This is a genomic window from Fibrobacter sp. UWB12, assembly GCF_900142485.1.
Lineage (GTDB): Bacteria > Fibrobacterota > Fibrobacteria > Fibrobacterales > Fibrobacteraceae > Fibrobacter.
In genome coordinates, this window is the sequence record NZ_FRAZ01000003.1 from 461,371 (window position 1) to 518,073 (window position 56,703).

Annotated in this window: 41 protein-coding genes (1 of these 41 only partly in view); 25 read left to right on the plus strand and 16 right to left on the minus strand. The window is 47.9% G+C overall.

The window, feature by feature from the left end; translation table 11 throughout:
* From BUA34_RS06685 to BUA34_RS06725, 9 genes are all read left to right on the plus strand, one after another.
* A protein-coding gene (locus BUA34_RS06685) for a 30S ribosomal protein S1 (RefSeq protein WP_072827952.1) crosses the window boundary here: on the plus strand, positions 1 to 1,578 show its 3' portion. 195 nt of this gene lie to the left of the window's left edge; only the last 1,578 of its 1,773 coding nucleotides appear in the window; the start codon falls outside the window, past its left edge; the stop codon is at positions 1,576 to 1,578.
* A 42-nt stretch (positions 1,579 to 1,620) separates the two neighbouring features.
* Positions 1,621 to 2,730 (plus strand): acyltransferase family protein, encoded by a 1,110-nt coding sequence (locus tag BUA34_RS06690; protein ID WP_139255891.1) that lies wholly within the window; start codon positions 1,621 to 1,623, stop codon positions 2,728 to 2,730.
* Between the two features lie 269 nt (positions 2,731 to 2,999).
* On the plus strand, positions 3,000 to 4,301 hold the full coding sequence (coaBC, locus tag BUA34_RS06695; RefSeq protein WP_072827954.1) for a bifunctional phosphopantothenoylcysteine decarboxylase/phosphopantothenate--cysteine ligase CoaBC: 1,302 nt from the start codon (positions 3,000 to 3,002) through the stop codon (positions 4,299 to 4,301).
* A gap of 9 nt (positions 4,302 to 4,310) precedes the next feature.
* Complete coding sequence (locus tag BUA34_RS06700; protein ID WP_072827955.1) at positions 4,311 to 5,249, plus strand: uracil-DNA glycosylase family protein; 939 nt, start codon at positions 4,311 to 4,313, stop codon at positions 5,247 to 5,249.
* A gap of 170 nt (positions 5,250 to 5,419) precedes the next feature.
* On the plus strand, positions 5,420 to 6,841 hold the full coding sequence (dnaB, locus tag BUA34_RS06705) for a replicative DNA helicase (RefSeq protein WP_072827956.1): 1,422 nt from the start codon (positions 5,420 to 5,422) through the stop codon (positions 6,839 to 6,841).
* Positions 6,842 to 6,850: 9 nt separating this feature from the next.
* Positions 6,851 to 7,633 (plus strand): MlaE family ABC transporter permease, encoded by a 783-nt coding sequence (locus BUA34_RS06710; RefSeq protein WP_072827957.1) that lies wholly within the window; start codon positions 6,851 to 6,853, stop codon positions 7,631 to 7,633.
* A 10-nt stretch (positions 7,634 to 7,643) separates the two neighbouring features.
* Positions 7,644 to 8,438: an ABC transporter ATP-binding protein gene (locus BUA34_RS06715; RefSeq protein WP_072827958.1), complete on the plus strand. Its 795-nt coding sequence runs from the start codon at positions 7,644 to 7,646 to the stop codon at positions 8,436 to 8,438.
* A 65-nt stretch (positions 8,439 to 8,503) separates the two neighbouring features.
* Positions 8,504 to 9,697, plus strand: coding sequence for a hypothetical protein (locus BUA34_RS06720; protein WP_254794358.1), 1,194 nt, complete (start codon positions 8,504 to 8,506; stop codon positions 9,695 to 9,697).
* 149 nt (positions 9,698 to 9,846) lie between these two features.
* Complete coding sequence (locus BUA34_RS06725) at positions 9,847 to 11,103, plus strand: hypothetical protein (RefSeq protein WP_072827960.1); 1,257 nt, start codon at positions 9,847 to 9,849, stop codon at positions 11,101 to 11,103.
* A 279-nt stretch (positions 11,104 to 11,382) separates the two neighbouring features.
* Here the strand turns inward: BUA34_RS06725 and BUA34_RS06730 are convergent, their stop codons facing one another.
* Both BUA34_RS06730 and fabV read right to left on the minus strand, forming a co-directional pair.
* A complete protein-coding gene (locus BUA34_RS06730; RefSeq protein ID WP_072827961.1) occupies positions 11,383 to 12,819 on the minus strand; it encodes an alanine/glycine:cation symporter family protein in 1,437 nt (478 codons plus the stop codon).
* Between the two features lie 111 nt (positions 12,820 to 12,930).
* On the minus strand, positions 12,931 to 14,160 hold the full coding sequence (gene fabV / locus BUA34_RS06735) for an enoyl-ACP reductase FabV (protein ID WP_072827962.1): 1,230 nt from the start codon (positions 14,158 to 14,160) through the stop codon (positions 12,931 to 12,933).
* A gap of 247 nt (positions 14,161 to 14,407) precedes the next feature.
* Here fabV and gltX point away from each other — a divergent pair, with 247 nt between their 5' ends.
* The 4 genes from gltX (at position 14,408) to queA (ending at position 19,168) form a co-directional block, all read left to right on the plus strand.
* A complete protein-coding gene (gene gltX / locus BUA34_RS06740; RefSeq protein WP_072827963.1) occupies positions 14,408 to 15,868 on the plus strand; it encodes a glutamate--tRNA ligase in 1,461 nt (486 codons plus the stop codon).
* 86 nt (positions 15,869 to 15,954) lie between these two features.
* Complete coding sequence (locus tag BUA34_RS06745) at positions 15,955 to 17,118, plus strand: BON domain-containing protein (RefSeq protein ID WP_254794359.1); 1,164 nt, start codon at positions 15,955 to 15,957, stop codon at positions 17,116 to 17,118.
* 17 nt (positions 17,119 to 17,135) lie between these two features.
* Entirely contained in the window at positions 17,136 to 18,119 is a 984-nt protein-coding gene (locus BUA34_RS06750) for a helix-turn-helix transcriptional regulator (protein WP_072827965.1), read from the plus strand.
* A 2-nt stretch (positions 18,120 to 18,121) separates the two neighbouring features.
* Complete coding sequence (gene queA / locus BUA34_RS06755) at positions 18,122 to 19,168, plus strand: tRNA preQ1(34) S-adenosylmethionine ribosyltransferase-isomerase QueA (protein ID WP_072827966.1); 1,047 nt, start codon at positions 18,122 to 18,124, stop codon at positions 19,166 to 19,168.
* Positions 19,169 to 19,172: 4 nt separating this feature from the next.
* Here the strand turns inward: queA and BUA34_RS06760 are convergent, their stop codons facing one another.
* The 6 genes from BUA34_RS06760 to BUA34_RS06785 form a co-directional block, all read right to left on the minus strand.
* Positions 19,173 to 19,694, minus strand: coding sequence for a hypothetical protein (locus tag BUA34_RS06760; protein WP_072827967.1), 522 nt, complete (start codon positions 19,692 to 19,694; stop codon positions 19,173 to 19,175).
* Entirely contained in the window at positions 19,691 to 20,212 is a 522-nt protein-coding gene (gene hpt, locus BUA34_RS06765; RefSeq protein ID WP_072827968.1) for a hypoxanthine phosphoribosyltransferase, read from the minus strand. Before hpt ends, BUA34_RS06760 begins: the two co-directional genes overlap by 4 nt.
* Positions 20,205 to 22,631, minus strand: coding sequence for a DUF3536 domain-containing protein (locus BUA34_RS06770; protein ID WP_072827969.1), 2,427 nt, complete (start codon positions 22,629 to 22,631; stop codon positions 20,205 to 20,207). The genes hpt and BUA34_RS06770 overlap by 8 nt, the downstream gene beginning before the upstream one ends.
* A gap of 65 nt (positions 22,632 to 22,696) precedes the next feature.
* Positions 22,697 to 24,589, minus strand: a complete 1,893-nt coding sequence (locus BUA34_RS06775; protein ID WP_072827970.1) for a glycosyl hydrolase — start codon at positions 24,587 to 24,589, stop codon at positions 22,697 to 22,699.
* 103 nt (positions 24,590 to 24,692) lie between these two features.
* Positions 24,693 to 26,492, minus strand: a complete 1,800-nt coding sequence (locus tag BUA34_RS06780; protein ID WP_254794360.1) for a glycosyl hydrolase — start codon at positions 26,490 to 26,492, stop codon at positions 24,693 to 24,695.
* A gap of 225 nt (positions 26,493 to 26,717) precedes the next feature.
* Complete coding sequence (locus BUA34_RS06785) at positions 26,718 to 28,604, minus strand: T9SS type A sorting domain-containing protein (RefSeq protein WP_072827972.1); 1,887 nt, start codon at positions 28,602 to 28,604, stop codon at positions 26,718 to 26,720.
* Positions 28,605 to 29,308: 704 nt separating this feature from the next.
* Here BUA34_RS06785 and BUA34_RS15730 point away from each other — a divergent pair.
* Both BUA34_RS15730 and BUA34_RS06795 read left to right on the plus strand, forming a co-directional pair.
* Positions 29,309 to 29,512: a hypothetical protein gene (locus tag BUA34_RS15730; RefSeq protein ID WP_072827973.1), complete on the plus strand. Its 204-nt coding sequence runs from the start codon at positions 29,309 to 29,311 to the stop codon at positions 29,510 to 29,512.
* A complete protein-coding gene (locus tag BUA34_RS06795; RefSeq protein WP_072827974.1) occupies positions 29,499 to 29,801 on the plus strand; it encodes a helix-turn-helix domain-containing protein in 303 nt (100 codons plus the stop codon). The genes BUA34_RS15730 and BUA34_RS06795 overlap by 14 nt, the downstream gene beginning before the upstream one ends.
* A 169-nt stretch (positions 29,802 to 29,970) precedes the next feature.
* Here BUA34_RS06795 and BUA34_RS06800 read toward each other — a convergent pair whose 3' ends face one another.
* Together BUA34_RS06800 and BUA34_RS06805 are read right to left on the minus strand one after the other, a co-directional pair.
* Positions 29,971 to 32,292, minus strand: coding sequence for a glycosyl hydrolase (locus BUA34_RS06800; protein ID WP_072827975.1), 2,322 nt, complete (start codon positions 32,290 to 32,292; stop codon positions 29,971 to 29,973).
* A gap of 121 nt (positions 32,293 to 32,413) precedes the next feature.
* Positions 32,414 to 33,391 carry an aldose 1-epimerase gene (locus tag BUA34_RS06805; RefSeq protein WP_072827976.1) on the minus strand — a complete coding sequence of 326 codons (978 nt, stop codon included), beginning with the start codon at positions 33,389 to 33,391 and terminating at the stop codon, positions 32,414 to 32,416.
* 186 nt (positions 33,392 to 33,577) lie between these two features.
* Between BUA34_RS06805 and mnmE the strand changes: the two genes are divergently transcribed.
* From mnmE to BUA34_RS06825, 4 genes are all read left to right on the plus strand, one after another.
* Positions 33,578 to 34,957 (plus strand): tRNA uridine-5-carboxymethylaminomethyl(34) synthesis GTPase MnmE, encoded by a 1,380-nt coding sequence (gene mnmE / locus BUA34_RS06810; RefSeq protein WP_072827977.1) that lies wholly within the window; start codon positions 33,578 to 33,580, stop codon positions 34,955 to 34,957.
* Positions 34,947 to 35,801: a GRP family sugar transporter gene (locus BUA34_RS06815; protein WP_254794361.1), complete on the plus strand. Its 855-nt coding sequence runs from the start codon at positions 34,947 to 34,949 to the stop codon at positions 35,799 to 35,801. The genes mnmE and BUA34_RS06815 overlap by 11 nt, the downstream gene beginning before the upstream one ends.
* 127 nt (positions 35,802 to 35,928) lie before the next feature.
* Positions 35,929 to 38,019, plus strand: a complete 2,091-nt coding sequence (locus BUA34_RS06820) for a M6 family metalloprotease domain-containing protein (RefSeq protein ID WP_254794362.1) — start codon at positions 35,929 to 35,931, stop codon at positions 38,017 to 38,019.
* A gap of 82 nt (positions 38,020 to 38,101) precedes the next feature.
* Entirely contained in the window at positions 38,102 to 39,571 is a 1,470-nt protein-coding gene (locus BUA34_RS06825) for a M16 family metallopeptidase (protein ID WP_072827979.1), read from the plus strand.
* Between the two features lie 87 nt (positions 39,572 to 39,658).
* Here the strand turns inward: BUA34_RS06825 and BUA34_RS06830 are convergent, their stop codons facing one another.
* The 3 genes from BUA34_RS06830 to pelA form a co-directional block, all read right to left on the minus strand.
* Positions 39,659 to 40,570, minus strand: coding sequence for a hypothetical protein (locus tag BUA34_RS06830; RefSeq protein WP_072827980.1), 912 nt, complete (start codon positions 40,568 to 40,570; stop codon positions 39,659 to 39,661).
* 19 nt (positions 40,571 to 40,589) lie between these two features.
* On the minus strand, positions 40,590 to 42,689 hold the full coding sequence (locus BUA34_RS06835) for a pectinesterase family protein (RefSeq protein WP_072827981.1): 2,100 nt from the start codon (positions 42,687 to 42,689) through the stop codon (positions 40,590 to 40,592).
* 70 nt (positions 42,690 to 42,759) lie between these two features.
* Entirely contained in the window at positions 42,760 to 44,487 is a 1,728-nt protein-coding gene (pelA, locus tag BUA34_RS06840; protein ID WP_072827982.1) for a pectate lyase, read from the minus strand.
* 248 nt (positions 44,488 to 44,735) lie between these two features.
* On the opposite strand from pelA, the gene BUA34_RS06845 reads away from it, so the two are divergent.
* From BUA34_RS06845 to BUA34_RS06855, 3 genes are read left to right on the plus strand one after another with little or no spacing between them, the layout of a single operon-like run.
* Positions 44,736 to 45,557 (plus strand): TIGR02147 family protein, encoded by an 822-nt coding sequence (locus BUA34_RS06845; protein ID WP_072827983.1) that lies wholly within the window; start codon positions 44,736 to 44,738, stop codon positions 45,555 to 45,557.
* A 1-nt stretch (position 45,558) separates the two neighbouring features.
* Positions 45,559 to 47,166 carry a hypothetical protein gene (locus BUA34_RS06850; protein ID WP_072827984.1) on the plus strand — a complete coding sequence of 536 codons (1,608 nt, stop codon included), beginning with the start codon at positions 45,559 to 45,561 and terminating at the stop codon, positions 47,164 to 47,166.
* 57 nt (positions 47,167 to 47,223) lie between these two features.
* The gene (locus BUA34_RS06855; RefSeq protein WP_072827985.1) at positions 47,224 to 49,452 is read left to right on the plus strand and encodes an NADP-dependent isocitrate dehydrogenase; all 2,229 of its coding nucleotides are present in this window, start codon (positions 47,224 to 47,226) and stop codon (positions 49,450 to 49,452) included.
* A gap of 110 nt (positions 49,453 to 49,562) precedes the next feature.
* Here the strand turns inward: BUA34_RS06855 and BUA34_RS06860 are convergent, their stop codons facing one another.
* Entirely contained in the window at positions 49,563 to 51,341 is a 1,779-nt protein-coding gene (locus BUA34_RS06860; protein ID WP_072827986.1) for an ATP-dependent nuclease, read from the minus strand.
* 379 nt (positions 51,342 to 51,720) lie between these two features.
* On the opposite strand from BUA34_RS06860, the gene BUA34_RS06865 reads away from it, so the two are divergent.
* Together BUA34_RS06865 and truA are read left to right on the plus strand one after the other, a co-directional pair.
* Positions 51,721 to 52,698 (plus strand): hypothetical protein, encoded by a 978-nt coding sequence (locus BUA34_RS06865; RefSeq protein ID WP_254794363.1) that lies wholly within the window; start codon positions 51,721 to 51,723, stop codon positions 52,696 to 52,698.
* Positions 52,698 to 53,450, plus strand: coding sequence for a tRNA pseudouridine(38-40) synthase TruA (gene truA, locus BUA34_RS06870; RefSeq protein ID WP_072827988.1), 753 nt, complete (start codon positions 52,698 to 52,700; stop codon positions 53,448 to 53,450). The genes BUA34_RS06865 and truA overlap by 1 nt, the downstream gene beginning before the upstream one ends.
* A 97-nt stretch (positions 53,451 to 53,547) precedes the next feature.
* On the opposite strand, the gene BUA34_RS06875 is transcribed toward truA, so the two are convergent.
* Together BUA34_RS06875 and BUA34_RS06880 are read right to left on the minus strand one after the other, a co-directional pair.
* Positions 53,548 to 54,276, minus strand: a complete 729-nt coding sequence (locus BUA34_RS06875) for a pyridoxine 5'-phosphate synthase (protein WP_072827989.1) — start codon at positions 54,274 to 54,276, stop codon at positions 53,548 to 53,550.
* An 8-nt stretch (positions 54,277 to 54,284) separates the two neighbouring features.
* Positions 54,285 to 55,394, minus strand: coding sequence for a divergent polysaccharide deacetylase family protein (locus BUA34_RS06880; protein ID WP_072827990.1), 1,110 nt, complete (start codon positions 55,392 to 55,394; stop codon positions 54,285 to 54,287).
* A 32-nt stretch (positions 55,395 to 55,426) separates the two neighbouring features.
* Between BUA34_RS06880 and miaA the strand changes: the two genes are divergently transcribed.
* Positions 55,427 to 56,326 (plus strand): tRNA (adenosine(37)-N6)-dimethylallyltransferase MiaA, encoded by a 900-nt coding sequence (miaA, locus tag BUA34_RS06885; protein WP_072827991.1) that lies wholly within the window; start codon positions 55,427 to 55,429, stop codon positions 56,324 to 56,326.
* The last annotated feature ends 377 nt before the right edge of the window (positions 56,327 to 56,703 follow it).

Sequence of the window (56,703 nt, forward strand, 5' to 3'; positions counted from 1 at the left end):
AAGTCCGAAGGCGTTATTGATCGCGCCGAATTCAAGGATACTGATTCTCTCGAACTCGGTTCCGAAATCGAAGTGTTCGTCGAAAAGCTCGAAGACGAAGACGGTCGCCTCATCCTCTCCAAGCAGAAGGCTGACTTCGTTCGCGTGTGGGATCGCATCCACGCTGCATTCGAAAACAACGAAGTCGTACGCGGCACTCTCACGAAGCGCATCAAGGGCGGCGTTGTCGTCGACCTCTTTGGTATCGATGCCTTCCTCCCGGGCTCTCAGATCGACCTCCGTCAGATTCCGGACATCAACGCTCTTATCGGCCAGGAATTCGACCTCAAGGTTATCAAGGTCAACAAGGCTCGTCGCAACATCGTCGTTTCTCGCCGTGTTGTTCTCGAAGAAGAACGCAACAAGCAGCGTGGCGACGTTCTCGAAACTCTCGAGAAGAACCAGGTCCGCAAGGGTATCGTCAAGAACATCACCGACTTCGGTGCATTCATCGACCTTGGCGGCGTAGATGGCCTCCTCCACATCACCGACATGAGCTACAAGCGCATCAACCACCCGTCCGAAATGCTCCAGCTCGGTCAGGAAGTCGAAGTCATGGTTCTCGACTTCAACGACAAGAAGGAACGCATCTCTCTCGGCATGAAGCAGCTTAAGCCGCATCCGTGGAAGGATATCGCCGAACGTTATCCGGAAGGCGCTATCGTCAAGGGTAAGGTTGTTTCCATCACTGATTACGGTGCATTCGTCGAACTCGACAGCGGTGTTGAAGGTCTCATCCACGTTTCTGAAATGTCCTGGACCCAGCACGTCAAGCACCCGTCCAAAATCCTCACCGTCGGTCAGGAAGTCGAAGCTGTTGTTCTCAAGGTTGAAGAAGATGCAGAACGTATCTCTCTCGGCATGAAGCAGCTCGAATCTGATCCGTGGGATTCTATCGAAACCGAACTTCCGCCGGGCGCACGCGTCGTCGGTGAAATCCGCAACATCGCTTCCTTCGGCGCATTCGTCGAAATCAAGGAAGGTGTTGATGGTCTCATCCACGTCTCTGACATGTCCTGGACCAAGAAGATCACCCACCCGAACGAAATGGTCAAGAAGGGTGACAAGGTTGAATGCGTCGTGCTCGCCGTCGATAAGGAAAAGCGCCGCATTTCTCTCTCCATGAAGCACCTCACCGAAGACCCGTGGGATTCTATCGATTCCACCTACCCGGTTGACTCTGAAGTCAAGGGCAAGATCGTTCGCATGCTCGACCGCGGCGTCGTGGTTGAACTCGCTGACGGTATCGAAGGCTTCATCCCGGTCTCCAAGCTCACTGCTGAATACATCAAGGTTCCGGCCGATGCATTCAAGGTTGGCGACGAAGTTCCGGCTGTTGTAACCGAAATCGATCAGAACAACCGCAAGATCTATCTCTCCGTTGTTGACTACTTCAAGAACCGTGAATCCGCTGAACTCAAGGCTTGGATGGACTCCCACAAGCCGGGCGAAAACGGCACCACGATTGGCGAAGCTGTTGCTCCGAAGAAGAAGGCTTCCAAGAAGAAGGCTGAAAAGTCCGAAGAAGCTGAAGCTTAATTTGGTTTCAAACTAAAGCTTAAAGGAATCCCGCAGGCAACTGTGGGATTTCTTTTTTTATTAGTTTGCTATTTTAACTTTATGCAAAAACGTATTCAAGAATTAGATGTTTTGCGTGTGTTGGCAATGTTGTTTGTGGTTACATACCATTTCGCATTGCAATATGTAGCAGAAGGTATCCCTTGCTTTAATTTGTTCTGCACAACAGTAAACTATGATTTTGGGAATATTGCTGTTACACTTTTTATAGCTCTTTCAGGAGGGCTACTTTATAAAAAGTATGGAACAATCGGTTTTTCTGAAAAAGGTGCTTTTAAAGAATTTTATATAAAGCGTTTCAAGACAATCTATCCGCCGTTTTGGATTTTGAGCCTTTATATTCCCTTGACGATGATCCGCCATTTTATGGCGGATGGTAATGCTTTCTTTATGGGGCATCTGCTTAAGCTGTTGTTTACGATAGTGGGCTTTGATGGCTACGTTCGGCAGTATGGCGTTGATACCTATGTTTTTTGCGGTGATTGGTTTGTTGGGGCCATTGTACTTTTGTACTTATTGTTCCCGTTGCTTGCCAAATGCTACCATCATAGGCCTTATTTGACATTGTCTACTCTTGCGGTGCTTTATTCTTGTCAATACTTGATTCCTGCAGAATATGATGATGTGTTTGGTGCCTTACCTGTGACTTTATCTTTGAAATTTTGCGTCGGTTTTATGCTGGTCGAAAACTTGGAACGATTAAATGATTTGCGACTCGTTTTGGTTTCGGCTGTGGTTTTTGTTGTGCTCACGTTTGTCGATATCCCCGGTCGAATCAATACGGATTGCTTGGGGGCTGTAGCCGCCTTTGCTCTGTTTGTAATCGTGTTTTATATAGCCCCGTTCCTGTTGCGTTATAAGATGATTGACCTTACTGTTCAAAAACTTGCGACGCTTTCGTATTGTGTGTTTTTAGTGCAGCATGTGGGCATTGTATGGGCTCAAATGGCTTTTGTCAAGATTTTCGAAAGAATGCACTGGAACTTTACGGAATGGAATGTCATGGTACTGCTGGGTCTAACTATGGGCGTCATATTAATTGCTTCTTGGATTTTAAAGCGGATAAGCGATGCCGTTGTGAAATTCTTCTCACGCTTTGCTCAGTCTCCTTGACCTTGTTAATTTGTCGTTCCCCTAACGGAGCATGATGTGAGATCACAAGAGACCTCTCGCTTGATACCCTTGCATGTCATTCCCGGCTCCGACCGGGAATCTCCTTTTGATACAAGATGGAGGTGCGTGCTTTCGCGGGCATGACATAAAGAAGAATCCCTTAGTGCTGGGGGACTCCTTGCACAGCTCGAATCACGGAAATCTCTAATGACTATTGACCAATGACTATGAACTAAGCTATTTCTCTTTATTTTTCTATCTTGCACTTCATGAATCTCGCTGGAAAGAAAATTCTTCTTGGAGTCTCGGGCGGAATTGCCGCCTACAAGTCTTGTGAACTCTTGCGCCTGTTGCAAAAGAAAGGCGCCGAAGTGCGCGTCTGCATGACCGAAGCCGCTACACAGTTCGTGGCCCCGCTTACGTTTGCTAGCCTCTCCAAGTGCCCGGTTTACCTGAAAAATGGCGCCGTCGAAGCGCGTCCTTTCCAGCATATTGATTTCCCGCGTTGGGCCGACCTTTATCTCGTCGTTCCGGCGACCGCAAATGTCATCGGAAAGTTCGTCTATGGCATTGCCGATGACCCTGTGAGCCTCTGCTTTATGAGCTGCACGGGCCCGCGTTTTATCGCCCCTGCGATGAATGTCGCGATGTTCAATTCTCCGGCGGTCAAGCGCAATCTTGAAACGCTTCGTAGTTTTGAAAATACGTTCGTGATGGACAGCCCTGCGGGCGAACTTGCCTGTGGCGAAGTCGGCAAAGGCCGTCTCCTCGACCCTGCAGAAATTGTCGCTTATTTAGAAGCTAGTAGTGTCATCCTGAGCGAAGCGCCGCGCGCGAAGTCGAAGGATCTTCAAACTCTTCCTGCTGAAAATGAAGTGGATCCGACGCTTCCCGGTTACGGCAAGAAGGTCCTCATTACGGCTGGCCGCACCGAAGAAGCGATTGACCCGGTGCGTTACATTAGCAACCGCAGCAGCGGAAAGACTGCTGTTGCAATCGCTGCGACGTTTCTTGTAAATGGCTTTGACGTGAGCGTTGTCGCAGGCCCGATGGAAGCCGAATTTCCAGGTGCTGTCCACGTGACAAAAATCAAGAGCGCTTGCGACATGCACAAGGCCGTTCTCGAACAGATGAAAAATGCCGATGTGCTCGTGCATTGTGCCGCCGTGGCCGATTACCGTCCGAAGGTTGCCGCTACCGAAAAAATCAAGGATAGCCGTAGCCAGCTCGTCTTGGAACTCGAGCCGAATCCGAACATCTTGCGCGACAGCGTTGCTCAAAAACGTGCGGATCAGGTTATCATCGGTTTTGCGCTAGAAACGGACCACTTCAAGGAACATGCGGCAGAAAAGCTCAAGAAGAGCGGCGCCGATGCGCTCCTCCTCAATGCCCCTGTCGCAGCGAACAGCGGTTTTGGTTTTGACGAAGTCCGTTACACCTTGATCCGCGCGAACTCCCGCAATGCTCAAAATGCAGGCGAGGTTGAAATTCCCGAGATGAAGATGGGCTCGAAAATCGATTTGGCGCAAGAAATTGTAGATTTTAGCCTAGATAAGTTAAAGAACGTTTAGAGGAACGACATGCCCGAAGAATTTGATTTTAGCGAACTTCGCAAATATCTGCAAGGCCAAATGGACATGGGCGAGGAGGACTTGCTCCTTGATGAACCATGGACATTGACTCGCAAAAAGTCTGTCGTTCCTGCTGGGGCTCCGCGCCCTGCGAATCCGATGCCGCAAATGATGCGTCCGGCGAATCCGGCGCCATTCCCGCAGCCTTCGATTCCGAAGAACCCGGCGCCGATTCCACAACAATCGCCGTTCCCTTCAAACCCCGCACCGTTTGCAAATCAGGCGCAGCCCGCTTTTCAGCAGTCTGTATTTGGCGCTCCCGCGCAACCCGCGCCGGCCCCGGCGCCAAAGCTCGATGCGGGTCTCACCATTGCTCCGCGTGCCGTCAAGAAGACGACTGCCGCGTACGAACTCGCCGATTCCATCGGCGCCTTCTACGATGCGCTCAAGACAGATGCTCTCTACGCGCGTACTGCGAACGTTGTTCGCTACGCTGGCCCGGAGCACCCGCGTCTTTTAATTCTCCTTGCTGCTCCCAAACAGGGCGAACAGATTGGCAACTTTTTCCAGTCTCCCACCGGCGAAATGCTTGTGCGTTTGTTCGGAAGCCTCGGCTACGCTCCGGAATCTCTTGGCGTCACGTATTTCTACAAGGATGCTCCGCGAGCACTATCTCCGATCCTGCTCGCCTCGCTCCGCCGAATGCTAACAAAGGAACTTTCCTTTATTGCACCTGAAATCATGATAACCTTTGGTGAACCACTTTTCTATGACGTGTTCAGCAAGGGCAAGAACTTCAATGATCTCGCCGGTACAGCGCTCGACTTCAACGGCACAAAGACTGTTTCGCTTGTCGATGCCTATGCGATGACAACGGACAAACAGCTTAAATGGCTCACGTGGAAAGTTCATATCCCGCGTAGCGGCCTTTTCACCGCCGCCAAGTAGCCCGCGCATACCCCCGCGCATTTTCACTTTGCATTGTCACCTCGGACGCAATGTCATCCCGGACTCTGTTCCGGGATGGGGTCGCCATTTATGGCACATTTCCCCCCGCTTTTGCGCTGTCACTAAAGGTCCTGTGTAAATTTTTATTGTATATTTAAATCGGTATAGTTATGTCAGAAGAAAATAATTCCAAGTCGTTTGATGGTCGCCAAATGCCCGCCGATGTTGAGGCGGAGCGCTGCCTGTTGGGCGGTATTTTGCGTGACCCCGAAGTGATGGGCGTCGCTGTGATGGCCATCAGTGACGATGACTTTTTCTACATGGAACGTCATCAGTTGATTTGGAACGCACTTTGCAGTTTGAACAAGGCGGTGACCCCCATCGATCCCGTGACGCTTTCGGCGGAACTTACGAAGATGGGGAAGCTCGACATTGTCGGTGGACGTGAATACATCTTTGAATTGATGGAATCCGTCGCATCGTCAGCGAATGTCCCGTGGCAATTGGAGCACCTCCGCAGCAAGGCGGTGCTCCGCAAGCTCATCCGCACGTCATCCGATATTATCCGTCAGGCGATGGACCCGGCATCTACTCCGGACAATGTGCTTCAAGATGCCGAACGTGATATCTTTGCGATTGCCGATAACCAGGTGCGCAACACCTTGAAGTCTATCGACAACTTTGTGGCGCCTCTTCTGGAACGCATTAACAATCGCAGGGAAGGCGGCATTACAGGCGTGCCTACGGGCATTACGGAACTGGATGAACTCACGAACGGTCTCCAGAATTCCGACTTGATCATTCTAGCAGCTCGTCCTGGTGTGGGTAAGACTTCTTTCGCTATGACGGTTGCTGCAAACGCAGCCATTCGCTATGGCAAGAACGTCGCTTTCTTCAGCTTGGAAATGGACGGCATCCAGCTTGCCCAACGTCTGCTCTGCTCGCAGGCGCAGGTGGACCAGAGTAGGCTCCGCAATGGTAAGCTCAACTCTGACGAAATCAAGAAAATTATCGCTGCAGTGACTCCGATTAACCAGGCTCCGCTGTTTGTCGATGACAACGCTGACCTTGGCATCATGGAACTCATGAGCAAGGCGCGCCAGCTCAAGCACAAGGGCCACCTTGATTTGCTCATCATCGACTACTTGCAGTTGATGAAGACCGGCAAGGAAGAAAACCGTGCCGTCGCTATCGGTGCGATTTCTCGTGGTCTTAAGATTTTGGCAAAGGAACTGAGTATTCCGGTTATTGCGCTTGCTCAGCTCAGCCGTAAAGTCGAAGAAAAAGGCCGTGAACGCCCGCAACTTTCGGACTTGCGTGAATCCGGTTCTATCGAACAGGACGCCGACATGGTGTGGTTCGTGGAACGCCCGTTTGTGCAGACGCATAAGGACGAAGACCGCTACAAGGCAACGCTCATTGTCGCGAAGCACCGTAATGGTTCTGTGAAGGATATCGACATGAGCTTCGTGCCGGAATACACGACGTTCTACGATGCTACCGACCAGCAGGCTGGCGGTGACGAAGATTATCAGTATGGTTCAGATGACGAGGGCGGTGGACCGCAGGTTGCCGACTTCGGCGATTTCTAAGAGGTGAAGATGCCGTTGATTCTGAAACCGATATACTGGATAGGGCAAAAGATTGTCGATGCAATCGCCTCCGTGGGCGAGTGCATTTGCATCCTGCTTGTTACACTCAAGCAGTTCCGCTATGTGCACAAGAATCCTTCCTTGATTGTAAAGGAAATGATTTCTGTTGGCGTTTCTTCGCTTCCGCTCTTGTTTGTGACTTCCATCTTTACGGGCATGGTCGCAACCATCATGGCTGAATTCGAATTCCACAATCTCGTGTCCGACAAGTTTGTGGGAACCGCCGCATGCAAAATGGTGCTCATTGAACTTGGACCGCTCCTTACGGCTATCGTGCTTTCCGGACGTGTGGGGAGTGCAGTTGCTGCTGAAATCGGTTCCATGAAAGAAAAAGAAGAACTATCTGCTTACGTGGTTCTTGGGCTTGACCCGTACCGCTACCTCGCGATGCCGAGATTCTTTGCGTTCTTGACGATGATTCCTTGCCTGACCGCCATTTCGAATGCGCTTGCGTTGATTGGTGGCTGGATTGTCTGTGTGCTTGCTTTGGATATCACGACCTACACCTATTCGACCGGTATGCAGTACCTGTTCGATAATTTGGACTTGTGGGCGGGGATTATCAAGTCGATAGTATTTGGGACGATTATTTTTGTATTGGCTTACTATCACGGAACGCACTCTAAACCGGGTGCCCATGGTGTTGGCCTTGCAACGATGAGCGTCGTGGTTTCAAGTTGCCTTATGATTTTGGTTTCTGACTTTATTCTTGATGCGTTCATGTTCTTCTAGAGGTTGAGTTATGCCGAATGTAAAAATCGATCCGAACGACATTGCGATTCGACTCAAGGGACTTAAAAAGTCCTTTGGCCCTCAAACGGTTCTTGAAGATGTGAACCTCGATATTCGCCGTGGCGAAACGATGGTGATTATCGGAAAGTCCGGTGGTGGTAAGTCCGTTATCTTGAAGCACATGATTGGACTTTTGCAGCCGGATGGCGGTGAAGTGACTGTTGATGGCGTGACTATCAGTACGCCGGAATTCTTCGATACGCGAACGATCCGCCGCAAGATGGGAATGTTGTTCCAAATGGGTGCCTTGTTTGACTCCATGGACACAGGCGAGAATATTGCCTTTGCCTTGCGTGAACATCACCCGGAAATGTCAGAATCGGAAATCCAGAATGTGGTCACTGAAAAACTCCAGATGATCAACCTCGTGCCGTCTTTCCGTACAAAGATGCCGTCTGAACTTTCGGGCGGTATGCGTAAGCGTGTTGCGCTTGCAAGAGCCATTGCGCTGAACCCGGAAATTCTTTTGTACGATGAACCGACGACGGGTCTGGACCCGATTACGAGTGACGTGATTAACGACCTTATTCTCGATATGCAGAGCAAGCTCGGTGTCACGTCTGTCGTGGTGACGCACGACATGGTGAGCGCCTTCAAGGTCGCTGACCGCATAGCCATGCTTTATAATGGCCGCATCATCGAAGTGGGAACTGTCGATGAAATCAAGAATACGAGTAATCCGTATGTGCACCAGTTCATTACTGGGCAACGAAAAATATCGGTGGATGGGGAATCTCAAGAGTAGATTTTAAAAAAGTGGGGAAAATTATGGAAAGGAAAAAGTTTATACCGTTATTATTATCGTCTGCGATGGCTTTTTTATGGGCCTGCGGCGAAGGAAGCATCAATGAAGTCACTGATGTGGATGAAAGAGCTAAAGCGAATTTGTTAGAAAAGCTTGATTCGACGAAGAAAGACTACGAAAAAAACGTTCATGAATTTGTAGACAAATTCTTGGAATACTGCAATGGCAAGGAAGGCCATAAGGATGGTTGCGAGGCTGAGTATAAAAAGAGCAGCAGCTCCAAGGGCAGTGATGGCGGAAGTGCTTCTTCGAATTCTTCTAGCAGCACTACATCGAAGTCTTCTAGCTCTGGTAAAACAAATTCCAGCAGCTCCAATGACGGAAAATCCAGCCCGAGCGGGTCGAGCAGCAGCTCTAAACCCGTGAACAGCTCTTCTAGTGGCGCTAGCAGCTCTAGTGCTAAGTTGAAGGCCTCGGGCGAGTGCGTCTTGACTATGCCGGATGTTGTTTATATTGGCGACCAAATTAGCTGGCGTTATGTCCCGGATGAAGGCTCTTTGGAAGAAGCCGAATTCACATGGAGCTTTAATGACGACGATGCCAAAAACTGGGTTGTCGATGGTAAAGTTTCGGGTACCGGAACACCTGAGCTTTTTGTGACCTTCAAATCGAAGGGAACAAAGGTGGCTCCGACTTTGACATTTGACGGTAAGGGCTTCGAATGTAAGAATGTGAAGGTGGCCGCCAAGGACGATCCTGTAAGTTCTTCTTCGGAACCGGAATCGTCTTCTTCGGAACCGGAATCTTCGTCGGCACAGTCTTCAAGTTCTGTGAAGGGCTATTGCGCTGTAAGCAAGCGTAAGATATTTACGGGTGAAATGGTTGACTGGTATATCGTGGATGTCAATGGAAACGAACTTTCTGGTGTGCATCAGTGGGTTAAGTTAGGCGATGATACTGCCGAATTGATTGATGGTGAACGCAGCGGGTCGGGAAGCACTCGAATTCAAGTGAAGTATACAAGGCCGAATTCCAAGGTTGAGCCTATGGTCACTTGGAATGGTAAAACGGTTAGCTGTGATCGTAATGAATTGGATGAAGATGATTTCGATGCTCTGCTTGTCGTAGAAACATTGCCTGAGAGTTCCTCTTCTGAAGAGGTTCCTGAGGAAAGTTCTTCTTCTGAAGAAGAAGAAAAGTCCAGTTCTTCGAAGGCTGTTGATCCGTGTCTAGAAGACCCTGAAAGCTGCATCTTCTGATGATATTATACAACAAACTGTATAATTAAGTTTACAAAACGTTCTGGAGCTAAATCCGGGACGTTTTTTCTTAATTTCCTGAATAAAAATCACTTACAGTATTTGCATATTGGCTTGATTTAATTTATTTTTCAGCTAAGAGGTTTTTTATGAATAAAAAGATTTATGCTGGAATGATTACTTTCGGTGTCGCCGCAAGTTTTTGGGCTTGTGGTAGTGGTGAAATTTTGAAACCCGATGAACTGACGGATAAGAATGCTTTAGTTATTGCTGCTTTGGAAGATCAGGAACCTACAAAGCTTACCGAAATGGTAAACCTTAGAGTCCTTGATACTCTTTGCCCGGATTGTCTTAAAGGTACTGCTTCTAGTTCCTCCAGGGCTATTCCGACTCCTAGATCCTCTAGCTCTAGAAATCCGTTTGTGAATTCTTCTTCGAGTTCCCAGCTTATAATTAATAGCGCAACTTCGTCTTCTACACCTCCGGTGTACGAATCGTCATCTTCGTATAACCCAAACCCGGTTCCTGTATATTCCTCTTCTTCATCTACGCCAGTTGTTGTTGGTGAAGATATTGGTACCTGCGGTCCGGAAACGCCGACTGTAGAAAGTGGTGCAAAAGTTATCTGGGTATTCAAGAACGGTAAGGACTTTCCGGGTAACATGATGTTGAATTCGGACTTCACATGGACAACATCTGATGCAAATGTGCCTACTGCAACGATTGGCGGTTATAAGGGACGTATCGATACAGTAACGTATGCTGCCTCAGGTAAGCATAATGCATCGGTGTCTGTGTTTGTGAAGACTTCGGGTGCTACTTACAATATTTCTTGCACGCCGGTTCAGGTGAACGGTGCTCCGATTACGGGTTGCAAGTGCACTGCTGCTGATAAGAAACCGGATGTCTCTGTTGGCGGATCTTGGACCGTGACTGGCTGTACTTCTGCTGGTGCTGAGATTACTGGTTATGAATGGCTTGGCGCTGTTGGTGATGGCCCGACTGCAACTCAGGCATTTACGAAAAAGAACCAGATGGCTGCTCCGGTTGTGAATGTTTCTAACAATGACAATACGGTTCAACCTGTCCAGTGCGATGAGGTTGTTTCCGTTGATGCAACTGATCCGGACTACATTCTCACGGAACAGAATACGAAGATTGAATTGCCGAAGGGTGAATCGACCTTGGTGCTTGACTTACCGTCTGGCTGGCATGGTGGTGCTAATACAGGTACTTGCACCTTGAGATGCGATGATGCTGGTGGCCCTGTTACGATTACGGTCGGTACGCAATCTTCTAAGGCTGATTACTCTGCAACGCTTTCTATCCCTGTGGAAAACACGATGAATAAGAGCGCAATTGTGGTTGGTCTTGATCTTGCTGCAAAGTGCCAGATTGCTTACTAATCAAATAGTTTAGAAACGAATTTAAAAAGACCTCCCGCATGGGAGGTCTTTTTGCATGCTTCGTCATCCTGAGCGAAGCGAATACTACTCAGAAGGCGAGTGTTGCAAAAATGAGTAAACTCTTTTTTATAACCGAGCCAAGGAGTAGGGGCGTAGCCCCATCCAGTCATGTCTAGTTACAAGAAAAAACTGGATATTTCGTGGATCTGTTTTGCTTATAAAATTAAAGCCCGCTTTCGCGGGCTCTAATAATCAATGTTTATTGCCGAAGACTAATGACTAGTACTTTTCGTTCTTGAACTTAGTAAGGAATGTTTTTGTTTCGCTTGCCACAATCCCGGAGAGGAGGATGAGTGCAATCAAGTTCGGGAATGCCATCAGACCGTTAAAGATATCTGCGCTTGTCCAAACGGCACTTACTGTGAGGTATGGTCCGATGAAAATTGCGAAGATATAAAGCCAACGGTAGGTAAGTATTGCCTTCTTGTCTTTGCGGCCAATCAAGTACTGCAAGCACTTTTCAGAGTAGTAGGCCCAGCCGAGAATCGTCGTGAATGCGAAGAATACGAGAGCTGTTGCAAGGAAGTACGGAGCAATCACTGCACCGCCAGGGATAATGGCGAGGCCGCGGGAGAATGCTTCCATCGTGATGTTCACGCCTTCGAGTCCGAGTTTCGGATCCCAAGCGCCCGAGACCACAATTGCAAGGCCGGTCATTGTACAAATGATAATTGTGTCGAAGAACGTGCCCGTCATGCAAACGAGACCCTGACGTACCGGTTCTTTTGTCTTTGCTGCGGCTGCTGCAATCGGTGCAGAACCGAGGCCCGCTTCGTTACTGAAAATACCGCGGGCAATGCCTTTCTGCATGGCAACAAAGATGGAACCGACAACACCGCCAGTGACTGCGGACGGGTTGAATGCGGCCTTCACAATCGTTTCGATGGCAGAAGAAATCTGCGAGAAGTTGAGGAGCAAAAGGAGTACGCAGGCGATGATGTAGATGATTGCCATGATGGGAACAATGTACATCGAAACCTTCGCGATGCGCTTGAGACCGCCGATGATGACGGTTGCTGCAAAGATTGTGACGAGGAGGCCTGCAATAGCGGTCGTGACGCTCACGGAGTTTCCGCCGATGTTGACAAATTCAGCGGCGTTCGGGGTGAGGCGAGCCATAGCGCTTGTGATGCCGTTGACCTGCGTGATGGTGCCAATGCCGAGGAGGCCTGCTGCCATGCCAAAGATGGCAAAAATCACGGCGAGCCATTTCATGTTCCAGCCAAAGCGTTCTTTAATGCCTGTTTCAATGTAATAGAACGGACCGCCGAGAACCTTGCCGTCCTTATCGACCGTGCGGTATTTGACAGCGAGCAAACCTTCGGCGTACTTTGTAGCCATGCCGAGGAATGCGGCGACTTCCATCCAGAAGAGAGCGCCAGGGCCACCGGTGCCGATAGCGGTTGCCACACCGACGATGTTACCCGTACCGATTGTGGCAGCGAGAGCCGTGCAGAGTGCACCGAAGCTAGAGACTTCGCCTGCGCCATCCTTTTCGCTGTGGGCCATGAAGCGCAGCGCATTGTGCAAGTTCATGACCTGCAGACAGCCGAGACGGATGGTGAGGAGGATGCCTACAAAGAGAATGATGACAATGAGGGGAACGCCCCAGACGTACCCATCGATAGCATCGAGAATGGAATTGAGTGTTTCCATAAGTTGTCCTTGATGTTAAGGGGTTTTGTCCTAAAGTTAGAAATTATGGAACGCAATGTCGATTGCTTTTGTCACCCCGGATTTATTCCGGGGGCGCCATATACGTTTAAATTAGATACTAGTTAGCGTTTTGACATCCGCCTCGTAGTCCACTCCATCAATATCGAAACCGTTTGTGGCAAGGAAATCATGACGATAACCTTCGAAATCGCCGACTTCGGCAAGGTTTTCTTGCGTGACTGTTGCCATGCGCTTGTCGACTTCTTCTTGGACTTTTGTATCTAATTCGTAATCGTCAATGCGGATAAGGTGATTTTCGTCTGTTGGAACGCTGGAACCTGTATAAAGTCGTTCAGTCATCAATCGTTCCATTTGCTCGATGCAGCCCTCGTGATTACCCATTTCTTTCATGACCTTAAAGAGCACGGAAATGTACATCGGAATGATGGGAATGACGGCACTGGAGCGTGTCACGAGTCCTTTGTTCACTGAAACATAGGCTTCGCCATGCAGGTCGTTTTGCAGTTCCTTGTTGAGCTCAAGAGCTGTTGCTTCAAGGTGCTTCTTGGCGCCTCCGATGGTGCCATCGCGGTAAATCGCATGGGAAAGTTTTGGCCCGATGTACGAATAAGCGACTGTCTTTACGCCTTCGGCAAGTACGCCCGCCTTTTTGAGCTGACGGACCCAAAGAGCCCAATCTTCGCCGCCCATTACTTTAACTGTGCTTGCTGCTTCCTCTGCGGTGGCGGGCTCTGCGCTGATGGTACTGATTTTGCCGGTGATACAGTCAATTGTTGCTCCGGTAAATACGCCGCCGATTGGTTTGAGGACGCTGCGATAGACTGTTCCGTTATCTGGATCGACTCGGACGGAACTTGCGACACTATAAACTAATAGATCTACTTTTTTGCCCATCTTCTTAAGGGTATCGATAACGTTCTTGCGCATTTCGTGCGAAAAAGCATCCCCGTTAAATGTTACGGATTCAAGGCCTGCTTCTTTTGCGAATTTGTCAAAAGCCATGTTGTTGTACCAGCCTGGCGTGCCTGTTTTTTCGCGTGAACCGTCGGTCAATCCGTCGGAACCCTCTTTTTCAAAGGAAACTCCGATGGTTGTAGCCTTGTAACCGAAGGCTGCTGTGATACGGCTTGCAAGACCGTAACCGGTAGAGCAACCGAGAACGAGGACTGTCTTGGGAGCGTCTTGGGGGATGTTGTTAAGAATGCCTCGTTCGGCAAATTTCTTTTCGACGTATTCGATTTGATGCTTGACATCGGCAGCGCAGCCCTTCGGGTGGGCGTTGACACACATGTTGCTGCGGATCATTGGCTTGATAATCATTGAGACTCCATAGTTTACTTGCGCTCGCAAGTTAGAAATTAGAGGGGCGGGTCCTTGGCTTGTGTTTTCATTCTGTAGGGTAAAAAATAATTGCGTAATATTTGCGGCGTATTTTTGAAAGTTTGTCGGGAAGCGCTATGGCTATGAGTTCCAATAAGTCGCTTCATATAAAGCTATGGATTTTTTTTACACAATTGAATTTGCTAATTTTTGTCATAAAAAGTAAAAAGGTTCATTAGAGGAAATTATGACTGAAAAAAGTCCAGTTCGTGTTCGCTTTGCTCCGAGCCCCACGGGTTATTTGCACGTTGGTGGAGCACGTACCGCAATTTATAACTACTTCTTTGCAAAACACATGGGTGGTACGTTCTACCTGCGCATCGAAGATACTGACCGTAAGCGTTATAACGAAACGGCCCTCCATGACTTGATGCGCGATCTCAAGTGGCTCGGACTCCAGTGGGATGAAGGTCCGGGTTGCGAAGGCGATTGTGGTCCGTACTTCCAGAGCGAACGTTTGGACATTTATCACCGCGAAATCAAGAAGCTCTTGGATGCGGGCTATGCTTATTATTGCTTCTGCTCTGAAGAACGTCTGCAAGAAGTTCGCGCTGAACAAGAAAAGTCTCATGTGCCGGTCACGGGTTACGACCGCCACTGCCGTAACATTAGCCGCGAAGAAGCTGAAGCTCGCATTGCTGCTGGCGAAAAGGCTGTTATCCGCTTCAAGGTTCCTGAAACGGGCGTCACGGAATTCGATGACATGATCCGTGGCCACATCAGCTACCAGAACGAACTTTTGGACGACCTCGTGCTCATCAAGCGCGACGGCTACCCGACTTATCATTTTGCAAGTGTCGTGGATGACCACCTCATGGGTACCACTCACGTGCTCCGTGGTGATGAATGGATCAGCTCTACGCCGAAGCACGAACTCTTGTACAAGGCATTCGGCTGGCAGCCGCCTGTATGGTGCCATTTGCCGGTGATTCTCGACAAGAACGGTGGTAAGCTTTCCAAGCGCAAGGGTGCAGCTTCCGTGGGTGACTTCCGCGATCTCGGTTACTTGCCCGAAACGCTCGTGAACTACTTGGCACTCCTCGGCTGGAATCCGGGTGATGACCGCGAAGTCATGACCATCAAGGAAATGGTCGAAAGCTTCACGCTCGAACGCATTAACCCGAAGTCTGCAAGCTTCGACGAAAAGAAGCTCCAGTGGATGAACGGTCAGCACATCCACATGTGCGACGACGCGTTCCTCAAGGGCATTATGAAGGAAGGCCTTGCCGCAAAGGGAATTGACCTTTCCAACGAACCTGAAGCACGCCTCGATGAAATCGTGAAGCAGCTCAAGCCGCGCGCTCACTTTGTGCAGGATCTTGCTGAAATGGCTGTGTACTTCTTTGTCGCTCCGACAACTTATGATGAAAAGGGCGCGAAGAAGCACTTTGGCGAAGGCTCCAAGGAAATTGCAACGCTCGTGCGTGACATGCTCGCTTCCATCGAAGACTTCAAGACTCCGGTCATCGAGAAGGGTTTCTACGAACTTGCTGAACGTTGCGGTCACAAGGTCGGTGAACTTGTCGGTGCTCCGCGCCTTGCAGTGTCTGGCGTTACCGCTGGCCCGGGTCTCTGGGAAATGTTCGAACTCATTGGCAAGGAAGAAGTGCTCCGCCGCATGGATGTGGCGATGCCGCTGATGAAGTAATGCGCCAATATTTCCCCTATCGTTTATACTCGCAACAGTTGTTCTGTCGGCAATGCCGACAGGCGGTGCGCCATGACGTTTGCGCCATGGAAGAACATTCGACGTATGGGGGAATTGAACGTGGAATTCCGCTGCTTTGTGTTTGTACACAATGCGGCACGTTCCATGTGGCTTTTTCGCAAGAGTTTGCCTTTTGCCACAAGGATGACGAAAACTCCGAGTATGCAAAGGTTTATGGCCACAATCGAATTTTTCCGGGAGACTGGCTTTATTTCGAAGGTGCGGCTCGGCCTTGCATTGTAAAGAGCTTCTTCCAGTCTAATGACAGGGAAGTTGTTGTTTATAAACGAAATGGCCTGCCGGACGAAAAGTACGAAGGTCCGAAAATTTCGATAGAGCATGAGGTGGCGCCTGAAGGCTATAGGCTTTTGCCGGCCCAGTGCGTACTTACCTTGCTTGGCGATCATGTCTATCACGTTATTCGCAAACAGTTTGGAATTGCCGTTGGTGTCGTTAAGGACGAGACGAAGGACAAGCTGGTCGTGAAGATGGATGATGGCTTGATTGTCTTTATGAGCTATCCGCGTTATGCAGAAAATCCGCCTAATGCCGAGGTGATTTCTGTTGTGCGCAAGCAACTTGAACTTTTGTCGAATGGGCTGAGTGAAGATATTACGGTAGAAGCAGGCCAGGGAATTGTTTATTTGCGAGGTTTTGTAGATAGCCTTGCAACGAAACGTGCAATACAAACAAAAGTTAATAGTATTGCTGGATTGCGTGGCTGCGTCAATATGGTGCGTGTTCGCAAAAATTCAAAAGTCTCCGATGAAGATTTGGAAAAAAGTATTTGGAATGTCATGGACGATGCAGCCCATCCCATTTTCAAATATGGTGTTAAAGTCAAATCGGGGGCGGCAAAGGTAACTTTCTATTACGAAGATGAAGTTTATCCAGATGAATTGAAGTCTCGGTTAGAAAGTATTCCTGGCATTATCTCGTTGAACATGCACGGAACGGCAATTTTAAAAGAGAATTTGGGAAAACAGGATCTTTGTCGCCGTATTATGAATAAACTGGCGTCATATCGATTCCTGAAAAATTCATTTGTCCATGTGACATATGTTGGGAAACGATTCTTGGTGGAAGGAAGAGTGACCAATATTATTCAGAGAGAATTTGCGTTATTGGCTGTTGCAGGCTTTGCACGGTCAGTCGCTGTTGGGAACCGTCTTAGAATATCTAAGGCTTGATTAATTAAGGAGGAATAATGGCTACTGGATATGAAAAAATAAATAATATCAAATGCAAACTTCGTGTGCCGATGACGGTCTCGATGCTTGCAGATGCTATGGGCTGCGGACCGAGAACGATTTTTCGCCACTTGAATGCTTTGGAACAGGAAAATTGCGGACTCCATAAGTTCAAAAAAGATGGTGAAACTTTTTATGTTATTCAAACCGAGCAAAAGGTCGACTTTAACCAGAAAATCGTCAAGCAGTTGGAAAAACTGAAAAAGACGATGAACGATACGACTCCGTTGGATTTGAAGAATAGAAAGCTCATTGATAGTGTCATTTCGTCTATGCAGACGACCGATCCGGATGGATTCAAGGCCGAAGCAATTACGCTCGATCCGAACTACATTATGGATTATGGCCCATTCTGCGATCACAAAGCTCAAGATTCTACGGTTTCGAGACTCTTGTCTGCAATTCGCGAAGGCTTTAAAATCCGCATTACTTACAAGAGCACAAATGAAGATGGCGAAAAGAAAACGATTGAAGTTTGCCCTGTCAAGCTTGTGATGCGAATTGATACTCTTTATTTAATCGCTGCTGATGATGAATATCCCGAAACCCATATTTTCAAGAATTACCTTGTTGAAAATATCTTGAATATTGCTCAGACTAATAAGTGTGCGATTCGCTTGGATGAACCGTTCTGTGTCTATGAACATTACAAGTACGCTTTCGGAAAGTACGTGTCTACAGAAGACCCGCAAACGGTTTCGCTCCAGATCAAGTCGGGCTGGCTCAAAACGCAGTTTAACAAGTCCCGTTTTTCTCCGGTTGCAGAAATCAGCGAAGGTAAGGACGGGAATATGATTGTGACGTTGAAACTCCGCTTGACTCCGGACTTTAAAACATGGCTGTTTGGCGTATTGCCGGATGTGAAAATCCTGAAGCCGGAATCCTTGAAAACGGAAATGCTTGAACGTTTGAAAAATACATTGAAGGACATGAAGGCGTAGTAATGGAATACCGTCTTTCCGATTATAACTTTGAATTCCCGAAAGAATTGATTGCCTCGCGTACAGCAGGTAAGGGCAAAACGAATATTCTGTATTGCCCGAAAGATGGTGGTGAACGCCGCATCATGAAGGCTCCTGAAATTGTCGATTTGTTCCGTCCAGGCGATTGTCTTGTGGTGAACAATACGAAGGTGATTCCGGCACGCCTTTATGGCGAAACTCAGTTTGGTGGCCAGGTGGAAGTTCTCTTGGTTCAGGCGTTAAACCCGTCCACGGCGGGCGAGGCGCGCTTTGAAGCCAAGGTGCATCCGGGCAAGGCTTTCCAGGTCGGGCGCGAACTTAAACTTGCTGGCGTGCGCACGTTTGTGGAAGAAGTTCATGAAGAAGACGGAAACCGCGTTCTCCGCTTTGAAAAGACTCCTGCCGAAATGGAAGAAGTCATGAACAGGGAAGGCCACGTTCCGCTGCCGCCTTACATTGATCGCCCTGATGACGAAGATGATAAAAAAGCGTATCAGACGATTTTTGCAAAGTATGCTGGTGCTGTGGCAGCGCCGACGGCAAGCCTCCATTTTAGCGAACAAATGCTCAACGATTTGAAAGCGAAGGGCGTGTACGTTGCTGAAGTGACGCTTCATGTGGGGCCGGGCACGTTCCAGAATATTTCTGTCGAAGATTTCTCGCAACACAAGATGCATGGCGAGCATTATGAACTCACCAAGGAAAACGCCGACATCATCAACAAGGCAAAACGTGATGGTGGCCGCGTGGTGACTGTTGGCACTACAAGTACGCGTGTTGTCGAAACTATTGCCGATGCGAACGGATTCTTGAAACCGCAAAAGGGTGTCACTTATGCGTTCTTTTATCCGGGATACAAGTACAAGTTGGTGGATGGGCTTTTAACCAATTTCCATTGGCCAAAGAGCTCGCTTATTTTGCTTGTGTCTGCATTCTATGGTCGCGAAAATACGCTCGCTGCATACAAAATGGCCGTAGAGAACAAACTTAAACTGTTCAGCTACGGCGACGGAATGCTTATTTTGTAAAACGCTATTTTGGCGTTGAAACAGAATCCATTTCGAGTGCGGGAGGAATCTTTTCATCCTTGCACAGAATTTCTTCGCGGATTTTGAATGTGAAGTCCTCCAGATTGTTTTCGAACATCTTCTGGAAGGGCTTCTTTTTTTGTACGCGTTCCAAGGCGCAAGAGCAGTAATTGATGCGCTGGATGAGCTTGGTTACATCCGTAGGCGTGTCGTGAGAAAATACGCATTCGTGCATGATGGCGTATTCCATGGAACGGTCATAGCGGTACTTGCATTTGTTCGGAAGGTCCGGCTGTGCCGCAATTTTCTCGATGATCTTTTCAGTCGGAATTTTACTGCTGAATAGCGTATTTGCCTTGTAGCCTGCAATAAAGAATAAAAGGCAGACGATGATGCGGATGGCATTCCTCTTGCGGTATGCCATTCTTGTAAAACTGCGCTCGATGGCGGCAAACGTCATGGTCGCATGTTTCTTGACTTCGTTCAAGTCATCATTTTCGTTCAGGTTGTTATTGTTGTCTGTCATACTTCTTCAAGAGTCCATATTTCGGGCAAGGTACGGTAATCGTTTGCATAGTCAAGACCGTAACCGACCACAAATTTATTTTCTATTTCAAAACCGACGAAATCAGCGTGATAATCAACTGTTCGCCTTGATTCCTTATTCAACAGTACGCAAGTCTTGATAGAAGCGGGGGAGTAGTCCGCGAGGGCTTTCACGAGGGTGTACATCGTGTTGCCAGTGTCAAGGATATCGTCAATCAACAAAACGCGCTTGCCTTTGATGTCGAGACCTTCAAGGCCTGAAATATGGACGTTTGCGTTCGGTTGATCGGATTCGCCGTAACTAGATGCTTTGATAAATGCAATGCGCAATTTCGGAGTTGCGATACGGCGAGACAAATCGGCGGTAAATATGTAGCTGCCTGTGAGTGCTGATAAAATAATGTCGAAATCACACGCCTTTAGTTCTTGGGCGAGTGATTCCAGACGCTTGTCAATTTGCGGCGCGTTTAGAAGCGGGGCATTTGACAATTTATACATTATCAACCTCAAAGTTCAGCCATTGGAACATGAGCTTGAGGGCTGCAAATTTGCCCTTCGGCTCTGCCTTGTATTCCTTGTAGAATCCAAAGACATAGTTCTCAAGAGAAGTCTTGTTGATGTAGAGCTTCAGCCAATCTGCAACTGTAATCAGGTCTGTGATGTAGTTGAGAGTGCTTTCGTCGTACTTCTTTGCAACTTCGTCAATGAGAAGCGTGAGCTTGTGGAAGAACATGTGGCCAAGCCCACCAAAGCTAAAGTGCGTGTTGAGTGCTGTAGCTTCGTCAATGAGCTCGTGGATTTCTTCGATGGTTGCCTTGTTATGCTCGTTCAGCAACTGCAATGCAGCATGATGGATGCGAGCGTTGATTTCCACCGTGAGAATCTTTCTCATGGTGTCCGGCAATGTATGGTCGGGGTCTGCAAGGCTGTCGATGGAAATGCCGTGGTTCAGAGCAAAACCGGAGAACGACTTTGTGATGTTCTCGAGGTGCTTTTGCGTCGAAAGTAAATTGATGCGCTTCAAGGAATCGCTCGCAAGGTTGCTCATGCGGACAACGTATGCTGTCGGATAGAGCTCGTGGAGCTGTTCCGTCGTCATGTTCGTATTTTCAACAAACGTGAGCCCGCTTTCTTTTTCTTCGCCCATGGCGACAACGATGTTCACGCGGCTGAGCTGGTCGGTAACGACCAAGTTCGTGGTCACGCAAGATTCACCGAGATCTTTGTCTTCGTAAGATGTGCGCACAAGCGTCTGGCGACGGCGGGAGGCAATCTTTGTTGCGGTGATGCGGGAATCCTTGTTGAGATAGTCTTCTTCAAGTTCGAGGTGGTAAATCGCGGCACGTTCGGACATCTGCTTGATGACAGACGGCACGTTTTCTTCGGCGTACTTGGTAAACACTTCGGCGCCGTTCCACTTGTGTTCATTACTTGTGGCGCGGGCGAGAATGTAGAGAATTTCACTCTTGAGGTTATCACCCATCGGGAGGAACGGCTTTAAGAGCTGCATGGCGCGGAGGGCGTAACGCATGTTCTGAACCGGTTCCAAACCTTCGATATCGTTGAAGAACCAACCGCAGCTCGTGAAGCTGAACAGGCAGAACTTCTGGATTTCGAGAAGTCGAATTGCCTTAGCGCGGTCTTCTTGCTTTTCGTAATCCTTGAGCGTATCCTTGAGGAACTGTTCCTTGCGGGATTCGTCTTCCGGAGCAACGAGTACCTGGATGTAATTGTTGCGGGCATCCCACGGGTCGATTTTCGAAATCTTTTCGAATTCGCGAACGAAAATGTTGTCGGCCACTTCCTTGAGGTGGTTGAATGCATCGCGGAGCGGACCACGCCATTTTTGGTTCCAGTCGGCGCCGCCACCGGTGGAGCAGCCGCAGTCTCTGTACCAGCGACCAACACCATGGGCGCAACTCCATGCACAGCCTTCGCCATAAAAATTCTTGAGTTCGACTTCGTACTTGGGCGGGAACTTTTCAAGGTACCAGCCGTAGTTTACGGGGACCATGTTATTCTGCGGTGCGAACTTGTTATAAAGCCATGCAGCGCACATGTCGCCAAACGGTTCGTGGTGACCATAAGATTCACCGTCGGTACCGATGCTTACAAGTTGCGGTTCATTGCGATTGGCGTCCCAGGCGCTTTCAATGCGGTGGCCGAATGTTCCTGCATCGCGGAGCAAATGTTCAAAGCCGACTGCGCTCGAAAGCCACGGGTTGTAGAAGAATACGTCGAGGTAACCGTCACAGACGAGGTTGCCTTCTTTGTCGCGCGGGTAAATGCGGTACGGGCGCGTAGTGTCGATGTTCGTGTTGCTGCAATCGGTCCACTTCTTGTCGCCAAACTTGCGGAACTTGTCAGCCTGCGTAGGCGAAAGAACTGTGAATTTGATGCCCGCCTTGATGAGTTCAACGACGGTTTCGAAGTTGATTGCTGTTTCGGCGAGCCACATGGCTTCGGGCATGCGACCGAAATGGAACTTAAAATCTTCGATGCCCCAGCGGATTTGTGTACGCTTGTCTTGCTCGCTTGCAAGCGGCATGATGATGTGGTTGTAAACTTGGGCTATGGCGTTGCCATGGCCATTCAAGCGATCTTGGCTGCGCTTGTCCGCTTCTTTAATGCGCTTGTATGTGTCAGGCGTATTTGTACGAATCCAGCCCATGAGAGTCGGGCCGATGTTGAAGCTCATGAAATCGTAGTTGTTTACGATGTCTACAATCTTGCCTTTAGAATTTAAAATACGGCTTGCGGAGTTCGGGCTATAGCACTCGCTTGCAATGCGTTCGTTCCAATCGTGGAACGGACGTGCACTCGGCTGGTTTTCGATAACGCCAGTCCAAGGATTTTCGCGGGGCGGTTGATAAAAATGTCCGTGAATTGTAAAATAAAGGGGGTTCTTTTCGGTCATGCTCTAAAAATAGAAAAAAGGTTCGAAAGTGAACCTTTTTTTTAAAATACATGTTGCATCACTCACTATTTTAAACGCAAAACTTGCATTGTAGTGTGATTGTTGACACTTGCTTTTACAATGTAGTTTCCTGCTGTGATGGATTGCAAGCTAAAGCTATGAGTTCCGGCCGAAATATTTCCCTGCAAAAGCGTTGCAACACGGTGCCCGGTCATGTCAAAAATAGTGACTGTGGCGTTGCCGTTAGTGGCTGTTGAAAGTGACAAATTTTTACCATTTATAGCAATATTTATGTTGTTTGGAATTTTGGTAGTACGCTTTTGAACGGAATTGTGTACGGTCATTTTGTCCCAACCCGGCATGTTGTCGAGAGCGATAATGCGTTCGTCATCAAGATTCTTTTTCCACATGTCCGTGGGGGTCTTTTCCAAGAAGTTTCCGCTCCAAGTCTGGCTCCATGTCATCCAGTAGCTCCAATAGGCTTTGTCTTCGGCGATGCTGTCGATGTCTGGAATGGCTCCGTTTTCGCTCAAAGCAATCATCTTGCTTGTACCTACATCACTTATGATTTTGTTGAAGTAGTTGGCTCCGGAATTGTGGTTGTTGAGCGGGTCGTAAATATCGACGGCGACAATGTCGACGTATTCGTCACCGGGGTACCATGCTGCATTGAGTGCACTATAATCGTAACCGTATTTCGGATCAGTATTGATGTTCCAAACCCAAATCAAGTTGTTGAGCTTGTTTGTGCCGACCATGCGGTTGAAAACCAATCGATAAAGTTGTACATAACATTCAGGGCTACCTGCACCCCACCAGAACCAACCACCGCTAGCTTCGTGGAGCGGACGCCATACGACAGCGATACCCTTGTCTTGCAGTTCCTGGAAATATCCCGAAACAATATCGATGTCAGCGACAATGTCTTTATATTCTTGAGAGGTTTCGTCAATTTCTTTGCATTGTTCGCCTTTGAAAGCCTTGGTGTAGTTAAAGCATGTGTTGCTTTCGGAGGTTCCTTGAACGCCTTCTGTACAACCGCTAGCGTTAAATCCGTTGTTCGGATAAGTATCTTTTGTATAAAATACGGTGTCTTTGCCGACTTTCCAATGCCAAGTATAAGTCGGGATGCCGCCCATTTTCCAAAGTTCTTCGGTCATGGCAAGATTGTTTTCGGTGTAACCTTTGAACCAACCTTCTTCATGATGGCCGCCTGTAGCAAAGAGCATGTCGAATCCGCCAATAGCGGGGTAATGGCCGCTACGTTTGTAGAATTCGGCAATATCGGTTTGACCCTTCCATGAAACTTCTGCATCGCTATATTTGCAGGAATCCGCCGGAGTACATTCACCAGGCTTTAAAAGTTTCATGTTGCCATAATCGTAATTAAAATTCTGGTCGCTGATCATCATGCCACTGATTGTCTTTTTCATAAAGTTCTCGCGTAAGAACGAGAATACTTTACGCGCAGATTCCGAAGCGTTTGGCGTTACAGGGGCTGCTCCGATTTTGAATTCTGGATCAGGATGCTTTTCGACGGTGATGTAGTCGACGCCAATGGATTGATTGCCCACTGTAATCTTGTTTTCGCCGACTTTCATCTTTGCCGATGCGCTGATGACGTAAGTGGAATCGCAATTGCGCGGAGTAGTAAGGAGCGAACCAGCGTCAACGCCGTTCACTACGATTTTAGAGGTAATCCAGTCGTATTGCTTGATGAAAACTTTCGTGGTAATGTCGTAAACGGCGGTCTCTTCGACTTTGACCGTAAACGTGATACCGCTAGCATCGGCGGGCTTTGCGTATTTGCCGCCCGAAAAGTCTGCGCCTTCGGCAACGGTTGCGCCGCTCAAATCTTCGGCTTCGTAAGTTGTCGGTGCGGCATAAACTGATGTTGCCGCGATTGCTGTGGCAAAAGCCATTGCGGAGCGTGCGCCCGCGAATAATTTACATCCCATAATCATACTCTCCATTTTTTTTGCATTGTCATCCCGGACTTGCGCCGGAAGCGTTGCTTTTACATTGTCATCCCGGCCACAGTGCCGGGATCACCATTTCCTATTACTTCACTAGAATCCTTCCGTTTTGTGCAAATCCTTTTCCTTGCACTTTCACGATGTACTGCCCGGCAGCAATTCCGTTCAGATTGATGCTTGCATTTGCTCCATTGATTGCACGGATCACCACCTGATTGCCTTGCATGTCAAAAATGGCGACTTTTGCGGTAGCACCTGCAGCAATGCCCGGAATACTAATCTGCAAATTCTTTCCGATTACAACTAAATTAGCGGTAGCCTTTGTTGCTGCCATAACGCTCTTGATTCCCGTCGTCGGGACTTCAACAATCTGGTATTTTTCCCAGCCCGGCATGTCTTCGAGAGTAATCGTGTAATCATTGTTCATCACGGTTTTCCAGCTTTCGGCATTGTTGTCGTTTGCCCAACTTTCCATGGCGTAATCACCATACCATGGCATGAACCAACTCCAGTTGGCGCCATCAGCCTTCATTTCGTCGGGGTAGGGGACGGAGCCGTTTTCACTGAGCGTTACAATTTTTTTGCCACCGAACATTTCTTTCACTGTTTCGAAGCTGCCCACAAGGCTAGAGTGATTGGATTCACGCGGGTAGTAATAGTAATCGCGGCCAACAACATCCACGTATTCATCGCCCGGATACCAGTCGAGTGCATCGCTTGCTTCGTCAGTGGTCCACACCCAAATTAAGTTGTGCAAACCTTTCTTGTTCACGAAAATATCGAACATGAGCTTGTACAAAGCAACGCACGGCTTGGCTCCATCGGTGCCCCACCAGAACCACTTGCCGCTGGCTTCGTGGAGCGGGCGCCAAAGAACAGCGACCCCTTCTTTTTGCAAGGTCAAAAGCGAATCGGCGATCATTTCCATGTCGCGGACCATAGCTTTGTATGCATCGCTATCAGTTTTCCATTTGCCGGAGGCTTCGTCATAAGCCTTGTTGATGCTGAATTCGGTGTATGAGGTTTCGTTGCCTGATTTTGTGTAGAATGCTTCGATTTCGTGCGTCGGATCTTTCCAATGCCAGTTGAATTGCGGAATGCCGCCTGCTTTCCAAACGGTCTTTGCCATTTCTAGCGAAGCGTGTGTGTAGCCCTGATACCACTGTTCTTCAGAATTCTTGCCGGAGGCGTGCAAAAAGTCAAAACCAACCAGAACTACGTTCTTGCCGCTTGCATCGTGAATGTATTTGAGCTCGGTTTGCGTTTCGTAGTTTTGTGGTGTATATTGGCCGTTGTTTTCGAACGGGCGTTCTGTCATGACACCGCTAATCACGCGTTTGCCGAAGTTGTCAAGCAAGAAGTTGTATAGCTTCTGTGCGCTTTCGGTCGGTTCAGGCGTGACTGGAGTCGGGGAAAGATTCCACGGGCTAGCTTCGTATTCGGTGAGCTCGATATAGTCGAGGTTGACGTAACCCCAGCTGTGAATAATGCCTATTTTGTTTTCGCCTGCGGTGAGTTTGATTTTGCCCGCACCCTTGATGGTCGTGAATTCGTCAGAAATTCCAAAAGAAATCTGCCCTGCAGAAACGCCATTGACGGTCAAGTTCTGGATTTTGTTGGTTGAATTCGATGGTATCTGGTATGTTGCCCAAAGCGTGTAATAGCCTGTTGCGGGGACTGTTACTTTGAATTCCAAATTGCCGTCTTTCATATCGACGGACTTTCCGCCCGAAGCTTTGGCATCTGTGATTACGACGACTTTGTGGTCATCGGCAAGGACGGCGTCTTCGGCTTCTAAACGGATGGGGGTGGCCGCAAAAGCGGTGCCTGCGAGTGCTGCGACAGTTGCCGTAGCGACAAAATTTGTGTAGTTAAAGTTCTTCATAAACATTCCATTCTCCATCTCTAAATCTATATTTTTGCACCTTAAATTCAAAGGATTTTCGTCACTGCTTTCGTCCAAAAAACAGCATTGTCTTGCCCGCCACCGATCGGGCACCTCCATCTTGTGAACACAAAAAAGTCCCGCTTTTTCGCGGGACTCCTTTACATTGTCATTCCCGGCGCTTGTCCTCGCTTGACGGGGATGACCGGGAATCTCCTTTTAATTTTACTTGATAATCACCGGCTGCGTGGCTGTGAGGCCTGCACCCTTCATGCGAACAATGTACTGGCCCTTCGGCATGTCGGCGAGGCTAAACACGTAATTACCAGCGCTGAGCTTTCCGTTAAAGAGTGTCGCGATGTTTTTTCCGTTCATGCTGAATACGTCAACGCTGACCTGACCCTTAGCCTTTGTGTTGAGCATAATCTTGTTGCCGCTGATGGTGAACTTGGACGATGCTGCGACCTTTCCTTTGACCAAGCTGGTCTTTCCAAAAACGTAGTTTTCATCGAACACAATCTTGATTTCTGGAATCATTTCTTCGGTGTTCTCGTAACCGCGCTTGAAGGCGTCGTACTTGTCGGTATTGAAGTCAAAGAGCGTCAAGTCGCCAGCTTTGATATCGTCATAAATAACCGTGCCGGTGTAGCCTGCGGCGTAGTTTGCAAACGTGATGCTGAGTGTCTTGTTGCGGTCGGCAAAGCTAGAAATGTCGATAGAGCATGTAACTTTTTCGCCTGCCGGAACCTTGCAGCTTCCATCCGTTTCGGTCCATGTCCAAGAATCCGTAAGCTTGAAGATGAGGTAAATGTCTGCGTCAGAAGAACCATTATTCTTTGCGGTCCACGTAAACGTCGTTGCACCGGAAAGGTCCCAACCGCCCTTGTTCTGGTATTCCACCTGGCCATTGTCGGCACCGTAGGTCACAGCCATCATGCCGTTTCCGCCATTGCCGCCTTCAATGTTCACATCCTTAATCTTGATGCTTGCTTCTTCCGTTGCGGCGAGCTTCTTCATGGCATCGAGCGCAGGTTCAATCGTGTAGCTGTAACCGCCAAAGTTTGCTTCGGTCTTGTCGCCAATGTACTGCCAAGCGAGAGCACCCGCATAACCACCGTCAAAAGCCTTGCGGTAACATTCTTCCGTTGTAATTTCTGTCTTTGCGGCAAAATTGGAGCGGTATGTATCGCCAGCCCAACCGCTTGCCGGGAATTCTCCAATAATCATCGGCTTGGAATCGTAGCTGTACTTGGTCGCCATCTGGGCTGCCGTATTCACGAACGGGCTAACAGAATTGTCTTGCCAGTACGGGTAATAGTGGGTCTGGAAAAAGTCGAGCGTACCATTCGCTTCGCCACCCGCTTCGATGAGGGCTGCGTCATTCCAATGCTTCTGATACTTGATGTTCACGCTACCGGTCGAAACGAGAAGTTCCGGGTTTGTCGTGTGGATGGCCGCTGCAACCTTGTTCGTAAACTTCTGGATTTTGGCGAGTGCCATCTTCTTTGTGGTCCAACCGCTGCATTCGCTAGTCATGCCCTCGGGTTCGTTAAAGACTTCCCAAGTCATGAGAGCCTTGTGGTTACCAATCGCTTTCACAACCGGAATCAAAACGTTGTCTATAAACGCCTTGGTGCCCGCGTCTTCGAAAAGCAATTCGTTAGCAGTGATGTCGAGCTTTTCGTTGTAAAGACCCCACTGGTTCGGTTCCATCAAGTTGTGGCTAAAGAGGCACATCGAGACCATCACGCCGTATTCTTCGGCAATGTCCAAAGCTTTTTTCATGTTGGCGATGGTATTTTCCTTCGGGCCAGTGACCAAGTGCGTTGTTTCGTCAATTGTCGGGCTTTGGCTCATGTTGTTAAAGAGCCACCAACGGATTGCGTTACCACCTGCGGCACGCGTGCCTTCCACGGCTTTGCGCCATGCGTTTTCGTCAAGAGGGGAGGCTCCCACGTCGGAATTGTAGTCGCTCCAAGCGAGGTTTGTACCCGAGAAGAAAATTTTCTTTCCGTTGTACTGAAGGTCTGTGCCACTCACGGTGAGTCCCGGAGCTGCAAATGCGGCTGTTCCAAGAAGCGAAACTGCGATTAAAGTCTTGATGCAATTCATAGCGTATCCTTATTTTTCTCTGAAACTAGATAAATAACGATGAAATAGGGCAATCCCGACTTTTGAGTGTTGACAAAACTTGTGGAAAATGTCCACACCCCCAAACATCCTAAATATCGTCTATAGAAAAATAAATTCGTGAAAAATGAAGTCAATAAGCGCTGTGAAAAAGTGCAAGTTTTTCACACGATTGTAAGAAAAATGAATGTTTGGACGGGGCCAAACGTGACGGAAAACACAGTGAGTATTATAACCAAGTCTAGACGTCTTAGTAAAATTTATCGTCCGTCTGCAGTGGTAAAATAATTTTAGGCGAGATTTTTTCCTCGTTGCTGATTATTGGGGACTACAAGAGTTCAAGGTATGGTCGCATTTCCGGGGGGGGGGTTATGCTCTAGTAAAACTAGTAACAATAATGCGTTTTAGCAACAGCATTGTAGTGGAAATGAGTCTTTAACAAGCAGAAAATGATGGACTTTGTCATTAAAATAGACAAACATCTTAATACCTTAAATGTACTAGTGATTTGCTGAGTTAATGAACTGATTAATCAGTGATTAAATCGATTAATCACTTTTTCTCAAATTGCAATTTGCCGTTTTTCGTGTGAAAACGGTAATTTTCTGCTGGCATGAATTTCGCAAATGTATCCGTATTTGAAATTGCCGCTCTTGACAGCGTATCAAAAAGGAGATACATTTGTAATGAGAGAAATTTTAGCTTATGAAGGTCCGTGCTTTACTGTAGAATGGTATTACGATGAAAATGGTACAAGTCAGGCGTTTGACTATTTCAATAGATTAGGTGATGCGCAAAAGCTTCCTGAAAACGAAAAACAAAGGGCAATATTTTCTATGCAAAGCTATAACACTCGTGTACAGAAGGGAGAGTATTATGAAGAAGGCTAAATCGACATTTGAAAGGATCATGTCCGATCCGAAACAAAAGAAAGCCTTTGAAAAGGAATATGCAAATTTCCTTTTGTCTGAGCTTATTTTAGATGCTATGGCGGAACAGGACGTTAGTGTTCGTGCTTTATCGAAAGCGTCCGGAATTTCGACATCGGTGATTCAAAATCTACGAGCCATGCAACCGGTGAACATAACCTTAAAGACGTTGAATGCTTTGCTTTCGACTCTTGGTTATGAACTTGTTGCACGAAAAGGAAATCACTGCGTAAATCTTTCAGCGCCTTGATTTTTTATTAAGATGAGTTCCTTGAGGCGTTTTCTGACAAAAATTCAAACAGTTGACGGAGCGTTCGCGAGTATCTAGATTTAGCTAAGAAGCTGGATTTCCTCTTTACAAAGAAAAGGCGACCGCTTCCACGGTCGCCTTTGTGTATTCAGCTTTATGTGTTATAAACTTACTTGACAAGAATCGGCTTGGAGGCTGCGATTCCGTTGCCCTTTACGCGGAGGATGTACTGACCTTTGGAGAGGTTCTTGAGGCTGAACGAATGTTCGCCTGCGCTGAGGGTGCCTCGGTAGAGTGTTGCTTCGCGCTTGCCGTTCATGTTGAATACGTCGATGCTTGCAAAGCCTGCCTTGCTTGCGGTAAAGGCGATGCTAGTTCCGTTCATGCGGATTCCGGCCTTCTTTGTTGCTGCAATCGGCTTGATAGAGGAAGGAGTTGCCGGAGTGCCGTCCTTGTTATAGAGCTCGATACTTGCGATGTGGCCCTTGCTCTGGTCTGCGGCGGTGAATAGTTCCGTATTCTTGTTGAATCCATTGATGATGATGCCGTTGTCCGTGACCATGTTGTCAAAGAGCACCGTGCCTTCGAATCCGTTAGCGCCAGCCAAGATGAAGGTGACGGAGAAAAGCTTGTCGAGGTCCATCGGGTGTTCAACGCCTGCGTCGTCGGTGTAAGTCTCGATAGCGAATTCGCAAGTGGCCTTGGCGCCGTCATTGAGCCAGCAGCCGTCAGACGGGGACTGTTCCCAAGTCCAAGCCTTGTCCTTGGAACCGTCGCGGACAAATGCCATGCCGATCCAGATGCCGTTCATTTCGCCACCGGAACCCTTGTTTTCGATCGTGACTGCTATGCTCTTTGCACCGGTCAAGTTCGGAACCTTGGTGTACTGGATGTTAGCGCCGCTATCGTTGATAGCCTTGTAGGTCACGCCCATGACGAGGTCGACGTTTTCCGGATTAGCCTTGGCGGTGTCTGCACCGAATTTGGCGTTCTGCGTAGAAGTCGGGCAAACGTTCGTTGCTGCGGCAGCTTCGCTATAGTTGTCCCAACCCGGCATTTTGTCGAGAGTGATGATGCGTTCGTCAGCGAGGTTCTTTTGCCATACGCTTGCTGCAGTCTGGCTTACGTAGCCACCGTTCCAGCTCGGGGATTCGTACCACGGCATCCACCAGCTCCAAGTGGCACCGTCTTCGTACATCTTGTCGACGTCAGGAATCGGGCCGTTTTCGCTGAGGGAGATAATCTTGTTGGTGCCTGCCTTGTTCGTGAGATCGATGAATGCGGCGCTGTTGCTTTGGTGATCGTTTGCATTGTTGTAAATGTCTACGCTCAACACGTCATAGTAGGTTTCGCCCGGAGTCCAGGACATCGTGGCGGCGTCCTTCGGGTTAAAGTCCCAAATGAGGTTGTTTACGCCGTTCGTGAAGACCATACGTTCGTAGAGTAACTGATAGAGTGCGGCGAACTGCTTGCCTGTGTGGGTGCTCCACCAGAACCAGTTGCCACCAGATTCGTGCAACGGGCGGAAGATGGCGGCAATGCCTTCTTTCTGGAGGTCAAGGAAAATCTTGGAAACGAGATCGATGTCAGCGACGAGAGCCTTGTAAGCGGTCGAAACTGTATCCCAGTTGGTCGTACCGGTCACGAAAGCTTCGGTGAAGTCGAATTCGGTGTAATTGTCATTTGCGCCTTTGACATAGAAGTTCTCTTCTTCACCTGGACGCCAGTGCCATGTGAATGCCGGAATGCCGCCCTTTTTCCAGGTGCTCTTGGCAATATCGATGGCCTTTTCGGTATATTCTTGGAACCAGCTGTTGTCCTTGCTTGCGCCGGTAGCGTTCATCAGGTCGACTCCAACAAGTGCGGGGTACTTGCCGCCTGCCTTGAATACGGCCTGAACGTCTTCGTGTTGGGTGGCGTCACCTTTGGTATAGGCGTCCATGTTGCCGGTCATGACGCCGGAGATGGTCTTTTTGCCAAAGTTGTTGACGAGGAAGTTATAAAGCTTGATGGCGGACGGGGTAGCGGTTTTTGTGACCGGGGCGTTGCAGAGGTTAAATGCTTTTGCCTCGTAGCCCTTGATTTCGATATAGTCCACGTCAATCCATCCCCAGCTATTGGTGATAGCGATGGTGTTCTCACCGGCGGCGAGGTTCATGACCGTTTCGACGTCGGCAAATTTGCCCTTGTCCGTCTCGTCGAATGTGACTGCGGAAGAGGCTCCGCCAACTTCTACGTTGTTGATCTTGGAACCACCGTAGTTATTCATGTAATGGATGACGATGGTGTATTTGCCCGCATTTTCAGCTACGACTTTAGAGAATGTGATGTCGCCACCGTTCATTTTGACGTATTTGCCGCCAGAAGCTGCTGTGCTAGAGGCTGCGGCTGCGTCCCCGGAAAGGGTTGCGCTTTCAGCTTCGTATTGTGCTGCAAAAACGGAACATGCTGCGGAAAGACTGCATGCTAAGAAAACCTTTTTGAATCCCATGTTCACTCCTTAGTATTTATGTTCTCAAAAATATAATGAAAAAAGCAAAAATGCAACAACATTTTTGCTTGGAAAGGAAAAAATATGTTTATAGAAAATATAAGGGTGTTTTTGAGCGTTTTTAGGCGTTTTTCTGGATACTTGCCCCAAAACTGAATGTACGAGATTCACCCGGCTTGATAACGATTAAACCTCTGTGGTGGTTTAAAGTATCGGGTTCCGCGGTCATCGGCTCGATGGCGATGCTCATGCGGTCGGGTGGAGTATAAATCTGGATGGTGTTATATTGTTCTTTGCCGGCTTTTTGCCAAATTTGGAGAGTTTTGGAATCGCTTTTGAGTTCCGTGGTGGCTAAAATGTTCTCAAAATTTTGCTCATTTTTGAGAACGAAGCAGTCGTTGATGAATTCATCGTTGATGAGCCGGCCGCCCACAAAACGGGTATCCGGTTTGAATTCGCCTGTCGGAATATCGGCTTTGTCGAGGAGGGCGAGGTCCGTTTCGGGGAGCTTCATGACGAGATTGTTGATTTTTTCACCGAGCGTGTAATAGGGGTGCCAGCCTTCGGAATAGGGAAGGTCGCCTTTGCCGATGTTCGTGACGGTCGATTCGACACTGTAACTTTCGCCGGTGAACGTAATCTTGTTAATGGCGCGGAAGGGGAACGGGAATCCGGTAAATGCTCCCGGCCAATCAATGCCGAATGTCGCGATGCATTTTTCGCTATCGCTTTCGAAACTCAAAAGATTCCATTCCTTGTTCTGTAAAAAACCGTGGAGGGCGTGCGGAGCCCAGCTCACGTTATTGACAAGCTGGTAAACGCTCCCGTTCCAATTGAACTTGGCGTAAGCCACGCGTCCCGGGAAGGGGGCGAGTCGGCAACCGGCGTTTGTGTCGGGCCCCATTTTGTAAATGTCATCGCCTTCGCGGTAGCCGAAAAGGAGGTCGGCAAGTTTACCGCTCTTGCTGTCGGGAATACGCCAGGCGTTGAGGCCTGCACCGTATCCGCTTAAAATTTCAAATTCAGCGCCGTCGTCGCGCTGCAAAACGTAGCACTGCACAGTGCCCAAAGGACGGGAAATAAGTTTGAATCTGGTCATTGGTTGTTCGTCATTGGTCAATAGTTGTTCGTTGCTAGGGAATTTAGTAATTTCCTAACTAGATAAGTAATCAGTTCTAAGTTACTAGTTACTAGAAATTTTGGAAAGAAAAAACATCTTGTATCTTAATTCTTCTAGTACCTAGTAACTATTAACTAGTAACTACAATTTACTATCTTTCGCTTCATGGATTCCCAAACGATTGTAGCCCCGATGACGCCGGCCGGCGTGAGTGCCGTTGCCGCAATCCGCGTAAGCGGTTCCAAAGTGCGAGATGTAATTCGGTTATTGTTTGGCGAATCTGCGATAAAAAATTTAAAGGCTCGCGAAGCGAAACTTGCAACGGCAAGGGATTACCGAACTATTGTGAATGGCGACCGGAAAACGGCCCAGGTTATCGATAGCCTCCTGTACATCTTTTTCGAAGGTCCAAATTCCTATACTGGCGAAGACGTGCTGGAGCTTTATCCGCACGGAAACCCGATTATCGTTCGCGAACTGATTCAGGTCATTAAGAGTGTTGAAAGAGTGCGTCTTGCGGAACCCGGTGAATATACGCGCCGTGCGTTTTTGAATGGTCGCATGGACTTGGTGCAGGCGGAATCTGTCGCGGATGTGATCCATAGTGCAAATCGCGATGAACTTAAGAATGCCCATCGTTTGCTCGGCGGTGCGCTCTCGAAAAAGGTCAAGACGCTCACGGAACAGGTCATGGACATTTCGGCGCGTCTCGAACTTGATGTTGATTTTGCCGAAGAAGAGGCCGACCCAGATTACGCAACTTGGGGCACAAAGATTGAAGCGATTCGCGAAAGCGTGCAATCTATATTGAAAAGCTTCAAGGAAAAAGCCAATGTGAGCCGTTTGCCGCTTGCAGTTTTGTACGGCGCTCCGAATGCGGGCAAATCGAGCCTTGTAAACGCACTTCTTGGCGAAGATCGAATTCTGGTGAGCGATATTCCGGGCACGACCCGTGACTTTGTTGAAGTTCGTCTGTTCTTGGATGGTGGTGAAATCCGCTTGGTTGATACCGCGGGTATTGCGGACGAGGCTACTGATGCGCTCGATGCACTCAGCATGGAAAAGAGCAAGGAAATCCTCGCTGAAGCTGACATGAAGATTCTTGTCGTGGATGGAAACAACGTCATTGCGAGGAACGATAGTGGAGCCTGCCGCGAGCAGAGCGTGGCGGAAGCAATCCAACCGGACCTTGTCGTCATTTCGAAATCGGACTTGAACCCATCTCGTCAGGGCGGAAACCTCCGCATTTCTTCGAAGACGGGGGAGGGTCTCGCGGAACTTCGCCAAAAGATGAATGCCGCTCTTTTCAAGAAAATGGAAAATTCCGAAGACCTCTGGATTACGAGCGAGCGCGAAAAGAACTGCCTCGAAGATGCTCTCGCGGGCATCGACCGTACGCTTTCTCTTATTCGTACGAATCCGGCGGTGGAACTTATTGCGTTTGAAATGCAACTGGTGCGCCGGTCTCTCCAAAGTATAACGGGCGAAATTTCGTCCGAAGACGTTTTACAAAAAATATTTGCGGGGTTCTGCATTGGGAAATAGTTACGTTGGTCTCGTTTTAGCCGTATTTGCGTTCGGCACTTACATGGTCCCTCTCAAGGCTTGGTCCAAATTCTCGTCTTGGGCGTACCTCTCTTGCATGGCTTTGGGTATGTTCCTTGGCCAACTTGCCATTTCGATTGCAACGGACACGCTGTGTGTTTTGCCGGTGGGCCTCCTTTGCGGGTTCTTCTGGGTATGTGCGGGGGCGTTCTGCTTTTGGGCCGTAAAGGCCGAACAGGACTTGACAGGTGCCGGTGTGCGCTCGATGGGCGTGAGCATTCTTGCTTCATTTATAAGTGGCGTGCTTGTTTTCTCGGAATCGACGTTACTTTACTTTTCAATTCCGGCAATCCTTCTTTTGCTTTTTGGCTTGAGTAGGCTTGCTCCTCCGCAGGGGAATATTTTTAGAAATTGGCGTTCTTTGTTGGGCGGTCTCATTTTTGGTCTTTACCTCATACCGTACAAGTTTGCCGAAGTTCCTATACTCGAGTTCATGAGCTCGTTCTCTATAGGTATTTTCGTAGCCGCAGAACTTTTGGTTGCAATTTTGTGTATAAAGCGCCGTTCCCTTTTTGAATATGGCTTGGCTCCTTCGATTTCTTCCATGCTCATGGGCATTTTGTGGGTCGTCGGGCAGCATGGCTGCTTCTGGGCTATCGACACGAAGGGCTCCTTGGGGTATGCCGTGGGCTATCCGCTGACGCAGTTGAACCTTTTGGTGAACTTGCTTTGGGGGGTGGTCGTTTTCGGTGAATATCCGACAAAATCGGAACGAATCAAGCTTGCGATTGCCGTTTCTGTGATTTTATGCGGCGGAGCGCTTCTTGCACTGTCAAAAATGTAAGTTTTTGTATCGGCTGTTGCTAATTTTTGGCGTTCTGTCAACGAAAAACATGTAAAAAACTTATTGTTGTTTTGCTAAATCCGCCATCAGAATATATGTTTATAATATGAGTTGGTGGAAGTGTATATTGATTGGGTCTTTAGTCGGTACCGCATCTGTGTGGGCCGTTAAAGCTGCACCGTTTTTAATCAATTCAACGCAGCCTGATGGTTCCGTTGTGCAGATTAGAAAGGTCGGAAACGAACACTTTAATTACACTGTTACTGGAGATGATAGCGTACTTGTGGTACGTGACTCCAGCGGCTATTGGAATTATGCCGACGAACATGGCAAAAAGACGGGGATGAGGGTCCATGCCAAGTCTAAACGTGGTGCCAAAGAGAAAAATTTCCTCAAAAAACGCAATTCTCGTCAAATTCTTGAAAATTTTCGCGAAAAACGCCTAAAACAGTTGGAGGAACAGCGCTCTTCCGAGCCTCAGGTGCTCCAGTCCTCGTCTCCCATGAAGGCTAATGCTTGGGGAGGGCGGACAACCCAAAATACCAATACCCCGATGCGCCCGTCTGTGAATAACGTCAAAAAAGAAGGTGATGTTCGCGGGCTTGTTATTCTTGTCCAGTTTAGCGATGTAAAGTTTAAGCGCGATAATGCCTATGAGGAATACCACGATTTCCTTAATAAAGAGGGATATTCGAATTACTTTATGAAAGGTAGCGCGCGAGACTTCTTTATTTTGAATTCTTCTGGAAAATATCGTCCTACATTTGATGTGTATGGCCCTATAACCCTTAAGGGTACTCGCGATTCCTATGGCGCTTTGGTTGACCCCAATAATATAGCGGCAGGAGCTGTCAATGCCGTCAGCGAAGCTATGGATTCGCTTGTGGCAGCTGGTGTCGATTTTACGCCTTACGATAGTGACAACGATAGAATTGTAGATTTTGTCTACATGATTTATGCAGGTGTCGGTTCGGCAGATACGGATGTGCAATCCGCTATTTGGCCACATTCTTATAATGTAAGCAAGCGTCTTACGCGCAATATGTCCATGTATCGTTACGCCTGTTCTCCTGAAATAGATGGTCAGGCCTATTTGTACCGGAAAAGTACAGATGCATTAAATGGTATTGGAACATTCTGCCATGAGTTTAGCCATGTCCTTGGCTTGCAGGACCACTATGATGTCTATGTCAATGACACGCGTATGAAAGTTCGTTATACGCCGGGCGCTTGGGACTTGATGGATGCTGGTTCTTATAACTGTCCGCAAAATAAGTATAAGTCGACTTCGTGCTCGCCAGCGAATTTGTCCGCTTTTGAACGCTTTAGTTTAGGTTGGCTTGAACCGCGCCGGTTAGAAATTTCGGATACGACTTTTGTTTTGAAGACTATTCAAGAAAATGATGGTCTTGTACTGACCTCGAAAAACGATGCTGAATACTATTTTGTCGATTTCCGTTTAAAACAAGATTTTGACGAGGGTCTTCCGAATCAGGGTTTGTTGATTTGGCATATCAATTATGACAGATATTCTTGGATGTACAACGAAGTCAATACCACGGATCCCATGAAAGTCGATTTAGTTGAAGCTGATGGTAAAGCGGATGTCTACAGTGCTAAAGATGATGCTTTCCCGACGAGTAGGGGCGTTAATAGCTATAATGGCTTTGTGACATGGGGTGGTGATAGTCTTGGACTTGAAGTTTATGATATAAAAATTGTAGATGACCATGTGGAATTCAAAACTCGCGGAAGCCGAGTATCTCCAGTTTCACCGGCATCTTCTTCTAGTGCCGTTCGTTCTTCTTCAAGCAAGGCGGTTTCTTCTTCGAGCAAGCCTGCTTCGAGTTCTTCAAGCGTAAGTTCTTCGTCTGTGTCGTCTAGCAGTAAGGCGAAGTCTTCTTCTTCTAACGTTATTTCTAGTACTTCAAAAGACTTGAGTTCGTCATCAGAACCATTTATGTTTGCAACGCAAAACATAGTTCCGTCTGCAGTTCAATTCTCTGTTGCTGACCGAGCTTTGAAGGTCCATGCAGATATAGATGGACTTAAAACGGTTGCTTTGTTCGATGTAAATGGAACTCTTCTTATGAAGAAATCGTTTGCCGACAAATACTGCGAAGTTCACATGGATAATCTGCGTGGAAAAGCGCTTGTGATTGCGGTGCTCGAATTGAATGGGCAAGTCGTGAAATCGAAAAAGATTAAAGTGAAGTAAACTAGGGGCGAAAGCCCCCTTTTTTATTGTCATTCGAGTATGGAGAAAAAATCTCCATATTTTTTTTAGTAAATTATCTATCATGAAAAAACTTTTCGCTCGAATTGCTTTAAGTTGCGCTTTGGTTCCTGCGTTGCTTGCCGGAACGTCTAAAGCTGCTGTAAATTTGCCCGTACATAAGGAAATTCTGGATAACGGACTTACGGTGCTTTTATACCCCAACAAGCAGGCACCTACGGTGAGCTTCCGTTTGTTTTATGTGACCGGTTCTGTTCACGAAGTTCCGGGTAAATCGGGACTTGCCCACATTTTGGAACATGAATTGTTCAAGGGTACTAAAAAAGTCGGCATTTCGGACAGCATTGCCGATGCCAAATTCATGGCGACTCAAGATTCCTTGCAAGCTCTAATCCGTCCTGCAAAGCAGGCGGGTGACACAGCGCTTGTTAAAAAGCTTACGGCTGAACACGATTCCGTGGTGAATGAACACCGCAAGATTTTTGTGAAGGATGAACTTTGGGGCGCTTATCAGGCTGCAGGTGGCACAGGGCTTAATGCATTTACAAGTGATTTGCTGACGGCCTACACGGTCACGCTCCCCAAGAATAAGATTGAACTTTTCATGTGGCTTGAATCGGACCGCATGCAAAATGCCGTGTTGCGCGAGTTCTATTCGGAACGCTCTGTTGTGCGTGAAGAACGCCGCATGCGCTATGATGACCGTCCGACAGGCCGCTTTTACGAAACGCTCAATTCTATGATTTATGAGGCGTTCCCGTACCGCGTGCCGACCATTGGCTGGCCTAGCGATATCGAAAATTTGACGCGAGAACAGGCCGATGAACATTACCGCAAGTATTACAAACCGCGCAATGCCATTCTCGTGATGGCTGGTGATTTGGATACGCTTGAAGCGATGTCTCTTGTCAAGAAATATTTTGGACCGATTCCGACGGGCGATTCGTTCCCGGCACTTACGGTGCGCGATCCGGAACAGGCGGGCGAAAAGCGTTTGATTGTAAAGCGCAAGGACGCTCCGAATTTGTACACGCTCGTCTTCAAGACTCCGGCAGTTGGTGATAGCACGCTCTATGCGCTCGATATTGCTGAAGGCGTTTTGAATGGACGTTCAGGTCGCCTTTACAAGCGCCTTGTCGAAGAAGAAAAACTTGCTGTTGGCGTAAGCGCAAGCAATAGCCCGAACAAGTATGTTTCTGAGTTCTCGGTCCGCGTGAACCTCCGCCCCGATGCCAACCGCGAAAAGGTCGAGAAAATCGTGTGGGAAGAACTCGAAAAACTCAAGAAAGAACAAGTGAGTGAACGTGAGTTCCAGAAGGTAAAAAATCGCGCCTATGCAGGCCTTATCCGCAGTTTGACCGATATGGAAAATGTGGCAACCATGCTTGGTTGGTATGAAGTCTACGGCGATTATCGCTATTTCATCAATTGGGCAGATAATTTGGATAAGGTGAATGTCGCTGATGTCCAGAATGTTGCCAAGAAAACGTTTGTCCGTGAAAAGTCAACGGTCGGCTTCTTGGTGAAAGAATAAAAATCGTGCTAGTCCCGCCACCGGACGGGCATCTCCATTATAAAAATGAGCGACGCTGATGCGCCGCTTTTTTTTTAGAAGTCTTAATTAAATGCCTTCGATTGCTTGAATCTGCTTCCCGAGTTCGTTTGCTAGTTGCGAATTTTCGTTGTAGATAGCGCTGATTCTTTGGCAGCTGAGCTCGAGCAAGTTGCGGGCTTCGATAGAATCGCTTTGTTTGCGCAGAATTCTCAAAGCCTTATCGATTCTTTCGATGTCGTTCTGATCGGGGTATCCCTTCATGAACGTGTAGAAAAGTTGAATTTGCGTGTTGTAGTCGTTGTCCGATTCGCAGGCAAGCAAAAACGGAATCACGCGCACGTTAAGGAGCTTTGAAAGGTCGCCCATGAAAGTGTTGAGCGTGAGGCCTTTCGGGAAAAGCTCTTCGGAGTCTTTTTGAATATCTTCTGTATTGACAAAGTCACCTTCTTCGAACTGCGAAAGCATTTCGTTCAGCATGTTCATTTCGCTTCGTTTCGCTTGTTCGCGGTACTTTGCTTGGTAGTATATCGGGAGCGTCGTAAGGCAATAGTGTGCTTGGTTTGCACCAATGAATTCACCGATATAGTAAATGTCGGCTTCTTCTTTGAGAATGTCTTCTTCGCTGTTGAAGTTTCCGATGCGAGCTGGAATAGGGATGACTTCCATGTTCGAAAGTTCATGGAGGCGTTCGCGCATGGCATCAACGTCTATATTTTCAGGAAGTTCAACACCGTTTTCTTCCATGGTTTTGAGAAAATTGTTGAACTTTGCGTCGACGGCGCGGTTGACTTCTCTTCTGCTTGGCTTGTGTTCGGCCTGACGAAAATCGCCTTCCAATGTCAAAAGCCCGTTTTTGATCATGTCATTAAACGGAGTTTCGCTAGGTTCGGCGTCGGGGGAGGGCAAAATGCGTGCATAGGCAATCATTCTGCCGCACAACTGGTCGTCATTTCCTTTTTTCTGTTCAATTCCAAGCATGCTCTAAAATTAACAAATTCTAGCGGACTTGAACAATTTTTTGTTTGTATTTACCTTGGCTGGAGGTCCTTACAATGTAAATGCCCGGAGTAAGGCCTGCCATGTTTGCATTTCCTTTTGTTTGGCGGACCAAATTGCCCTTCGTGTCGTAGATTCGCGATTCCAAAACAGCACCGTCGGTGCGCTTAATCTTGGGGAGTGCCACAGGATTTTTCTCAACGTTCTTTTCGGTAAGCTTGATTTGGTCGAGGTTCGGGCCGTCATTGCCATCAACGATGGAGAACGTGATGTAGCTTGCGCCTTTGGGGAGCGTAATGGTTGATTCTTTTGTCTGGTATGTGGTCCACTTGTCGGTGGCTTCGAACGAAACGACTTCTGCGCCTTTGCATCCGTCAACGCCTGCGGTGCATGTGCCGGGGGCTGCGAATGCGAGGCTGCGAACTTTGCCGCTGCCGTTTGCGTATGTCATTTCCATCGTGTATTCGCCTGGGTATTCTACATATACGGGAATTTGCACGGTCGATTTTCCCGTGCCGAAGTTGATGTAGCCTGTGCCAGCAAAGCCTGCGTTTGTGCTTTCGTTGATGGCGTTATCGATGATGCCATCTTCGGCCTGGAAAGTGTCTGTGCCCTTGGCTTCAAAGATGGCTCCGAGTTCGATGTCCTTTGTCATCGTTGTTTTCCAAGTGCTTTCGCTGCCGGCGTCGCTTGCGCTTTTTCCGGTCCATCCTGCAAATTTCCAGCCGCTGGCGGGTTTCGCTGTAAATGTGACGGAAGTGCCTTCTGCAATTTTTTCGCGATTCGGGGAGGCGATAACGGAGCCGCCAATAGAAGAGTTGATTGTTAAGTTGTAGTAAGTGACGTTTGCTTCGAGGACGGTGATTTCGTTGGAGCTTGCACCGAGGCCGCCCATGGAATTTGCGGCGCGGACCGTAACTTTGGAACCTGCGGTGATGCCGCCGACGTCAATGGAATTTGTGGTGGTATTGCTGTGGTATTTACCATTCACAAAGATTGCCCAGCAAATGGCGTTGTCGTCATCGTTCCAAACGATGTTGGCGCCTTCCTGAGAAATTTTAGGTGCTGAAACTTGCGCTGTGAGTTTGTTTGGTTCCCAGTTATCGCTGCCGCCAAGCACATTCTTGAGCGTGTATTTCGCGGCATCGCTTGCGTTCCAAACGGTTTTGAGTGATGTTGCTGTTGAACCATCCTTGCCTCCGTCAAAGTATGTTTTGCGTTGGCTCGTGTTGATAGCGCCGCCATTTCCGTTCTTGCTGTTGTATTCGCCAAAAATCTGCGGAGCGGAATTCATGTCGGGCCCCCAGCCTTCGGCTTTGGGTTCTGCACGCATGATGGTGTTTAACCAAACTACTTTTGCACGGCCCCAGGAACGCCCGAGATAGAATGTCTTGTTGAATCCGGAATTGCTGACTTCAATGATGGCGTTGTTGAAAACGTAGCCCCAGGTATCTGGATTTTGCGAGGCGGTAATGTAGCCACCGTTTCGCGTCATCACGAGTTTGGTGCCTTCGAAGAATACGTCGCCGCCACCGCAGATAAAGTCTACGGTGCCGTCAATTTCGCCGCCTTCCCAATACGTGCGACCTTTCTTGGTGTAGTATGTATCTTGACCGCTCAAGAGGCGCACGTTTTTGTAGATGAACTTGTCGCCTGCATTTTGCTGCAAAGCGACTTGTCGCGCTGCATTTGAAGAACTAACGGAACTTCTGTTTTGCAGGGTGATATCCTGCATGTACATGTTCTTGTTACTCGGGAAGTATATCGTTGCTGTGGTGCTGATGCCTTCGGTATCTGTCGTGTTCCAGATAATCGTTTTGTCAACGGATTCTCCGATGATGGAAATATTCGATCCGCTGAAAGTCGTTTTGCCGTGTTCATCGCCGGTGACTTTGGTAATGTTGTATTCACCATTTGGCACGAATAAGATAAAACGGTTAGATTCGCTTGCGCCCGAAGAGGAGGCCTTTGCGATAGCCGCCTTAAAATCTCCATCGACGCCCAAGACAAAGTCAAATCCGTGCTTCGTAATGGCGAACGCACTTACCGCCATCGCAAACGGCATACAAACTGCAAACCTGTAAACCCAACTATTCAACATAAGACCTCTTCTTTGCTTGTCACCCCGGACTTGTTCTGGATTGTCATTCCCGACTCCGAGCGGGAATCTCCTATTTCGTACTTTTCCCATTCACACGGAATGTATTGCCGCCACGCATAAAGTAAGCCCCTGCGCCATTGGCTTTGTTGCTAAAATCTACAAAGTAGCGGTTGTCCTGCTGGGCTTTGCGGATGGCGCGTATTGCTTCAATGGATGAGCGTGGTACTTCAACTTCGCCAACTTTCAAATCATCGTTCATCCAGCCGATGTAATCGATGTTCGCCATACCGTCTTTCGAAAGGCTTGTGAACTTGAGTTCGCTATAGCCCATTGGCAATTCGATTTCGATTTTTTGTATTTTCCATTCGGTCCAACCACCGGTCGATTCCATGCTGCCGTCTGCAAGTAACGTCTTGTCTCCTGCAGAAACGCTGTAACCGCGTGCGGAACCGCCGCCGTTTGCAAAGCTGATGAACAAAGTGTATTTGCCTTCCTTGAATGCGGTGACGCCGTAGGTCACGAAACTTCCGGTGGAGTTGTCAACGTTGGCGTAGCCTTCGCCGACAAAACCTGTGTTGGTTGTTTCTTTAACGCCTTTGATGTCGATAAAGTCTACACCGTCAATGTATGTTTTGCAGGTGTCGCTCCCGCACATTGCAGGTGGTGGCGGGGGAGGAACGTAATTGTCATCCATCTTGGCGAGTGCTTCAAGGTATGCATTTTCGGTGCCTAGAATTGCAGAGCCGTAATCGCCTGCCCACTGGTAGCCCTTGCGACGTTCTTCGCTGATTTTCATGAAGTCCTGCGTCTTGGTGCTAGCACCATCGCGGTCGCAGAAAAAGTAGTTGTCGTTGTTGACTTCGTAAAAGCGGAACCACAGCGATGAACCCGCCTTGTCCACAACGCCTGCGGTCTTGCTAAACGCCTTGTCTTTTAGTTTATTCTTTTTGTACCAAGCGATTGCGCCTTTGACCGCCTTCTGGATTGCTTCGTTTTGGTCTGGCCAGTTCATCAAAAACCACACAACGCCCATGGATTCGTTGCCAGATTTGCTCGGGAGTTCGTAGGCGCGTGCGCCTACGGGGGCGAGGCTGTTGGTGTCGTGCTGGGCGCACCAAACCGTGTGTTTTCCGTCGTTCACGATTTGCGCCTTGAGCAAGTAATCGACCGCTTTGTCAAGAGCCGATTTCATCTTGCTGCGGGTGGCGTCGTCGATGATATCCGAATCAAATGGACTTGTCTTGTTGGCGATATCCATCATCGTGACCATGGCGCGGATCATGGCGTTGTCATTCAGCGTGATTTGGTCGGAATAGTTGCCGCGCTTGGGCCAAACTTGCGGTAGCCCGCCTTTGGAGCGCTGCATGGTCAAAAGAAAATTGACGGCTTTATTGAAACTTGTCTTAAATGCGGCTTTGTAATTGTTGTTCGTCGTTTCTTTGTAACGCACGGCGAGCAAACGCATTTCCTGGATGGTGGCGTTGTTGTCTATAGTGCCGAGGTCGCCACCGCCTTTAGCTTGCCATTCGGATTTTTGACCGCCGCCATACGCGCTTTTATACTTGTCGGCCATGGCTTTGTAAAAACCGCCGTTTGCGATTTGCCATGTGGTCATGTTGTAGGTGTACTGGTCGATATCCATGCCGGATGCCGCCGAGGTCAGCTCCGAATAGCCTCGATAGCTGTTGATTTTCGAAACTGCTGTTGATGGGGGAGTATAGGTTGCCGCAAACGAAAAAGACGCGACAGACATTGCCGCTACAAAAAACTTGTAGTTACCAAACCCAAAATTCTTCATAAAAAGACCTATAGAAGAGTTTTTAAACCCACACCGCTTCTATAATCTACATTATAATAGGCCGATTTTTGTTATGAATTTCTTTTAAGTGTTGTCTTTGGACAATGGGGCTATTTATAATACACTCTGTATAATATTTTTCTAAAAATTTTTATAAAATCTAAAAATTGATGAAATTTCTTTAAAAATCTTGATTTTGTATAATAAAATCTATTGCAGAGCTATGCCGCAAAAACTAATTTATAGGTATGAAACCAATCACTGAATATCAAGACTACCGAGAATATATGCGAGACTTCTACGAAGAACGCAAACGCAGTTCTTTGTTCTCATGGCGTGAATTCTCCAAATTGGCGGGGTTCACTTCGCCAAACTACATCCAGTTGGTGTGCGAAGGCAAAAGCCGCTTGAGCAAGACTGGCGTTGAAAAAGTGGCCGAAGCCATGGGGCTTGCCGGCGCTGACCGCGACTATTTCTTTGCGATGGAACGTTTTGGCGATGCCAAGAACGATGCGACGAAAATCCAGGCGTTTAATGAAATGCAGAAAATCGCAAAGGAAAACCGCTTACGAGTCGTTGATGCCGAGGCGTTTAAGTATTTCGAATCGTGGGTAAATCCGGTGCTGCGTGAACTTGCTCCGATTATGCCGGGCACAAAACCGCTCGAACTCGCGCGTAACTGCTACCCAGTTGTGAGTGCCGCCGAAGTTCGCCATTCGCTCGACTTTATGTGCCATGCGGAATTCCTAAAGAAGGTCGGCGAAGATACCTATGTGCAGACCGAGAAGGTCGTGACGGGATCTTCCGAGGCGATTCCTTTGGCGCTGCGTTCCATGAACCGTCAAATGTCAAAGTTTGCAACAGAAGCCATTGACGAAATCCCGCCCGAAAAACGCCACATCGCGGGTGTAACGCTAGGTATCTCCGAAGAGACGTACCAATGGCTTGTGCAAAAGCTTGAAACGCTCCGGCAGCAGGTGGTTGCCATGGCAGCAAAAGAAAAAGAATACGATAAAGTTTATCGATTGAACTTACAACTATTCCCACTTACAAAAGGGAAGGAGGAATGAGATGATGAGAGCTAATAAAATAATCGTGAGTGGACTTGCCGCTTTTTGGGTGTCTTGTGCGGAGGTATCGACGACTCCTGATGTTACAGGGGCGACAACGGAACCGAGCACATCGCCGATGGCTGAGCTGACTGAAGCGCAGAAAACCATTTTGGCGAACTCGCTATACACATTGGTGGATTCAACGAAAGTTGATTCTTTAAAAGCCATTTTTGGTTCTGATATAACAAAGATTGATCACCGTTATATTGAATATTTCAATACGCGTCCGTATAGCGTCAAGAACGATCAGGTTTTCAGTTATCCAAGTAAAGATGGGCGTAAGGTTTGTGATGTTGTGACATATAAGCAAGAAAATGGAAAAGATCAAAAAGGTGTTTTTCTCGCGATGTCATACGATGAACACAATCATAGATGTAAATGGGAAGGTTCCAAATTTGAAGAAAAAAGGTGCCTTGCAGATGATTATTTGGGTACTCACCGCAATGAAACGGTTGTTGATGCTAAAATTACTGATGTGGATGGCGTTCCTGTTGTTATAAAATCGATTGGCATGACTTCATTCAATCAGTTTTTTGGGTATGGCGTCTCTTGTGGTGAATACTTAAAAGAATTCAAGCAGTCTTGCAACGCATCAAACGGCCTTTTCATGGATTTTGGAGATGGCTGTAATATGAATCAATTGAGTTTAGCTTGTGCATCTTTTATTCCTGAAGGTAAAACGCCTGATGAAGTATTGAATTCTTATACCGAAGGGTATAAAATTCAGTGCCTTGAAGATTCAATAAAATACGCTCCATACGATGATGAAAATTATGTCTATATTGATCCTTTCTCGGATAGTTTGTATAGAGATAGTGTGAATAGGGTTAGTAATTTAGTTTATGAATGGAGTAGGGCTCAAAAGCATTCCATGTATGCTTATAGATGGCAATTCTCGATAATTGATAGTACGGTAGGGTTAGATGATTGCGATAACTTTGTTTATCAAGAAAGAGAAGATGACGAACTCGCTCTCAAGCATGTTAATAGCTTAGGCTACGCTTATAACACATTGCCCGATACTAAAAATGCAGATGCATATCGCAAAGAGGGTGTTTATGTATTGCCAGATTCCTTGGTGGCTGAATTCTTCCCGAATCTGGCGACTTATCCGGCGGATGGATTAGAGGGACTCAAGTGGTATCCCCCGGAAATTTTCTACATCATCGTTCTGAAAGATGTTGGGGCAAAGGGACATTTTGTAACAAATTTTGATGCAAACGGAATTTACGTGACGGATATTGTGAAAAGTGGAAATTGCCCTGAAGATACGACTGTCCACTATTCGATGATTTTGTTGCTGGATTCTCCTGATTGGGATGTTATGAATCGCCCCATTGTTAAAACGACTTATGTGAGCGATAATTGGAATTGCGACAAGCCGGAAACTCTTGAAAAAATAGAACCTTATGGTGAATGGACAATTTCGTTTGATGGGTCCAGATATTATGAAGAATGGTTTGCTTTGTTTGAAACGGATAGATATGTAGAATTGTATGGTGGTAAAGAAAGATTTATAGAACATTTTGGTGAAGATAACTATTTAAAATTGGTAGGTAAAGACTAGCCCATTTCCAAGATATAGAACTTAACTTTCATGAGCTATTTTCTATCTTAGGGGCGTATGAATACTAAAATCTATTACACCCTTACGGACGAGTCGCCGTTCTTGGCGACTCAGTCTTTGCTTCCTATCGTATCTGCTTTCGCAAAGACTGCAGATATCGATGTCGAAACTAAGAACATCTCCTTGCCGGGCCGCATTCTTGCCGCTTTCGCGGACACGCTCCCGGCGGGTACGACGTTTGCAGGCAAGCCGGTGACGGATGACCTCGCATTCCTCGGCAAGCTCACGCTTGAACCGGATGCAAACATCATCAAGCTCCCGAACATTTCTGCCTCGGTGCCGCAGCTCAAGGCCGCTATCGCCGAACTCCAGAAGAACGGCTACGCCCTCCCGGACTACCCGGATGCTCCTGCAACGGACGAAGAAAAAGCGATTCGCGCCCGCTACGACAAGGTGAAGGGCTCCGCCGTGAACCCGGTGCTTCGTCAGGGCAACTCCGACCGTCGCGCTCCTAACGCTGTCAAGAACTATGCCCGCAACAATCCGCATAGCAACGGCGTGTGGAACGAATCCGTGAAGACTTATGTCGCCAGCATGCAAGCCGATGACTTCTACGGCAATGAAAAGTCTATCACGATGGCTGATGCCGATACGTTCAAGATTGAATTTGTTGATGAAGCTGGTGCTGTGACGGAACTCCGTGCCGCAAAGCCGCTCCTCAAGGGCGAAATCATCGATGCGACCGTCATGCGCATGGCTTCTCTCGAAAAGTTCATTGCCAATGCGATGGCCGAAGCTAAAGCCAAGGGCCTCCTCTTCTCCGTGCACCTCAAGGCCACGATGATGAAGGTCTCTGACCCGGTGCTGTTCGGTGCTTTTGTCCGCGTGTTCTTCAAGGATGTGTTCACGAAGTACGCAGACCTCTTTAAGGAACTCGGAATCGACGCCAACAACGGTCTCGGTGACTTGTTCAAGCGCCTCGAAGGCAATGCCAAGGAAGCCGAAGTCAAGGCTGCTATCGACGCCGCACTCGCCGCAGGCCCGGACCTCGCCATGGTCGATTCTGCCAAGGGCGTTACGAATTTGCATGTGCCGAGCGACGTGATTATTGACGCTTCAATGCCGGCAATGATCCGCAATTCCGGCTGCATGTGGAACAAGGAAGGCAAGCTGCAAGAAGTTGTCGCCTGCATCCCGGACCGCTGCTACGCGGGTATTTATGATGAAACGATTGAATTCTGCAAGCAGAACGGCGCATTTGACCCGAAGACGATGGGTACCGTACCGAACGTGGGCCTCATGGCTCAGGGTGCCGAAGAATATGGCAGCCACGACAAGACGTTTGTCGCAAAGGGCAAAGGCGTCATTCGCGCTGTGAACGGCAAGGGCGAAGTCCTCTTGCAGCAGGAAGTCGCTGCTGGTGATATCTTCCGCATGTGCCAGGCCAAGGACGCTCCGGTGCGTGATTGGGTGAAGCTCGCTGTAACGCGCGCTCGTCTCTCGAACACTCCGGCTATCTTCTGGCTCGATCCGGAACGCGCTCACGACCGCGAAATTCAGAAGAAGGTTGAAGCCTACTTGCCGGAACATGACCTCAAGGGTCTCGACATCAAGATTATGAGCCCACGCAAGGCTATCGTCGAAACGATGAAGCGTGCTAAGGCTGGCCTCGATACTATCGGTGTGACGGGTAACGTGATGCGTGACTACCTCACGGACCTTTTCCCGATTCTTGAAGTCGGAACCTCTGCAAAGATGCTCTCCATCGTGCCGCTTATGGCTGGTGGTGGCCTTTATGAAACGGGTGCAGGTGGATCTGCTCCGAAGCAGGTGCAACAGTTCCTCGCCGAAAACTACCTCCGCTGGGATTCTCTCGGTGAATACTTCGCACTCGTGCCTGCATTCGAACAGGTCGCGCTCAAGGACGGCAACAAGAAGGCTAAGGTCTTGGCCGATACGCTTGATGCCGCCAACGGCAAGATTCTCGAATTCAACCGCACGCCGGCTCGTAAGATCGGTGAACTCGACAACCGTGGTTCCCACTTCTACCTCGCTCTCTACTGGGCTCAGGCTCTCGCCGCCCAGAAGGACGATGCAGAACTCGCCGGCAAGTTCGCTCCGATCGCCGCAGCTCTCTCCGCAAAGGAAACGGAAATTGTCGCTGCTCTTGCTGCCGAACAGGGTAAGCCTGCCGATATCGGTGGTTACTACATCCCGAAGGCAGAACTTCTCAAGAAGTGGATGCGCCCCGTCGAAGCGTTCAATGCAATTATCGACAACATCTAGAATGTCACCCCGGACTTTGTCATCCTGGAGCGTAGCGATAGGATCCAAGGCATTAAAAAAGGAGTGTCGCAGAAATGCGCACTCCTTTTTTTTGCTTCGCTGTGAAATTCTTAGAATTGCCCGCGGCTCCCGTTGATAATCCATTGGCACAAGGCTTCTATGCCATCGTAGTCGGGGAGCGTCTGGATAAAGTTCTTGGACTTGCTGCGTTCAATGAAGTTTCGCCACACCATCTCGTTTTTGCCGTTCAGCCCGAGGTGCTCTTCAATTGCGCCTCGCGTCCAAACCCAAATGCCTTGCTCGCAAAGCTTGTTGTGAATATTGCGGATGGGGCGTTCAGCTTCGGGCATAGATGCCATCATTGCATACGCCGTAGAGGCACTGATATTGCTGTGCTTGTTGACAGGGAGGCCGTTCACCAAGCGCAAATGGTTGTGGCAGGCGAGCTCGCGGAACAAGTTGCGACATTCGGTAATGTCCGGGTCGTTAGCGCTCAAAAATCCGTCGCGGGTTGCCGTGGTAAACGCGTAGTCCAAATCGACTATGGCTCGCACGGGAATGTCCATCGCGCTCAAAACCTGCATACTCTTGCGTGTATTGCTCACGCCGCCTTGACGCACGAGCGCACATTTGATAAGTGCAAAAGATTGCCCGGTAATGCGTTCGAAAAGGGCGGGGAGCACTCGCCATTCCGTTTTTCCTTCGGTAAGCAGCACATAATCGGCAAATAAAAGTTCATTGCTGTTAGACAAACTAAACAGCATCTGCAACTGGCTCGGCGCATCTTTCACGACTTGACGAACGGCATCTTCCATTCGTTTGCGCATAAATGTACCGCGTTGCCTATTCTTGCGAATCAAAAGAGACGTGCTCACATCTTCACTCGTGACCATCTGCGCGGAATGAGTTGCAAAGACAACCTGATAGCCTTCATTCGAAAGGTTCTTGAGGGCAACGCGCACAAGTTCAACAGCTTGCGGGTGCAAGAACAGTTCCGGTGAATCAATCAGCATGAGCGTGCGGCTCAGATAATGATTGTTGTGATGCTTTTTGATTTCGGCGAGGTAACGGATAAGCGCCATTTGGATGGCTCGTTGCGAACCCGCACCCATGCGTGAAATGTCGCGTTCGAAACCGTCATCTTCATCGACAACCTTAATCGTTGCACTCTTGAGGAATGTCTCAAGAGTCGGTACAGGAATGTCGAGTTCTACTTTAACGCTCGGGAAAAGCGGACGGAGGGCCGTGTTGACTTCTCTATCGAAAGCCTGGATTTCATCAGCTCTTTTGTCGCTCCCAGGGGCAAGTAATTCTGTAAACTGCTCAATGACTTGACTCAGCTCGCCACCGAACTTGCGCTCGAGTGGCTTGAAAATCTCGTGCATGAGCTTTGTGTAGGCGTTGTTCCCCTCAAAATCCCAAATTGCGATGGATTCCGGGAATATACGGTTGAACGCTGCGATGAATTTGTCGTTGACACGGACCCAGTCCTTGCCTTTGCGCTTGCCGTTAGATGGGCTAAATGCCCAAAATTCAATATTGCCGGGGAGCTCGCCCGGGATGCGCTGGACTTTCTTGACACGGAGTGTGGAACCTGCAAGGAACGGCTCGAGTTCTGCCGCCTTTTCGTCTCCAAGGCGGTTTAAAATTTGTTCTGTAATTCCCTCGAAAATCCCTTCGGCTTCAACGGGGTGGTTCGGGTCGTCAAAATACGAGATGTCCAGCGAGAAATTGGCTAGCAACCAGCGAATTCCCATCAAAATATTCGTTTTTCCGGCATTGTTATAGCCAATCAAAGCGGTAAAATCACTAAGCGGAAACGTCTCGCGCTGGATAGAGCGGAGATTCGAAATCGTAATACGGGACAATCTAAGTGCTTGCTGCTGCATAGCTTGAAACTATAAAAACTTTTCGCAAAAAGTCTCATTTTGAGCGAATAGAGGCGAAAAAGTGCGTATATAGACCGTATAAATTGGAATGATTGCGCACGAAATTACGATAAAAACGAAAAAACACCAAAGCTGTTGGGGCTATGGTGTTTTTTTTGGGGTTAGGAGGAGAACAAAGAGTTCTTGAACATAAAGGTATCTAAAGTTTGCTGGCTAAAGGTGTTTTTCACTAGATTAGTGTTGAAAAGTGTTGTGAACTTCTCAATGAAGCGATGCAATTTTTTCTACAATTAACAATAGGTATGTTAAAAAGAGGTTTTGCTTAGTGTCAAACTTTCAAAATGAAAATGTTGCGGGAATAATTTCTAGATTTCCGGGCATGAAGAAATATGCTGCTCCAGTTGTTCTTTTTGTTTTGGCCTGCGCCTTAATTGTTTATCTCAAAGTTGATTTCTCGGGTTCGTCCACTTCGTTCGACGTTAACCGATACATGCAGACTCGTGCCAAAATTGATTCTTTGGAAATTGCATTGTGGAATGCACAGGGCAATGTCGATACTCAGGTAAAAATCCGCGATGAGCTTTCCAATGCCTGGGAAGATCTTTCGGCCATGCGTTCTAATACGGAAGGCGATGCTGAAGAATCAGAAGAAAACGTAGGCGGCTTTTCTAGTGGCGTTTTGCTTTGGATTATCGGAGGCTCACTTGCGGTCCTCCTTTGCGCCGTGATTCTTGTTCTTGTGCTTATCCATCGCAAAAAAGTGGTTGAAACTCGAATGATGGAAGCGCTTGCTAAAGCAAAAGAAACGGGTGAGTTGCCTGCTGTTGACGATACCGAAACGATTACAACTACACGAGTTCATGCCCCGAAAAAATCTATTATCGACGAAGCTCAGGAATTTGCAGCCAAGCGTCGTGAAACGATGGAAATGCAAACAAAGACGGGCGCTGATGTGGAATCTTCTAGTGTCGGTGCGACAAAGGCTGCTTTTGAAGATGAACATGGCGTTCCTGAAAATCGCATTTTGACATCGCCGTTTAACGGAAAGACTGTACTTCGTCCGACCGCAAGAGAACGTATTACTTCAGCCATGCAGTCGCTTTCTGACGTGCTGCATCATGACCGATCCAAGGTCTCGCATCCAAAGGAACAAACCCCACCGAGACCCGAAGTTGTAGCTACGGCTGTCGCTCATCCGCTTGAGATGAACCGCTTTGATCGAGAATCTTCGGTGAATAGCAAGATCTTGCAGATGTCTCGTAGAGGGTTCCCTGCTTCGGCAATTGCTTCGAAGTTGAAAATTCCTCAGGCTAAGGTCGAGGCTGTTATCAAGGAAGCTGTAGAAGCAGGTAACTAATGCGTTACCGCTTTCGTTGCGAATATCTAGGCAGTGCCTTTTACGGCTGGCAAGAACAGAATTGTGGCGGCAAGCTCCGCTTTGTAACTGTGCAATCAACGCTCGAAGAAGCGTTGTCGATTGCTTTGCGTACACCAATCCGCGTGACGGGGTCGGGCCGAACCGATACGGGCGTACATGCTCGGGGACAGTGCGTTCACTTTGATTTTGACGGTGAACTTGATCCAGTGAAGGTTGTTCGCTCTGTTAATGGTCTTACAAAACGCCTTATCCGTATCCGTGATTTGGAACCTTGTGCTGCAGACTTTAATGCGCGTTACGATGCCGTATTGCGCTATTACCAGTACACGATTTTTACTCGTTCGGTTGCGTTGATGCGTGATTTTGGCTGGGAATGTGGTTCTCTCAATCTCGATATCGATGCGATGGGGCGTGAAGCCGCCTCGTTCCTCGGAGAACACGATTTTATTGATTTTTGCATTCCGCGTAACGACGGAAAATCGACACTTTGTACGTTAAGTGAATTTCGCCTGGAACGATTGAACGACTGGAGCTGCATGTTCCACATTAAAGGGAATCGTTTTTTGCATCGCCAAGTTCGTGCCATGGTCGGCACACTCTTTGATGTCGGGCGAGGTCGCTATCCCGAAGGGACGGTCAATCAAATTTTCGCCAAGCAATTTAAAGGCGAGCGCACATGGGCGCCCCCGCAGGGGCTTGTGCTAGAGAACGTGGAATATAGGGATTATTGATTTTAGTTGTTGGTCATTGGCTCTTGGTCTTTAGTTTTAAAGTTTGGCGCCTTTGGCGCGATGATATGACTAATAACCAATGACTAGCTGCTAGTGACTAACTTCTAATTGCTTCAATCATTTCTTTCACAGCGCGTTCCATGCCGACGAGTGCGGCGCGGCTTACGATGCTGTGTCCGATGATGATTTCGTCAATGCCGTCAATCTGGGCAACTGCTTCTACGTTTCTGTAATTAAGTCCACGACCTGCAAGCACGTTCAAACCATACTTGTGCGCAAGAACAGTCATGTCTTGCAATGCAGAAACTTCACGGTCGACTTCTTCGCGGCTGCCAAGTTCGAATGCCGTTGCATATTTGCCTGTATTGAATTCAACAAAATTTGCACCGACCTTCTTGGCTGCCTTGACCTGTTCGGTTTCGGCATCGATAAACACGCTTACGAGAATATCGTTGTTGCGAAGCGTCATGATGTACTTTGCAAGTTCATCAATCTTTGCAGATACGTTAAGGCCGTCTTCAGTAGAAAGTTCGGTATGGACTTCCGGGACGAGGGTGACCATGTCCGGTTGGCGGTTGATGGCAAACTGCACCATTGCTTGTGTCGGTGCCATTTCAAGATTCAGCTTGGTCGTAACAGTTCCGCGGAGGAGTCTGATGTCTCGGTCCTGGATATGGCGCTTGTCTTCACGGAGATGGGCGGTGATGCCGTTGCAGCCGGCAAGTTCAGCGATCATGGCTGCTGCGACTGGGTCTGGTTCCTTGCCTTTACGGGCTTCACGGATTGTAGCAATGTGGTCCACGTTTACACCGAGTTTGATAGACATAGGCTCTCCTATTTAGAATTGAATAAAGTAGATAAGTCAACGAGGGTCGTGCCTTGCTTGGCAGCTTTTTTGGCAATGTCCTCAATTTTAGACAAATTTTGTTCTGTCAGCGGGAGAATCATTATAGATGTTCCGCTTTTTGGGGCTTCCCTGAGTTTCTGGTGGACATAGTCTTCGACAGAACTATTGTCCGGATTATACGGGAATGCAATTTTACAGATAATATCAAAGTCCTTGCATGTTTGCGGAACAACCGTACGTTCTTCCATGGATAAATCCAAAAACCACATGTTCTTCTTTTCGGTGGGCTTTAAGATAGCCTGCAAAAGTTGTTTATGCTTGACTGCCTGTTCTCCATAACGAGTTGCTATGCCTGCTGCATTCGGGAGAACGTCCTTTGCATCGTTGATGTTTTCTTCAATTTGTTCTTCGGTGTGGTGTATGCGGAGCGGACGGAGCTTGTTGTGGACTTTGTTCAACTTAGTCGATTCCATGGCTAGCCATAGAACAATTTCTTTGTTGTTTATTTTGTTTAGGTCTTTGTAGAAATCATCGTTTAAACCAAAGGGAGGAACGAGCAGGTCGAACGGAAAATCTAGGTGGTTTAGCTTTTCGATAATCTCATGAGACAAGTTTGTTGTTTGAAACGCAATCGACATGAGCGATGCGTTTTTCATGAATATATTGTCCGAAACTTGAAGTGTCAGCTGAAGCGAATCACCCTTGGGCGTTAAAATATCCACCTTTGCGGATTGGTACGAATTTGGGTTGTCGTTCAGTTCTTCCATCAAGAGTACAGTCCCTCCGCGCTTCTGGATAAACTTTTGCGCTTGCATAAGATAGACTACGATGGTCTTTCCGCGAGCAAGGGTCCAAATAGTACGCTTGGAACGTTTGGAATAAGTCGACGAAATAATCTTGAGCTCGTCTTGCAAGCCTTTTTCGAAGGGAATAGTGTCGTTTTCAACCGGAGCTGATTCGGGGGAGTGCATACCGGTAGTTTCCTCGATTTTTTCGAGAATATGATGCGCCTTATCTTGGTTGTTCAAAAAAAATGCCAAACCGGCAAAAATCCCCGACGCTAAAAAAAGTGCGACAATGTGTTTAAGCTTAATCATTACGCCTATAAATATAACTACATTGAGCGCGTATGCCTATTCTGTTTGCACTTGTTGGAGCTACTGGTGTTGGCAAGTCTCGCCTTTCACTGGAACTGGCGGAACGCTTTAACGCCGAAATCATCGGCGTGGATTCTCGTCAGATATACAAAGGTTTTGCCATTGGAACTGCGCAGCCCTCTACGGAAGACATGCTTCGGGTGAAACACCATCAGATTGATTTTCTTGATCCGCGCAAGGTTTATTCTGCGGGCGATTTTTGTGCAAATGCGAAAAAACTTTTGTCTGAAAATCCCAACCAGAATTACATCTTGGTTGGGGGAACAGGCCTGTATCTTCAGTCTTTGATGCTTGGACTTCCGCAGATTCCCAAAATTGATGAGTCTATTCGAAAATCTTTCGAAGATGATGCAGTAAAGTTTGGAAGTAATAGTTTGTTCAAAAAAGCGAAAGAAGTGGATCCCGAGGCGATGGAAAAGGTCGAAGATAATAATGTTCAGCGCATTATTCGTATTCTTGAAGTGTTCCAGCTGACAGGCCGCAAACTCTCGGAATGGCAAAAGAAACGTGAAGGGGGAATTGGTGTCTTGCCTGTGTTCTGGCTTAATCGAGCTCGTGAAAATCTTTATGCAAGAATTGATACGCGCGTGGATCAAATGATTGCAGATGGTTGGCTTGATGAAATTCATGAATTGGCAAAAACGGTTCCGCTAGAAGCTCCTGCATGGCAGAGCCTTGGCTATAAAGAACTTTTGTGTGCAAAAGACGGTAATCAAGTGCAATCAGTCCTTGAAGAAGTGAAACGAAAAACGCGAAATTATGCGAAAAGGCAGTTGACATGGTTCCGTTGGCAGGTCAAATCGACTGAAGTGGACTTGGATACCTGTACAAATCCTCTGGAATACATCCATAATAGGGTGGTTGCCCCTTAAAAGGGCCGTTTTTAGGACTCTCCAAAAATTTTTTCACCAAAAATTGGGCTTGAAAAGGGCAAATTGCCCTTTTTCTTTTTGAGGTCTCCTAAAAAAGTGGTGAATAGAATGTGAATATCATGATGTAGAAACGGGATAGAACCCGTTTTTAACGAAAAAAGTGAAAAAAAGTGAATTTTTTTGCCAATGACCCCTTGTTTTTATTCCTGAAAATTCTATAATTGGTCTCACCCTCGAAACGACGGTCAAAACGAAGAATCGAGAGTAAAACGAAAGCCTGCAAGACTTTCGGGAAGATTGAAGGAATCGGAGATGTGCTTAGTGACGGCCCAAGAAAATTTCTTGGAAGTCAAATTAATCAAGAGGCGAGAGTCGCG

Excerpts from the sequence above, each read along its gene's own strand:
- coaBC (WP_072827954.1), top strand. The coding sequence starts at position 3,000 with ATGAATCTCGCTGGAAAGAAAATTCTTCTTGGAGTCTCGGGCGGAATT.
- BUA34_RS06780 (WP_254794360.1), bottom strand. The coding sequence starts at position 26,492 with ATGAAGAACTTTAACTACACAAATTTTGTCGCTACGGCAACTGTCGCA.
- fabV (WP_072827962.1), bottom strand. The coding sequence starts at position 14,160 with ATGATTATCAAGCCAATGATCCGCAGCAACATGTGTGTCAACGCCCAC.
- BUA34_RS06720 (WP_254794358.1), top strand. The coding sequence starts at position 8,504 with ATGGCTTTTTTATGGGCCTGCGGCGAAGGAAGCATCAATGAAGTCACT.
- BUA34_RS06770 (WP_072827969.1), bottom strand. The coding sequence starts at position 22,631 with ATGACCGAAAAGAACCCCCTTTATTTTACAATTCACGGACATTTTTAT.
- BUA34_RS06855 (WP_072827985.1), top strand. The coding sequence starts at position 47,224 with ATGAATACTAAAATCTATTACACCCTTACGGACGAGTCGCCGTTCTTG.
- BUA34_RS06800 (WP_072827975.1), bottom strand. The coding sequence starts at position 32,292 with ATGGGATTCAAAAAGGTTTTCTTAGCATGCAGTCTTTCCGCAGCATGT.
- pelA (WP_072827982.1), bottom strand. The coding sequence starts at position 44,487 with ATGAAGAATTTTGGGTTTGGTAACTACAAGTTTTTTGTAGCGGCAATG.
- hpt (WP_072827968.1), bottom strand. The coding sequence starts at position 20,212 with ATGTATAAATTGTCAAATGCCCCGCTTCTAAACGCGCCGCAAATTGAC.
- BUA34_RS06715 (WP_072827958.1), top strand. The coding sequence starts at position 7,644 with ATGCCGAATGTAAAAATCGATCCGAACGACATTGCGATTCGACTCAAG.
- BUA34_RS06805 (WP_072827976.1), bottom strand. The coding sequence starts at position 33,391 with ATGACCAGATTCAAACTTATTTCCCGTCCTTTGGGCACTGTGCAGTGC.
- BUA34_RS06745 (WP_254794359.1), top strand. The coding sequence starts at position 15,955 with ATGGAAGAACATTCGACGTATGGGGGAATTGAACGTGGAATTCCGCTG.
- BUA34_RS06845 (WP_072827983.1), top strand. The coding sequence starts at position 44,736 with ATGAAACCAATCACTGAATATCAAGACTACCGAGAATATATGCGAGAC.
- mnmE (WP_072827977.1), top strand. The coding sequence starts at position 33,578 with ATGGATTCCCAAACGATTGTAGCCCCGATGACGCCGGCCGGCGTGAGT.
- dnaB (WP_072827956.1), top strand. The coding sequence starts at position 5,420 with ATGTCAGAAGAAAATAATTCCAAGTCGTTTGATGGTCGCCAAATGCCC.
- miaA (WP_072827991.1), top strand. The coding sequence starts at position 55,427 with ATGCCTATTCTGTTTGCACTTGTTGGAGCTACTGGTGTTGGCAAGTCT.
- BUA34_RS06860 (WP_072827986.1), bottom strand. The coding sequence starts at position 51,341 with ATGCAGCAGCAAGCACTTAGATTGTCCCGTATTACGATTTCGAATCTC.
- BUA34_RS06865 (WP_254794363.1), top strand. The coding sequence starts at position 51,721 with ATGAAGAAATATGCTGCTCCAGTTGTTCTTTTTGTTTTGGCCTGCGCC.
- BUA34_RS06760 (WP_072827967.1), bottom strand. The coding sequence starts at position 19,694 with ATGACAGACAACAATAACAACCTGAACGAAAATGATGACTTGAACGAA.
- BUA34_RS06700 (WP_072827955.1), top strand. The coding sequence starts at position 4,311 with ATGCCCGAAGAATTTGATTTTAGCGAACTTCGCAAATATCTGCAAGGC.
- truA (WP_072827988.1), top strand. The coding sequence starts at position 52,698 with ATGCGTTACCGCTTTCGTTGCGAATATCTAGGCAGTGCCTTTTACGGC.
- gltX (WP_072827963.1), top strand. The coding sequence starts at position 14,408 with ATGACTGAAAAAAGTCCAGTTCGTGTTCGCTTTGCTCCGAGCCCCACG.
- BUA34_RS06830 (WP_072827980.1), bottom strand. The coding sequence starts at position 40,570 with ATGCTTGGAATTGAACAGAAAAAAGGAAATGACGACCAGTTGTGCGGC.
- BUA34_RS15730 (WP_072827973.1), top strand. The coding sequence starts at position 29,309 with ATGAGAGAAATTTTAGCTTATGAAGGTCCGTGCTTTACTGTAGAATGG.
- BUA34_RS06710 (WP_072827957.1), top strand. The coding sequence starts at position 6,851 with ATGCCGTTGATTCTGAAACCGATATACTGGATAGGGCAAAAGATTGTC.
- BUA34_RS06785 (WP_072827972.1), bottom strand. The coding sequence starts at position 28,604 with ATGAATTGCATCAAGACTTTAATCGCAGTTTCGCTTCTTGGAACAGCC.
- BUA34_RS06775 (WP_072827970.1), bottom strand. The coding sequence starts at position 24,589 with ATGGGATGTAAATTATTCGCGGGCGCACGCTCCGCAATGGCTTTTGCC.
- BUA34_RS06880 (WP_072827990.1), bottom strand. The coding sequence starts at position 55,394 with ATGATTAAGCTTAAACACATTGTCGCACTTTTTTTAGCGTCGGGGATT.
- BUA34_RS06825 (WP_072827979.1), top strand. The coding sequence starts at position 38,102 with ATGAAAAAACTTTTCGCTCGAATTGCTTTAAGTTGCGCTTTGGTTCCT.
- BUA34_RS06795 (WP_072827974.1), top strand. The coding sequence starts at position 29,499 with ATGAAGAAGGCTAAATCGACATTTGAAAGGATCATGTCCGATCCGAAA.
- BUA34_RS06850 (WP_072827984.1), top strand. The coding sequence starts at position 45,559 with ATGATGAGAGCTAATAAAATAATCGTGAGTGGACTTGCCGCTTTTTGG.
- queA (WP_072827966.1), top strand. The coding sequence starts at position 18,122 with ATGGAATACCGTCTTTCCGATTATAACTTTGAATTCCCGAAAGAATTG.
- BUA34_RS06725 (WP_072827960.1), top strand. The coding sequence starts at position 9,847 with ATGAATAAAAAGATTTATGCTGGAATGATTACTTTCGGTGTCGCCGCA.
- BUA34_RS06835 (WP_072827981.1), bottom strand. The coding sequence starts at position 42,689 with ATGTTGAATAGTTGGGTTTACAGGTTTGCAGTTTGTATGCCGTTTGCG.
- BUA34_RS06730 (WP_072827961.1), bottom strand. The coding sequence starts at position 12,819 with ATGGAAACACTCAATTCCATTCTCGATGCTATCGATGGGTACGTCTGG.
- BUA34_RS06750 (WP_072827965.1), top strand. The coding sequence starts at position 17,136 with ATGGCTACTGGATATGAAAAAATAAATAATATCAAATGCAAACTTCGT.
- BUA34_RS06875 (WP_072827989.1), bottom strand. The coding sequence starts at position 54,276 with ATGTCTATCAAACTCGGTGTAAACGTGGACCACATTGCTACAATCCGT.